Source organism: Chitinophaga sp. YR573 (assembly GCF_900110995.1).
In the GTDB taxonomy this organism is placed as follows: Bacteria; Bacteroidota; Bacteroidia; order Chitinophagales; family Chitinophagaceae; genus Chitinophaga.
Genome location: NZ_FOJF01000001.1, coordinates 602,572 through 660,242, shown reverse-complemented (window position 1 = coordinate 660,242; position 57,671 = coordinate 602,572). Strand labels below are relative to the sequence as shown.

Sequence of the window (57,671 nt, the reverse complement as noted above, 5' to 3'; positions counted from 1 at the left end):
CAGGAGATTATTACTACATAGATGTCCGCTGCTGAAAGCTGAAACTGCACACTTACCTACTGGTAACAGGTTGTCATTTACGTCTCCCAGCCGGTTAAGCAAAAACTGTTGTACTTCTTTTAATATCTGCAAATGACTATCCGGCTTTTCAAAATCGCCGCCATTTTTTTGCGGATCGAGTACAGGGATAATATTGATCACGTTTTTCTCTGCATTCGCTATCTGGTAGAGCAGACCTTTACCTGCCCATTCGTTGATAACATTGTTTGCATTGATATTTGTATTGGCCTGATAAGATAAATTCCGCAGAATAATAAAGAATAAAAAGTCCCAGCCATAAGGTGAATAATTCCCGTCAATTGTATCTTTAAGAGATTCTCTTCCGGGTTGATTAACGGCAGTATAATAGGATGCGATGTTCTGCCCTAATGTAGGATGGAAAAAAACATGAAATGGAAGACCTCCACCTTCTGTAAATGAAGACAGGTCTAATGAAGCTGGCAGGCTTACCGCTACTAATTTGGGAACTACATCTCCATCCCTTTCCAGTATGATCGTTTCAAAATCCGGCTGTGTTTGATTATCTGTCAATAATAATGTTTGTTCATTAACAGAGGTATCTTCTACAGTGGTAAAGCGAACCGGTTTTTCCTGTGTATCAAAACTGAAATCCAGTATCCTTTTATCCAGGGTTTGCAGATACGCAAAGAGTTCATCGTTGTTCATGGCAGCTGCCTTGTCAAAGTCTTCTGCAAAATATCTTTGTATGAATTCGTATATAAAAGGTTTTGATTCTTCTATTCTGGAAAGTCCGGGTCTTGCAGTTGTTCCGGGTATGGTATTGAGTTCATCCAATACCCTTGTTGTTATGTCGTTCATGGGGTTAATATTTTAATGTTATGATATAATGTTTGGATCTCCCTGAGCCGGTAGCTTGGGTAATACTTCGCACATCCAGCCAATTATCTGCATACCGGGTGTGATCAGTGCATTGTCGATAAATTCACTGTTGTTCAGATTAAATACTCCCAGACTAATACTGTTTTTTGCATTAGCCTTATCATCGTCTGTCCAGGCAGCTGTTATTTTTAAATTTTTTATCAGGATCATGGCTGTTGGAATACACTTCAGTATGCCGTTGTTACTCTCATCTTTAATACCATTGGAAAAGAAATTTTCCTGTAATGAAAGGCTATACCACATATTTGAAAAAGTAAATAGCGATGTATTGAACCATGGCCTTTCCAGGTATACCAGACAGTAATCAAACGACATAGAAAAAGCATTGGAATGTACAGGTGCTACATTGGCTGTATCATCTTTTACTAACTGTTGGGTAACACGGATTCTGTCAGAAAAATTTATCTTATTTAAAAGATTTAAGTTTCGCATTTCCATTGAAGGTTTAACCGCTACCGGATTTACAGTTGCATTCAATGCGATGGGTCTGATAGTGGTAGCAACGTTAAGGGGTCTGTTAACACGCTGAAACCGTGCACGCAATGGAATGTTTAATTTAGCAGACTGGGTTACGGCAGGTGAGGCACTGATATCTGGTGTGATCAACGTTTGAGGGTCCACCATCAGTTTTGTTCTCCATCCTAAAAAGGGCCTTTTGCCAGGGGGAGGGGCGGGTGTTGACGGCGGCGGTGTTTCAGTAGCGGAAAAAGTTTTATTTACCCAGAAAGGGCTGCTTATATCATACCATTTTTTAGGGAAGCCGTATACAGGCAGATAACTTCCTTCCGGCATGTTGATAGAAGCTTTTCTCCCTTCGTCCAGCTTTAACAGGGCCTCTGATTTTTCTTCACTAAAACGGGCGATATAGCTGGATTTGTCTTCTGCTATAATCTTCGCACCTGAAAAAACAGCGCTTTCGATGAGTGTTTCATAAGCGCTGCTCAGGCGGCCTGTATCAGGTATAAAAACTTCTTCTATATGCGGAAGGCGGTCACCTAATATAGAAAGTTGTTCAATTGCCTTGAGATCCGATAACGCGTTGTTATCATCCATAAAATCTGATGGATCTATCATACTTCCGAGAGGTTCGAAAGAGATAAAGGAATTGGAGTTCTCTACACCTTTATATTGCCCGGAAAAAAATGCACGCACATTTTCCATGAGATTATTGATGTCCATAATAAGGAATTAGTCAACATTCAAAAGAAAGTATACTTTCTTTTGAATGTTGTTTTGGGGAATTTATTTTCTGATTACTTAACAGGTGCCGGCGCTGGTTGAGCAGCAGGAGTTGCTGGTGTGCCAGAAGGAGTAGTGGCTGGTGCAGCCTTTGGCTGTTCCTCTTTTTTCTTCTGCATAAAATCCTTGCCGTTTTTCTTTGGAGATCCGGGCATGATGGTAGATACATAACCAATCACCTGTACGCCTTCAATAGAGATCCCCTGGCTATTCTCATCAAACGTAAAATCTCTTTTGGCGTGAGATTCGCTGTGATGAGCGCATACAGAGAATGGTCCAAAACCTATGGACCCTCCACCGGAAGATGCCGTATTTAACGTTTCAATATCTTTGGATTTTTTGTTCCATTTGATCACTACATTCCTGGCGAGAATAAAGCTGGTAACAACTGAAGGAAGGAATAACATTTCAGTTGGATTATTCAGTTTGAACTGCTGGTTAAATGTGCCATCAGAGATACAGCTGGCAGGGTAATCACCCACCAGGAACCAGTTATTGAGATTCAGTAAGGTAGTATCCAGCCATGGACGTTGAATGTCTGCCACTGCATACTCAAATTCGATGGTCAGTCCTTCTGTCTGAATGTTCAGTGATGTTTGTGTTTTATCGGAAGAACCTCCTCCTCCAATAGAAAAGAAGCCTATGCTGAAACCACCACCGGCATCAGTATGAGTGGTTTGGGTATCAAAATGTGATTCTGAGTGAAAATCGGACTGAGAATAACTGTTCCATCCATCGGCGCCAGTGGCAGAATACCATTTGGAAGGGCTCATAAAGGTATAAGGGATATTCCCTACAGAAGGAATATTTACCAGGCTGTTTTCATATTTGTGTTTAGACCTGGCGATTAGTAATATGGCCGGATCTATACCCTGACTGGCTAACACTGCAATGGCTTCATCAATCTCCTGTTTAAAACCAAAAGATTGCCATTGGTCCCATGCAAAATCCACATCGTCCTGGTAGGTTTTACCCTGTATCGGCCACATTTGTAATTTCATAGGATCAGAAAGCGCATTGGCATACTGTTTATCCCTGGTGCGCACGGCAGTCTGGTATCCATCGCGGTATTGCAGGTATTTTTCATAATGCATAGTAGCATCGCCGTTGCTGTCCATTAAAGTAGCATGTGCTTTGTCAAGGGCTTTTTTCATGTCGTCGTTCAGTTCCAGATCGGGGGCGATCCCATTGGCGCCATTGATGATAGCAAACCAGCTATCATTGACTTTGCTTGTGCCTGGTGCAACGCGATAGGAAGAATCCATCACAATCTTGGAATCGGTGAGCATAAAGGTTTGCAGAAATGCCTGCATACTTGCTCCGATATTGGCGCTCATAAATTGCATATCATCCAGTTGTTTACTGGCTGATACTGACGCTACCGTAGTGGGGTCCTGGCCCGTAGTATTACCACTTCCCGGTGCTTTAGGTTTCGAATCAAGGATCTGTTTCAGGTTGGAGCCGGTAGGAGTCCAGGGATTTTTAAAATCTTCTTCAGGTACCGGTAACCCAATGGGGCGAAAAGATACAAAATACCCTTCGGGCATTTTTTTGGTGTTGGGGTCAACGCCTACAGCTTTGTACTTGAGATCATTAAGTACTTTCATTACGTCTGCCATAACATTTTTTTTTTGGGGTGATTAATTGTTATGGTATCGAAAGTAGGAACGTAAAGCAGGCGTTTCCTGTTTTATTCTGTAAACGTGATGAAATAATCTGTAAACGAATTTAAGCAGGTAAAAAGGGGATATAGATCTGTAGCGTGATATGGCCGTTGGTATATGTCAGATCAATAGTAGCATGCAGTTTCTGTATAAATTCTTTTGTAAGAAAGAGCCCCAGGCCGTTGCTTCCACTATCAGGAGATGCATGCAGTAATTTGAGTTCAAGCAGTTCAAACGTAATTTTGTCTGCCTCATTTATGATAGAACAGATAATGCCTTTATCAGTAGCACCGGCATTCATTATGATGGTAGAATGTGGCAATGCGTGATTAATTGCATTGGAGATTATATTGCGTAAGATTGTTTTCAGGAGATTTTCATCTGTACGGATTTTTACTTCGGTTGTTGTGTTATCTACAATAGTGATATGTCTTTCTTCAGCTACATCATGGTATAATCTGATCAGTTCCTGATAAACATCGTGCACCAGTAACATGACTGGCTGAAGGGTAAATTTGTTCATCTGACTCTTGCTCCAGATCAGCAGATCTTCCATGGTATCCAGCAGTTGGGTTACCTGCTCGTTTTCCTCACTCTCTTCACCGGCTTTTATTTCCTTTAGTTTAAACAGCGCATATAATGAGCTGATAGGACTGCGGAGATCATGACTGATAATCGAGAAGAGTTTTGCTTTTGTTTGATTGGCTTCTTCCAGTTCGGCTGCCAGTGTTTCCACTTTCAGCTTTTCCAGTTCCAGTTTCTGATTCGCTCTTTTACGAATGCCAAGGTTCCTGAAAGCAAGGAAGGCCAGCAGGCTGATAGCTATGGCAATAATGAGTACGATGATAAAATTACGTTGTCTTACGCTGGACTGATCTTTTGATAGTGTAAGGTTTTGCCGGCTTATCAACAGGCTGTCATGGTTCCTGCGTACCTCAAATTTGGCATCTGCTTCAGCTGCAGCCTGTTCAATGTCGGCAGTGTTGATACTGTCTTTTAAAACAGCTTCAAGGTTTTTATAGAAAAAAGCGTTTTTATAATCGCCGGTATTGTTATACACATAAGCAAGATTATGATATAATACTTTTGTATCATTATCACTAACAGCAGCATTGATGTATTTTTGCGCCTGCTTCAAACTGGACATGCTTTCTGTAAAGCGGTCCTGTTTCATCAGGCAATCTCCCTTATTGAGATAACCGATAAACAGATAAGCGCTATCATTTAGAGATAGCAGTATATCAATTGCTTTATTATAATAGTTCAATGCCCGTTCATACTGCTTCAATAAAGAGTATGTATCTGCTGTAAATAGCAGTGCCCTGTCCCTGGAAGTGTTGTAAGTAGAATTGTTGGCAGATACCTTATTAAAATAAGCAAGTGCTGAATCATATTGGTGGATGATCTTGTAAGCAATGCCAATATTATTATAACAATCAAACAGGTTACTACTGTCTTTTTGTAACAGCGAATAATTGATCTGTCTCTTGAAATAATCTATTGCTTTATCATATCTCTTTGTGAAATTAATTTCTGCCGAACCAAGATGGTTATAGATAAAAGCCATGGAGGCATAATCTTTTGTGCCTTCGTAATATTTTAATGCTTCTCCGTAATAATAGATACTTGAATCAATTTTATTTAAAGCTTCGTAATTGTTGCCATAATATAGATTTATTGATTCATTATAACCGGTATCCTTCCCTTTTAAAGCAGCGGCTGTATGTAATAAATTGATGGCTGCACGGTATTGACCATGCATACTGCTATCATAAGCTGCGAATACCAGCTTTTTAAATTTGTTTTGAGCGAGGCTGCAAAAGCCTGTTGATAAAAAAAACAGGATTAGAATGATCCTGCTCATACTACTTATCAAACTGGTTTTTAAACTTCAGGTTTTTTAGTATATCGTGTAAATGTCCTTTAGGTGGAGGCGGCGGAGAAGGGATTTTTTTAATACCCTCAGCCTGTTGGATAACTTCCTTTAGTGGATCTTCCAGGTCTGTAATGATCTGTTTGTTTTTAGTAAGTGATTTAATTTTGATAGATTTCATGTGATTTTTATTTGGGGGTATGTTAAGAAGTGAATTCCATTTTGAGGCTTAGACGGAATGTTTTACCAATGGGTAATTGTTGTCCTGCGATTTTTAATTCGTTCCCGCTTATGAGTTCAATTGATTGTTTAGCGACTGCATAACTGCGGTGAATCCTGATGAAATCTTTTTTGGGTAATTTTTCTAAAAAGTGTTTCAGTTTGCTGAGTGTAATATAGTTCTTTGTTTTAGTAACTACCTTGCTATAGTCGTTCAGTGCCTCAATATAAATAATATCATTTAATGGTACCCTGTGTACAGTGGAGCCCTCTTTAATCATTATGCTTTGTGATTCGAATAAGGTATCGTAGAGATCAGCCCGTTTTTTTAATTGTTCATATTCTTTAAGGCGATTGACACAGCGGTTAAAACGATTGGCTGTAAGGGGTTTTAAAATGAAGTCGAATGCCTGTGTTTCATAACTTTCTATTGCATATTCACTATGGGCTGTTACAAAAACACAGATAGGATGGTATTGTAGTTTTTTATAAAGATCAATGCCTTTTATTACCGGCATATCAATATCCATAAAGAGGAGTGGGGGCTCAAATTCATTTATGTAAGAAAGTGCATCGGGAACGGAAGTAAATGATTCTTTCAGTTCAAGACTGCTTTCCTGCGTAATATACCATCGTATTAATTCCAGATCCTGGGGGTTATCCTCTAGTATTATGCATTTCATAAACAATGTTTACGCTTATAAAGCTACATAATCTCTGGCAGGATTTTAACTTTTCAAGTATTGATAATGTATCAAAAGCAGTTTTGTATTGCTTTTGATACATTATCCCTTATTTAAGCATGTGCTTTTATTGCTATACGCATGTTCTGAGCAGCAGCCACCATGTTCCGCAATGCCTGTTCAGTTTCCGGCCACTTACGGGTTTTGAGTCCGCAGTCGGGATTTACCCATATGTTCCTGGCAGGTAATAACTGTGCGGCTTTCTCTAATAATTCTGTCATTTCCTGTACGGTAGGTACACGGGGAGAGTGGATATCATAGACTCCCGGGCCTATCTCGTAAGGGTATTTAAACTCAGAGAATACTTCCAGCAGTTCCATCTGAGAACGCGATGTTTCTATCGTAATCACATCTGCATCCATTGCGGCAATATTGCTGATAATATCATTGAATTCAGAATAACACATGTGCGTGTGAATCTGTGTAGCATCGGTTACTGAAGAGACTGATATTCTGAAGGCTTTCACAGCCCAGTTGAGGTACTGTTGCCAATCGGCATGCCGCAAAGGCAAACCTTCCCGTATAGCAGGTTCATCTACCTGTATCACTTTAATACCTGCTTTTTCAAGATCCGTTACTTCATCTCTTATAGCCAGTGCGATTTGCATAGTGGTATCTTCTCTTGGCTGATCATCACGCACAAAAGACCATTGCAGGATGGTAACCGGGCCTGTTAACATCCCTTTCATAGGCTTATTGGTGATAGACTGTGCATAGCTGCTCCATTTTACGGTCATAGGCGCAATGCGTTCTACATCGCCATAAATAACGGGAGGTTTCACACAGCGGGAACCATAGCTCTGTACCCAGCCATTCTTTGTAAACACAAATCCTTCCAGTTGTTCACCGAAGTATTCCACCATATCATTGCGCTCAAATTCACCATGTACGAGTACATCAATTTTAAGTCCTTCCTGCCATCTTACAGACTCCGTAATCGCTTTACTGATCTCCCCATCATATTGATCCTGGTTAATCTTTCCTTTTTTCAGATCAGCCCTTAATTTCCTGATCTCTTCTGTCTGAGGAAAAGAGCCGATAGTGGTAGTGGGGAATAGGGGGAGTTGTAATACAACTTCCTGTACTTTTTGTCTGATGTCAAAAGTACTTTTACGTTTGTCGTCTGCATCAGTAAGTGCTGCCAAACGTGCTTTTACAGCAGGTTTGTGAATGATAGCGGAAGTACTTCTGTCTTTTATCGCAGCCTGGTTGATGGCTAACAAAGAGGTATCACCTGCTATAATCTGTTTCAGCTCTTTTAACTCATTTACTTTCTGTTTAGCGAAGGCCATCCAGTTCTTTTGTAAAGGAAGTTCTTCCAGTTCAAGATCATAAGGGGTGTGTAATAAAGAGCAGGAAGTAGCCAGGAATACACGTTCCTCTCCTAAGGCAGTTATAGCTTTTTTAATCAATACCAGTGATTGATCATAATTATTCTTCCAGATATTACGGCCGTTCACCACACCTATAGACAACTGCATTGCCGATGGTATTAATGATAAGATATGGTCCAGTTGTTCCGGTGCTCTTACCAGATCAATGTGTAATGCCTGTACGGGTAATTTGAGTGTGAGTGCGGTATTATCCTGTAATCCGCCAAAATACGTAGCCAGTATGATCTTCAATTCCGGAACAGCCGCTTTGATCTTATTGTATGCATACTGGAAAAGTGACTGTTGTACAGGTGTAAGGTCCAGCACCAGTGTAGGTTCATCTATCTGTACCCATGTAGCGCCTGCCTGCTGCAAAGATTTTAATATTTCGATATAAACCGGTAGTAGTTTATCCAGCAGATCAGCCATTTGTAGTTGCTCATCTTTGATCTTACCCAGTAATAAAAAACTGACAGGGCCTACTAATACAGGCTTGGTATGAATACCAATGGATAAAGCTTCTTTAAATTCATCCAGGCATTTATTGTATAGCAGCCTGTATGTTTGAGACGCATCAAATTCCGGTACCAGGTAATGATAATTGGTATCGAACCATTTGGTCATTTCCATGGCGGTGGCATCATAGCCATTTTTCTGATAACCACGTGCCATGGCGAAGTATAACTCGGGACTGCTAACATTTGCCAGGCTTTCCATCAGTGGTTTAAAACGGGCGGGCACGGTGCCGGTCATCAGACACATATCCAGTACCTGGTCATACAGGGAGAAATCATTGGAGGGAATAAGGTCTATACCAGCAGCCTGCAAGGTTTCCCAGTTTTGTCTGCGAAGTTCTCTTGCAGTGAGCTGTAATCTTTCTAAAGACATTTTACCTGCCCAGAAGGCTTCGTTCGCTTTCTTTAATTCACGGTTACTACCGATACGCGGATATCCAAGAACGTTGGTTTGCATATATATGGGTTCTTTAGTTTAATGTTCTTTGCAAACATAAATATATAGTTCAAATAAATAGTTAAATGTTTATTATTTGGTATTTTGTTCTTAATTTATAAATTAATCAGGCATTATATTCTGTTTAATCAGAAAACAGGCTGATAAACAGTAAAATTTTCTGTCTGATTTACAATTTGTGTACGTTTGCAATATGTTTAGCGATTATAAATACACGGTGACCGAACGCTTTATGCGTTATGTTCAGATAGATACGCAGTCTGATCCGCTCAGCAAGAGCTTTCCATCCACGGAAAAACAGAAAGACCTGGGACGCTTACTCGTAGCCGAATTACAGGCTATTGGCATCACAGATGCTATCCTGGATGAACACGGATATGTATATGCTACACTACCTTCCAATACAGAAAAGCAGGTGCCTGTTATCTGTTTCTGCTCACATATGGACACCTCTTCGGATTGCAGTGGAAAAGATGTAAAGCCTATTATTCATTATAACTATGACGGTGGGGATATCATATTACCTGAAGGTGATACTGTAATAAAATCATCTGTACATACGTATTTACAGGAGAGAAAAGGGGATGATATCATCACTGCCAGCGGTACTACCCTGTTGGGAGCAGATGATAAGGCTGGTGTAGCTGAAATTATGGATGCTGTTAATTTCCTGATCAATCATCCTGAGATTAAACATGGAGCTATCCGTATTCTCTTTACCCCGGACGAAGAAGTGGGTCGTGGTGTGGAGAAGCTGGACATGCAGAAGCTGGGAGCGCAGTTTGGTTATACGATGGATGGTGGGGAACGTGGTTCTCTGGAAAACGAATCCTTTTCTGCTGACGGCGCTAAAATAGTGATCAAGGGGGTGAGTGTACACCCGGGTACTGCTAAAGACAAATTAATAAGTGCGGTGAAAATAGCCGCTGAAATAATAGATGCCCTGCCTAAGGACAGCTTATCTCCCGAAACTACGGAAGACAGGCAGGGGTTCATTCACCCGGTTAGAGTGAATGGTATCGTAGAACAGGCGGAGATAGACTTCATTCTCCGCGACTTTGTCACTTCCAAACTGGAAGAACATGCCGCCTTCCTGCGCAATATCATGGAAACGGTAATGGCGAAGTATCCGCAGGCCAGTGCCACATTAACGGTTACGGAGCAATACCGCAATATGAGAGAGATGCTGGACCTGCATCCGCAGGTAACGGCTTATGCCGAGGAGGCCATCAAACGAGCCGGTATAGCGCCTTTACGGATGATCATCCGGGGAGGGACAGATGGTTCCCGCCTTTCTTTTATGGGATTACCCTGTCCGAATATATTCACAGGGGAAATGGCGTTGCATGGTAAATACGAGTATGTGAGCATCCAGGATATGCAGAAAGCTGTACAAACAATCGTGTATCTGACACAGGTTTGGGAAGAGCATTCATAATATTTTGGCGCGATATTCGTTAAATGTTTACCATATTATTGGTATCTTCCCTCTTATTGCATTTGAATTTAATACTTTTGCAGGGTTAAAATTTTTTTCATGCTCTTAGGACTAGTTACATTATTACAGGATTCTTTATTACAGCCAAAGGCCGATACAGTAGCCGGTGGGGTAAGTCAAATCGCTTCTCCGGAACAGACGCTCAGGTTATGGGATCTGCTGATGAAGGGCGGGGTGTTAATGATACCATTGGGTATCCTTTCCGTGATTGCTGTTTTCGCTTTCGTAGAAAGATATCTCACTATTGCGAAGGCAGGTAAGCTGGAAGATAACTTTATGCCTATGATCAGGGACCACATTTCCAGTGGTAACATTGTGGCTGCGCGTTCTTTGTCAAAGAACACCAACAGTCCGATTGCCCGTATGATAGACAAAGGTATACAGCGTATAGGCAAACCTATCGACAGTATAGAAAAATCAATGGAGAACGTTGGTAAGCTGGAAATATACAAGATGGAAAAGAACCTGGTTATCCTGTCTATCATAGCAGGTATTGCTCCAATGTTCGGTTTCCTGGGTACTATTGCCGGTATGATCCAGACTTTCTACAATATCTCTCTTACATCCGATATCACGCTGGGAACAATTGCCGGTGGTATTTATGTGAAGATGGTCACTTCTGCGAGTGGTCTGATCATTGGTCTGGTAGCCTTTATTGGTTACAGCTTTTTAAATGCACAGATAGATAAAGTGATCAATAAGATGGAAGGCGCTTCGTCCGAGTTTATTGATATTTTGCAAGAACCGACAAGGTAATAAAATATGGACTTACGCAATAGAAAATTAAAACGGCACGTGGAGATGAACAGCGGTGCACTGAATGACATCCTGTTCATTCTGTTGTTGTTCTTCCTGATTGTATCTACACTGGCCAATCCAAACGTAATCAAACTCACGCTTCCCAAAGCGAAAAGCAATACCAAGTCTAAGCAGACGGTTGTAGTGAGTATTAATGATAAAAGAGAGTTCTTTATTGGTACTAATAAAGTTCCTTTTGAAAGTCTGAAAGAAAAGCTGGCTCCTGTTTTATCTAAAGAAAATGTAGATCCTACTATTGTTATCAATGCAGAAAAATCTGTACCGGTAGAAGATATTGTAAGGATCATGGAACTGGCGAGGGAGATAGGGGCGAAGGTGGTGCTGGCGACAGCGAACCCGCAGAGTAAAGGATAAGATATTATTTCGATCAGATAAGAAATTAGTATAAATAAAAACCGACTCTCAGTAGTCGGTTTTTTTATGTCTCAATTTTCTCCTTTAACCATTCTGTCTTTCCCGTACAGGTCCTGCTTTAAGGTTACATTTTTAAATCCCTGTTCTTCTAATAATGTTACTACTTCTTTCCCGAAAGCTTCATTTATTTCAAAGTATAACAAGCCACCTGTGGTTAGTTTTTTTTGAGCCAGCAAACCTATCTGCCTGTAGAAAAGTAAAGCATCATTATCAGGTACAAAGAGGGCTATCTTTGGCTCATAGGCTATGACCTGCTCTTCCATATCTTTCTGTTCACTTTCGCAGATATAAGGAGGATTACTGACTATTATATCAAACATAGGCAAGGCCTGGGTAGCTGTAGTATCTAATATATCTATTTGTTCAAAATGAACATCCAGTTTTAAATCCCTGGAATTTTGAGTAGCTACTTCCAATGCTCCTGCACTAACATCTACAGACCATACTGTTGCAGCCGGGAGTTCTTTTTTAAGTGCAATGGGGATTGCTCCACTACCTGTACCTATATCCAGTATTTTAACTGGCGATTGTACATCCTTCACAATCCATTCTACCAGTTCTTCTGTTTCCGGTCTGGGGATAAGTACATGACTGTTTACTGTAAACTCCAGCCCATAAAACCAGGCTTTACCGGTGACGTACTGAACAGGCTCGTGTTTAAGCAATGCTTCCAGTGCCTGCTGTAATTGTTGTTCCTCCACAGCTGAGAGCAGTTTATCCTTATGGATAACCCTATCCAGCCTACCCATTCCTGTAATGTGTTCAATCACTATATGAGCGATATTAGCCGCTTCCCTGTTGCCTTGCAGAGGACCCAGTGTATTGATGATCAGTGTAAATGCGGCTTGTAATGTCATAAAAAATTGAAGTTCAGGGGAAAATCGCCGATGAAACGATATTTTTGCACACAAAAGTATAATATTGGACAGCACCTTCGACGAATTTTTTATGCAACGCTGCCTGCAGCTGGCAAAGCTGGGGGCAGGACATGTAGCGCCTAATCCCATGGTAGGTGCTGTACTGGTGTATAAGGGCCGTATTATAGGAGAGGGGTATCATCGCCAGTATGGCTTTGCACATGCAGAAGTAAATTGTGTCAACTCCGTAAAAGAGGAAGATAAACCACTGATACCGGCTTCTACTATTTATGTAAGCCTGGAACCTTGTGCCCATCATGGCAAAACACCTCCCTGTGCGAATCTGATAGTAGCTCAGGGGATAAAAGAGGTAGTCATAGGTTGCGTAGATACGTTCTCGAAAGTCTCCGGTAAAGGAATAGAGATATTAAAAAATGCAGGTATACAAGTCCGCACAGGGATACTGGAAAGGGAATGCCGGGAACTGAACAGCCGCTTTTTCACCTTTCACGAGCAGAAACGCCCTTATATTATATTAAAATGGGCGCAATCGCCTGCTGGTTTTATCGCTCCGGCAGATGGTAGGCCTGTAAGGATATCAAATGCTTTTAGTGATCGTTTGGTGCATCGCTGGCGTAGTGAGGAGATGAGTATACTGGTAGGGACAACGACTGCCCTCACAGATAATCCCCGCCTGAATAACCGTCTATGGACAGGTAAAGATCCTATCCGGCTGGTAATAGACCGTACTTTGAAAATCCCCCGTAATTATCATCTGTGGAAGGGGAATACTTTATTCTTCACGGAAGTGAAGGACGAACAAAAGGAAACCCTACAGGTAGATTTTCAACAGCCTCTATTACCACAGATAATGCAGCACTTACATGAACGCAGTATTCAAAGTGTACTCGTGGAAGGTGGTGCAAATACTTTACAACAGTTTATTTCAGCAGGATTATGGGATGAAGCCCGGATAATTATAGGTACAACCCAGTTCCCCGACGGGCTGCCAGCTCCTGTTCTACAAAACGCATTGCTCACAAATGAAACAGATCTGGAAGGAGACCGGATTATGTACTACAGGAAAACATCATGAGAATTATAGTAACCCTGATATTATTATGCTGTGTGCTGACAACCACAGCCCAGACGGATAAATGGACAGGCACCTGGAGAATGGAACATAAACCATACGCTACGGCTGCTCCTATTCAGATAGAATTGCAGATAGGCAAGCCTGAGCGTAATGCTCTATACCCGGCACAACTAAAACTATCATACGGTGAATTCTCTGGTATTTATGAATTACTGCTTGCTAAAAAGAATGACGGGCAATTAGGCATAGGCAGGAATAAATTTCCCATACAGGAAAAGCCTTTCAGACTTGGCTCCTGGATGCTATACCTCAACGGTACACTGGATTACAATAAAAATGTACTATCCCTGAAAAGAATGTGGATCAGCTCTTTCGGATTATTCATGAAGGGATTATATGATGATGACGAAATCTATGAAAGTACCAAAGTAGAGATACGCAATTTCTTATACCAGGATTCTATCGCCCTGAAAAAAATAAACAATACACCCTGGGTACATCTGCATACCAACCGGATTTTACATCCTGAAAAAGATAGTATCTACTTCGGTATTTATGATAAAATCACTTTATCAGATCCCATGTTAAATATACTGATAAGGGATGAGGACGCAATTGATAAGGATACTGTATCATTAGTACTTAACGGAAACCTGCTGCTGGACAGAGCGTTTATCAGCAGTGAAGATAAAGTGCTCGCAATATCGCTGGATACAGGTATGAACATACTTACTTTCTTTGCAGATAATTATGGCAGGCTCCCACCTAACACTGGGGCTTTCAGGGCAAGGACAGACAGCGGTTATTACACCTACGATTTTTCACAAAAGCCTAATGCATACGCCACTTTCCTGGTAGCACAGTTTTACAGGACACCACCACCTTTTAAACCGGTTCCTGTTGTATCTCCTCCTCCACGAATAACAGGGCCAGTGCCTGTGTCACCTCCTGCAAGAGTATCGCCTCCGGCGATGGTATCAGTACCTTCACTTTCAGAGTTGAAGAAATTGCAGCCGGACCCGCGTATAACCTCACGTAAAAACAGTCTGGTAGACCAGCTGACAGTTACAACACCGGAGGCAGTACTGGAACTATGGGATGATGCGGCAGAAGACGGAGACAGTGTCTCCATCCGCCTCAATGACCGGTTGATAGTCGCCGGTTTCCCGGTATTAAAACAAAGACAGCAGTTATCTGTTGTACTGGAACCGGGAGAGAATCGTTTGCTATTACTGGCAGACAATTTGGGTAGTATTCCCCCAAATACCGCTGTAATGAGAATCACAGCAGGTACTACAAAGAAATATGTGCGGATTAAAACCGATCTGAAACAGAACAACCTGTTACTGATCAATTATCAACCTCCTGCACCCTAAAATAAGAACATGGAAGTTTATTTTACTATAGAGAAAACGGCAAAAGCAGAATTCAAAGATAAAGGCAGCAAATTCCTGGCTTATGCATGGCCGGTGAAAACAGTGGACCAGGTAAAAGAATGTCTGCAGGAAGTGAAGAAGGAACACCCCAAAGCTACACATCACTGTTTCGCTTACCGTCTTGGTACAGACGGATTACAGTTTCGCGCCAGTGATGACGGTGAACCTTCCGGTACGGCGGGCAAGCCCATCCTGGGGCAAATAGACAGCAAACAACTGACGGATACGCTGGTAGTAGTTGTGCGTTATTTCGGAGGTACATTATTAGGGGCGCCCGGACTGATCAACGCTTATAAAATGTCTACAGCAATGGTACTGCAACTTATTCCTGCGGTACAAAAAAACGTAGAAGTAAAATACGATCTCAGTTTTGATTACACGATTTTAAATGAGGTAATGATGGTTGTAAAACAACAGAATTGCACCATCTACTCCCAGGAGTTACAACTGTTCTGTTCCATGAACATCGGCGTACCTAAAGCAGTACAGGAGCTGGCTTTGCTGAAATTACAGGATATACACGGGCTGGAGATACAACCGGTATCTACTGCCAGGGTATAAGAGTAACATTACAGGTTTTCCAGTATAAATGTATCTTCCAGCCTGGCTGTAAAATCGCTGCTATTCAGATCACTATGTGTAATCGCGTAGTAATTCCCTGTCAGTGTCAATCCTTTGCCTGTCCTTTCCAGTGTCACTTTCAGGAAGCCGTGTTTATCATCACAATAGCTGAGTAGTTCAACATTGTTAAAATCCGGATAATCATTGGTGAAGCGGTTGTCATTAGTAGAGGCTATCGGATGTAGTTCATCATATCCGCCGCCTCCGGCCACAATATAATGTATCGCACGTCCCTCAGGATATCGTCTGATTAAATGCTGATAGTTATGTACATGACCGCTGAATACGATATCGGGTCTGATACCTGTTTCTTCAAAAACACTTTCCAGTAAGGTGATCATAGGTATACTGGAGCCATGGTTGATGTCAGCAGTATACGGTGCATGATGTATACAGATGATCAGTATTTTGCCGGGTCTTTCAGCATTGGCGGCTTTCAGTTCTTCTTTTAGCCAGTCTTTTTGTTCATCAGTAACAATGCCGAATTTTGGCACATTACTACTCATACCAATAATATTAGCTAACGTTGTTTTGAGTGTCCAATATACGTTAGGCTGTATCATGCTTTTTCTCTCTGATCCGCCACTGAAAGCGACTATATGTGGCGTGGTATCACAGAACACCGTGACGAATGGTTCCAGTGTATTATAAGGAGTGGCAGCATCCGGATTTACATCACTGTCGTGATTGCCTGGGATTGCGAATATTGGCCCCGGATATAATTTGTAGGGATCAAAGAATTGCCGCTGGTATTGTGTCGCTTCTCCATGATTGTATACTATATCTCCCAGGTGATAGAGAAATTGTGGCTGATCTTCCTTTGATCCTGCTTCCTGGTACTGTCTGATCATTTCACCTGCTACTTTTTTCTGAAAATCCGGACTGCGTATGCTACCTGTATCGCCTACCATATGGAATGTGATTTTGCTGTCGCTAATGGAAGGAATCACATCTTTCAGCAATAAATGATAGGGATATTTTCCACTTGGTTCAGGCAGAGCCCGGAATTTATAGGAGTCATCAGGCTGATCTTTCTTTAGCACAGGTGTTTTATATCTCATGGGTGTAAAAATAACAATAGAATTCAGCCTTTCATATGGGGATAGTATTTCAAAGTAAAAAAGAAGGGCTGATATTCATCAGCCCTGGTATAATTATTTTACAAACCGTTCACTTACTATCAGATCTTTACTCCCCTTCTCATACTTATAAAATCCTTCTCCGCTCTTAGCTCCCAGATATCCCGCTGTTACCATATTCACTAATAAAGGGCAAGGTGCATACTTAGGATTCCCAAAACCATCATGGAGTACATTCAATATAGACAAACAAACATCCAGTCCAATAAAATCGGCCAGTTGTAAAGGGCCCATCGGATGTGCCATTCCCAGTTTCATCACCGTATCAATCTCCGCTACATTCGCTACTCCTTCATACAAAGAATAAATCGCTTCATTGATCATCGGCATTAAAATACGATTCGCAATAAAGCCAGGATAATCATTCACTACACATGGTACTTTTCCCAGCTTTTCAGACAATGTTACAATTGTTTGAGAAACGGTTTTCTCCGTAGCATATCCATTGATGATCTCCACCAGTTTCATCACTGGTACAGGATTCATGAAATGCATACCTATCACTTTACCTGCACGTTTGGTAGCAGCAGCGATACGTGTAATGGAAATGGAAGAGGTGTTGGTTGCTAAGATAGCCTCAGGAGGAGCATATGCATCCAGGTCCTGGAAGATTTTTAATTTAAGCGCGATGTTTTCTGTGGTTGCTTCCACTACCAGGTCTGCTGTTTTAACACCGGCAGATAAATCCGTGTAAGTAGTGATGTTCTGAAGCGTCTGGTCTTTTACCGCTGCGGTAATGCTTTCTTTAGCCAGTTGCCTGTCGAGGTTCTTTTCAATAGTTTGTAACGCTTTCTCCAGTGATGGGGCAGATACATCTACCAGGTTTACTTTAAAACCGTTTTGTGCAAATACGTGGGCGATACCATTTCCCATGGTACCAGCGCCGATAACTGCAATTTGTTGCATATGGTGTATTGATTTTTAATAACCGTAACCGTATTTCGTGTTACTGCCGCTTTTGAAGTCACCCCGCTTCCAGGCCTGTATGAATTGTGCCCATGCCAGCGGGTTCAGAATATTCTGGGGAGGCTGTTGCCCTGCGTAGTACAGTGACTGCGCCTGTTTGTTGAGGTACATATTGGTGGCCTCACGGGCATCCGGAGGTGTATAACGTGAAAGGGCGCGTAATTGGGCCTGTTGTGTATTCTGACGTGCTATTTCATATTCATCGTCCGGGATATCCGAACTCACAAAAGCCTTATCAAATTCCTCCCTGGTAGGGTAGGGCTTGATGATGGTCACCGGCAGATAGGTTGTATCATCTATCATCAGTTGGATCATCGAATAATTATTACCGGGCAGAGATGCAGGAATCTTGTAATCCTTCCGTTTAAAACCTACCGCGCTGAAAGTCAGTGTATCACCTTTAAACGCTACGATAGAAAACACCCCCTGCGTATTGGAGATGGTACCGCGGTTCTGTCCTCTTACGAGGATGCTTACTGCCGGAATGGCCCGTAGACTGTCTGCAGTCATGGTTATACCGGAAATTTGTATGATACTGTCTTTAAACTGAGCAAATTGTGCTTTCAGCAGGAACGGAAAAAACAGAAATGATAACAATATGTAGGTAATCTTCTTGTGCATGCCGGCTCTAAGATAAAGGATTTGTTGAAAATTCTGCCGCATACGATCGATATAGATGATGAATGGAAACCTCATCAACAAAAAGTATGGACATGAGGGACAAATTAACTCTCAATTGGGTTAACTTTGCAGTCTCGAATTAAAATTAACAACTATTTATGATCACTATAGAGCAGATATATAAAGCCCTCAGCAATGTGGAAGAGCCTGATCTGGGTAAAGATCTGGTAACGCTTAACATGGTTAAGGATGTTGAAGTGGATGGCAATAACGTGAAATTTACCGTAGTGCTGACTACGCCAGCCTGTCCGCTGAAAGATCTGATCAGGAATGCCTGTGTGAATGCAATTCACCACCTGGTAAGTAAAGAAGCAGTGGTGCATGTGAACATGACCGCCAACGTAAACACAAACCGTAAGGATGCCAAAGGCATATTGCCCCAGGTGAAAAATATCATAGTAGTAGCTTCCGGTAAAGGTGGGGTAGGTAAATCTACCGTAGCCTCTAACCTGGCCCTGGCTCTCGCTGAAGGCGGTGCTAAGGTAGGTTTGATGGATGCTGATATCTATGGTCCTTCCGTTCCCATTATGTTTGGTGTACGTGGTGAAAGACCTCAGATGGTAAACGTGGAAGGTAAAGGCATGATCGTGCCTTTGGAAAAACACGGTATCAAACTGATGTCTATCGGCTTGCTGATAGATGAAAGACAGGCAGTTGTATGGCGTGGCCCTATGGCTAGCAGCGCACTCAAACAGTTTATCACCGATGTAAACTGGGGAGAACTGGATTACCTGGTAATAGATATGCCACCCGGAACCGGGGATATTCACCTGACACTGGTGCAGACAGTACCTGTAACCGGAGCAGTAATGGTAACTACTCCACAGGATGTAGCATTGGCCGATGCCAAGAAAGGTATTGCCATGTTCAGCGGCTCTCAGATCAATGTACCTATCATCGGACTGGTAGAGAACATGTCTTACTTCACACCGGCAGAGCTGCCTAATAATAAATACTACATCTTTGGTAAAGATGGTGGTAAACGCCTGGCAGAACAGCTGGATATACCTTTCCTAGGACAAATTCCCCTGGTACAGAGTATCCGCGAAGGTGGAGATGATGGAGTGCCGGCAATGATCAGTGGAGATGATGCTACTAAACTGGCCTTTATTGGTTTTGCAAGTCATGCAGCACGTAGTATTGCTATGAGGAATGCCAATGTAGCGCCTACGAAAATAGTAGAAGTATTTGTTTAAATAAAGAGGCCGTATCATCAGATACGGCCTTTCTCTTTTTATTTACAGGATAAACGGTTTCCCGCCTACCATCACTTCCTGTCTTTCCTCATCAAAAGTAGCTTTCTGCCCGGTACGATAAGCTGCATTCGCCATAATCAGCGCTATAGAGTGGGAATATGCCGCTTCTATAGGAGCATTAGCAGGCTTTCGGTCCCGCACACTCTGCATCCAGTTCCTCATATGTGCATTGGTCAAAGCATCCCCGCCTGTATTAGCACCGGTAGATACTTTGCTTTCAGTAGAAGCTAATGTCATTTCAGGTAACAGATTCGCATGCATGCCCATTTCCTGTGCTTCACGTTCTGTTAAACCACCTGCAGGACTGATCTTATTCTTATCAATATCAATAGTTCCTCCATTAGAGTAGTACATTTCCTTGGTACCACCTGCAGAATTGGAGAACCTGGAGCTATATGCTACCTGGAACCCGCTCTTAGGATCATTGTCAGGGCCATATTCAAATACCGCCGTTATGGTATCTGCATTGATACGCCCGTCTTTCCACTGGTAAATACCACCATTGGCTACAGCTGTACGTGGGTGTTTCAATCCGCTGAACCAATGCACCGTATCGATCTGATGGGTCATCCACTGGCCAAAAATACCAGAGGAATAAGGCCAGAACAGACGGAATTCCAGGTACTTACGCGGATCCCATGTGTCAGCAGGACGACCAGCAAGGAAACGTTTCCAATCAGTATCCTGTTCACGGATTTCCTTTACCAGGTCTGGTCTGCGCCAACGTCCCGGCTGATTCACGTTCCAGGTCATTTCTACCATGGATATAGGTCCAAACTTCCCGGACTTTATAAAGTCATTGGCAGCATGATAACTATCTCCGCTACGGCGTTGAGTACCCACCTGGAATATCTTACCGGAATCTTTCACGGCTTTCAACGCTTTACGCGCATCGTCCATTGTTTCCGCAAAGGGTTTCTCGCAGTATACATCCATGCGGTTGCCCACTGCTTCTATCGTATGATAAGCATGCTGGAAATCGGCGGTAGCCACTATGACAGCATCCAGGTCTTTATTCTTGTATAATTCGTCATTATTGATATAGGCTTTGATATCATGACCGGCCTTTTGTTGCAGGAAAGCCTGTCCTTCTTCTCTGCGCCTTTTCCAGATATCAGATACCCCGATGATATCGAAGTTCAGCTCTTTGTTATTGTTGTAAAAGCAGGGGAGTAATGCCTGGCGGGCGCGGTCGGAGAAACCAACCAGACCAACATTAACCCTGTCGTTAGCGCCCATGATGCGGGCATAACTGCTGGCAGGTAGTCCCATTGCGCTGATAGTAACACCAGCGCCGGTGAGCAGTGATTGTTTGAGGAATTCACGACGTGATTTCATTATGTGTTATTTATAAGATGAGATGATTTGATTGCGTAAGTACTCCAGGGCAGGTTTCCCCTGTTTTTCCATATTATCCCAGCGGCATTCCAGGCTGATCTTCCCCGTAAAGCCAATATGATGCAGTGCCAGCATATAGGGTCTGAAATCATCACCGGCCACGCCGGGAGCCGTTCTCTTTTCTCTTTCAGCAATATGGCAATGCACCAGGTTTTTGCCGGCCTTTTCAATATTATCAGCGGTCTCATGCTCCTTCAGCATATGATAGATATCTGCTGTTAACTTAAAATAAGGATGATGAACAGCATTCACGATATCATTGGCTTCGGCAAGGGTATTCACAAAGTTGGTCTCTGTGGTGTTCAGGTTCTCAATGGCAATGGTACAATCATAACGGGCGGCTATCACTGCCATTTTCCGGCATAGGTTCACAAATTGTACCCGCACACTATCATGATTAATCCCATCCGGGATATTCCGGGCCGTCCCGCTTCCTAATACAATTGTCTTTATCCCGGTAATCTTCGCCCGCTGCATCACCTTATCCACGTACGTAAGTACCTGGTTTTCATTTACTGCCGGGCCAACCAGCTTCATGGTTCCGGGAAAGAACCCGTTACAGTTCTCCAGTTTACAGCGCATTTTGCGGATCTGCTGTAACCGCAAACGGAACGTATCTTCCGGAATATCAGGCGATAAGATCCTGGTGACCGTTTCTTCTATATAGGTAAACCCTTCAGCATATAAAAGACTGTCATTCTTGTAAGAGGTAGTCATCCCAAGCATGGGTAACTTTGTTTGTGCATTCGATTGCAAAACAAGGAAGAATATGGCGCAAAATGGCCATCTGAGGTAGTTTTTCATGTTATTTTTCATAAACGAGGATGGTAAAAGTTAGGAACAATATTTTATAAATCCAAAAAGACTCAGTTTGATTTTTGGGTACAAGGCGAAGCTCTGCAATACCTTTTTAGTTTTTTTTGATGGGTGCGAAGCATCATCAAAAAAAACAACCGGATTTTCGTATATTAAATAAAATACCGGAACTTTAAATGAACGAAAAGCCACCTATGGCTGACAAAGACAAGTAATATTGCTTAACTTCGCGCCCCAAATTGATACTTTATGAACCGACAGGAATTGGTGAATCTGATAAAGGAAAAGCAATCTTATCTCTGTGTTGGGCTTGATACAGACTTAAATAAGATTCCCCGCCACCTGCTTTCTTATCCAGATCCGATATTTGCTTTTAATAAAGCCATTATTGATGCTACAAAAGACCTTTGTGTGTCTTATAAGATCAATACCGCTTTTTATGAGTGTATGGGCATCCGTGGATGGGAAAGTCTGCAACGTACCGTTGAATACATCCCTTCCGGTTTATTCACCATCGCAGACGCTAAACGCGGGGATATTGGTAATACCTCTACCCAGTACGCTAAAACCTTCTTCGAAACATATAAGTTCGATGCTGTGACTGTTGCTCCCTATATGGGCCGCGACAGTGTACTGCCTTTCCTTTCCTTCCATGAAAAATGGACTATTATGCTGGGCCTTACTTCCAATGAAGGCAACAGTGACTTCCAGATGCAGCAGATGGGTGGCGAATACCTTTATGAAAAGGTACTCAAAACCGGTATGAGCTGGGGAACTCCGGATAACCTGATGTTTGTCATCGGTGCTACCAATGACCCTGCTCAGCTGGCACATATCCGTCAGCTGGTGCCTGATCACTTCTTCCTGGTGCCAGGTGTTGGCGCTCAGGGTGGTAGCTTACAGGAAATCTCTGCCAATGCTATGAACAAAGACTGTGGTCTGCTGGTAAATGCCAGTCGTTCCATCATCTATGCCGGTAACGGAGAAGACTTTGCTCAGGATGCCCGTATAGCTGCCCAGGAATTACAAAGGGAGATGGCGGAATACCTGGAAGCTGCATTTGCCGACATTTAGTATATTACAGCATAACGTTCTCCACATGCTGAAAGACTTGTTTCAATCCCCCGATTATTTTCAGGTAGATGATCTGCTCACTCCGGAACACCTTTTAGTGCGCGATACCGTGCGCCAATGGGTGAAGAAAGAGGTGTCTCCCATTATTGAAGATGCTTGTCAACAGGCAACTTTTCCCAAACAGATCATTAAAGGTTTGGGAGAGATGGGATGTTTCGGGCCTACTATCCCCCAGGAATACGGTGGGGGTGGAATGGACCATATCGCATACGGACTCATGATGCAGGAACTGGAAAGAGGTGACAGCGGTATCCGTTCTACTGCTTCTGTACAGGGATCGCTGGTGATGTATCCCATTTTTACCTTCGGCAGCGAAGAGCAGAAACGTAAATTCCTGCCCAAACTGGCAAGTGGAGAATGGATGGGATGTTTTGGCCTTACAGAACCAGACTACGGCTCTGATCCTTCCAGCATGATTACCAACTTCCGCGATGCCGGAGATGATCATGTTATCCTCAACGGCGCTAAAATGTGGATCTCCAATGCACCTTTTGCACAGGTGGCTGTTGTATGGGCCAAAGATGAAACCGGTACTATCCGTGGTATCATTGTGGAAAGAGGTATGCAGGGATTTACTACTCCGGAAACCAAAGGTAAATGGAGCCTGCGGGCCAGTGCTACCGGCGAACTGGTATTCGACAACGTAAAAGTTCCCAAATCAAATATTCTCCCTAATGTAAAAGGATTGAAAGGCCCGTTAAGTTGTCTTTCATCTGCCCGCTATGGTATTGCCTGGGGAGTAGTAGGTGCGGCAATGGATTGTTATGATGCAGCTTTGCGTTATTCAAAAGAACGTATTCAGTTCGGTAAACCTATCGGTAGTTTCCAGTTAACACAGAAAAAGCTGGCAGAGATGATCACAGAGATCACAAAGGCACAGTTGCTGAACTGGCGGTTGGGAGTACTTAAAAATGAAGGAAAGGCTACGCCTGCACAGATATCCATGGCAAAGCGTAATTCCTGTGAAATTGCCACTAAAATAGCCCGAGATGCACGATCTATGCTGGGGGGTATGGGTATCACCGGGGAATACCCTATTATGCGCCACATGATGAATCTGGAAAGTGTGATTACCTATGAAGGCACGCATGAAATTCATCTGCTTATTACAGGGCAGGATATAACCGGTTTAGACGCTTTTCATTAAATTTTGTAATGGTGCGAAGTACCATTACAAAAAAATCACCTCTATTTAAAGATTTTAGAAAAGATCTATCAAGAAGATATGATTAGGGTTTTTATTTTCCTGCTGTTTATTTCCATTAACACAACTGCTCAACACCTGATGGTTTTCGAAGGAAAAGCACAGGGTACTTATTACATCGTAAAGTATCTCTCCACAGATACCACCTCTTTACAACATCCGATAGATTCCATTTTCGTCAGTATAGACCATTCCTTATCTCTGTACCAGCCTGGTTCTCTCATTAACCAGTTTAATGCAGGGGATAGGGTAGAGATGGATGAACACATGCATGCTGTAGTAGAAAAATCTCTATGGATCAGTAAAGCAACAGCAGGTGCTTTTGATATCACCGTAAAACCATTGGTAGATGTATGGGGATTTGGCGTACATCGCCCGGCAGTACAAACAGTACCATCTGCAGATACTTTAAAACAGATTTTAAAACATGTAGGGTATAAAAATCTGCAGATTAAAAATAACTGGTTGATAAAAAAACAATCCGGTGTAGAGATAGATTGTGATGGGATTGCCCAGGGATATACTTCAGATGTACTCGCTCATTTTTTAGAACTACGTAACATAAAAAATTACCTGGTAGATGTAGGTGGAGAACTGTGCAGTAAAGGAGTAAACCAGCACAACAAAACCTGGACAGTAGGAATAGAGAGAACAGACGCCGAACAACCAGCTGTCTTCGAACTGAAAGATAAAGCTATCACCACCAGCGGCAACTACCGCCGCTTTTTTGAACAGGGAGGAGTCCACTTCGCCCATACAATAGATCCTGTCAGCGGACAGGCACTACACAGCAACATCATCAGTGTAACTGTCATTGCAGAAAATGCAATGACCGCAGATGGTTTCGATAATGCCCTCATATTAATGGGCGTAGAAAAAGCCCTGAAATTTATCCGGAAATACGGACTGGAAGTCTACTTTATTTACAAAGACTCAGACGGTAAAATCAAAGAAAAATTCTCCCCTGGTTTTGAAAGATTATTGGCAAAACCCATATAAACACCCCTGATATTGAATTTACTTCGAAACTGAATAGCTGCGATGTCAATAAAAGGTCGCTGAAAGCCCTTAACAGGCTTGTGATCAGAGATATAATCCATATATAATCCATATACAAAGCATATATGAAGCATATATAAGCCATACTTCCAGAGAGATGCTTTATATATACTTTATAGATGCTTTTACTATAGAATTTATATACTTAAGATAATTTATCAAGAGCTTCTCGGAAGCTTGTTAATACCCACAAAAAAGGGGTCTGCTTACGCAGGCCCCAACTTTGGTTTTATAGAATATGTATAATTCTTAGTTGATATGCAGTCTCAGACCCACATTGGCCTGTACCACATTATAACTGGTAATCTCTTGCATCTTATAAGGAGAATACGTGTACTGTACGCTCGCATTAAATAATAACGGAGAACCCTTGCCGAATGGTATATTAATCCCAATTTCAGGAGAGGCCATAAATTGCCAGTTGTTGTACTTATCAGAAAACTCTCCGTAAAATTTATTGTATTCCATACTGGCTGCGCCAGCTGCGAGTCCTACATATGGGATTACAGCAGCATCTGGTTTCGCCAGCTGGTACTGGACAGTAGCCAGTATTGGTACCACCTGCAGTGTACGCGTCTGTACCGCAGATATTTCACCACCATCAATATGATACACAGCACGTGGCAGCTTCTGGAAAAACTCCTGGTAGCCCGACCGGAGACCTACTGACAGCCGGTCATTCAGATGGTATTGTAACCCGGCAGTCCATCCGCGGAAGCTGGTTTTATCGGTGTAATCTTTCAGAGATCCTAAAGGCTGTGCAATAGAATAATCAACGTTTAAAGATAATGGAGAGCGCACCTGGGCAAATGCAGTTTGCATACCCACACAGGCTATCATCAACAAAATCCAGTTCTTTAAGCTTTTCATCTGTAATTAGTTTGAAGTTGTAAGATAGGTGGACTGTGCAAAAACTGCTGTCACCATGGAGTCTACATTAGCTATATCCCATACGCCGGAACCCCGTAGCATCGCATTCCATATCGCTACCAGCTCGTTGTTCTTTGGATTCTTCAGATCTATGAGATCTATAGAAACAGCTTTTTCTCTTTGATATACCTGGTAATAAGAGGGCCAGTAGTACCCATATCCCGGGTATCCCCAGTAAAACGGGTCATAATACCCGCCAATCCCGCTCCAGTAGCCGGGATCATAATAAATTGCGCTATAGGTATTATCGATACGCGTCAGGTTCACAGCCAGGTCCGGTTTGGCGGATTTACCCACCAGTGTATACCCTCTTGTCACCATAGCTGCCGACACATCTGCTATCAGTTTTTTATCATAATCTGTCAGTGCACGCTCATTTTTACCTGAGTTGCTAATGACCGCCACAGAATCGGCAATACTAAAAGTTTTGTAAGATGTGAAATCGACACTGTCTGCACGATTCGTGATATAAATTCTGGATTCCTCGTCTGTCATATTTTTCAGCGGGTCCTTACTGCAACTGCTGATGGACACTGCCAGTCCCAGCATTGCGCTCATTAAATACATGACTCTTTTCATATACTCGGGTTTATATTAAGCTGCTTCAGGAAGGTAGGGGGATACGTGGGTTACTGCTGATTAACAACCACAAGACATGATCATTAAACGCATTAGATACAGCGATGTTACTTAAAGTTTACAGTGGAAATGTTAAAGTCAGCTTAAAATGGATTTTTGGGCTAATACTTCTTTTAATTGAAGAGGAGAGGTGAAATGAACGCCTTCTATTCCACAGGCGGCGGCGCCTGCTATATTGCGTTGATTATCATCTATAAAGAGGGTGTTTTGTGCATCAATATTATACCGGGTTAACAGCAGTTCATAGAATTCTGCCTGTGGCTTACGCATTTTCTCCCTGCCGGATACAACAATACCGTCAAACCACTGCAAAAAAGGATACAACAGTAACGCCAGCGGAAAGGTTTCATTAGACCAGTTCGTGAGCGCATACAATTTATAACGATTGCTTTCTTTTAAGGTTTTGAGGATATTTACGGTGTCTTCTATGGGGCCACCCAGCATTTCCTTCCAGCGTCCGTAAAAAGCACGGATATGCGCTTCGTATTCCGGATGTTCACTGATCAGCAATTCTGTAGCATCCTGCAAACTTCTGCCGGCATCCTGTTCTTCATTCCAGTCTGATGTACAGATATTCTCCAGGAAAAAGTCTGTTTCTGCCGCAGTAGCGAAGATTTTGCTATATAGATAACGGGGATTCCAATCTATCAGCACGGCGCCAAGATCAAATACCAGGTTAGAATATTGTTTTGCAGCATCAGTGTTCATAAAATAAAGATAATGCAATTTATAAATTATAGAAAAATATAAATTGTGTTAGGCTGTATGTGCTGATTAGACAGACTTATAGAATTAATAAATATTCTTTCAAATATGAATTTTTGACTAATGGCTTAAGATAATCCATTTAAAACCACCCCTTTAACAGGAAACTGTGAATTAAATTTGTTCGTTATCAAAAACAAGCTATTTTTGCATCCGCTTCAAAGCTGCGGAGGTGGCGAAATTGGTAGACGCGCTACTTTGAGGTGGTAGTGCCTGAAAGGGCTTGGGAGTTCGAATCTCCTCTTCCGCACGCAAACATTAAACCTGCTCATCGAGCAGGTTTTTTTGTGTCTACAACCGTCGTATGGCTATCATTTTGATATTTATCTAACCCATATGGATAGCTGTAAGTATGTTTACTCATTATTGCAATTATTTTGTAGAATAATATTCGAAAACAGCCTTTAATTCAATACAACTTCACACTTTTCAGAAAAAACGACTGATATAGTCGTTGTATTTATCACTGAGTTTAAACTAATCAGGCTATCTATTTGTAAGTATCAAATTAGCTACTTGAATTATCATAATAATAAAATTAGAATCGAACATCTCTTGGTGTAACGGCTTTGATTTTATTATATTTGCGTCATAGTGGCCTTTACTACATTGTATGTGCAAATAATGTACGATAATCGTACTAAGCACAGCCAGACACATACTTAATCGTACCAATTAGAAATCTGATAAGATTTAACCTCTAACTTAAATGAAACTCAAAGAAGAGTACAATCGCCTTGTTAAATCTGTAAAAGCAACTGCGAAAGAATCAGGTAATAAGATAAAGAGTGAGGAGATTGCAAAACGCCTTGGCTTTACAAAGTCTTATTTTACTGAACTCTTGAAGGGTAGTCTTGCTGTGAAAGAAGAACACATTGAAGTGTTCAAAGCTCATTTTAGTAAAGAGTTAAGTGCAGATGAAAAGCCTGCGCCAGCGGGTGATTCCTTGAATAGAGAACGTGCACTGATTAAAGTGTTATTACACGAAGTGGCAAAATTAAAATCAGCAGCTACAGGTGTAGCTATAGAAACAGTGTTGCAGGAATTTGAGCAGGATGCCAGATCAATAATGAATGAGTTGAATAATCAGAAATGATTAGAATAATTTAGTAGTCAGTTAGAATATCAGTAGCCATTAATTTGCCACCTTCTCCATTCTCTTAACCCACATCTTCATTACAATCTTCATCAAGATCAATGCTCAATACCTTATCAATGGATCAGGGTAATTATTTAAATGATTTATCGGGGAATCTTGTTTTTGTGTAGGAGTAAAATACCAGACCAGGGAAGCCTTGTCTGTGATAATTTGCTGCTTTTGTCTTTTTACTTTCTTGTTTTTCTTAACTTTTTTTACCTGCATTTTCATAACTGTTTCGATTAATGAAGCTCATAACGAATCAAATGAAAAATCATTTGTCCGAAATGTAAAAGCGGAGTATTCACTACGCCTTAATTGAATACCTCAAGTAAATAATGGAAACGCGATATGTACATTCAAACAACCTTACACGTTACTTGAATTGCCCGGTTGGTTACGGCAGGTGCCCTCCGAAAATATTTGTAAGAGAAGGCAAAGTGAAATTAATAATATTATCTGAATAAAATAAATGACGTTTTCTCGTAACCCACTAAGAAGTTTTTTGATCAGTCTTCTTGTCAACTTTTCCAGGTACTGGTTTTACAACATCTAAAGTAAAGTACCAACCTAATTCACATGCTCTTTTTAAAGGTTGTTTAGCTTTTCTTTTGCTAGCTTTTTTTTGCATACTGGAATCAGTTTTAAGAAATGACATACTGTGCGCCAACTTTTAATTGACACCAATCAGATAGTGTATTTCCCCTGTTTACGTTTTATCCAACGAACGAACCTGATTCTAAAGACCCTAGAGGTCCTTCATGAGACTCTCAGTATTTGCGATTGCAGCTGTTTATTTTATAACTATAACAAGCAGGGCAAAACTACTCAAAATATTTATATCAAAATCAATACACCCCTATCTTAATTCTGAAAAATAAATACTTTTAAAAGCCATGTTACATTATCTCTCTTAATGCAACATAAAAGATTTTCCCCTAGCGTTTCCTGGCTTTTTCACTCTCCAGGTTCATTACTTTTTGTTCCAGCAGTATAACCCGCACATTCATATCATTCCCGCTTTTTTCACTTTTCTCCTGGAAAGACCTCTGTCCTTCATCCTGTTTATTCTGCACAGATTCTAAACGTTGCTGTTCGTTTAACAATGCACGTATATCATTTTTCATAAAAAGGAGGAATGAGGTAATCATTATGACATTCGTCAATATCATAATCATATCAGTGCTACTAAATCTAACATTGTCCCAATTCATAATTTTCGTCTTTTAGTGATTTATCTTAATGATCTTGTTTAAAGAGGCTCTGAACATCCATTAATGTAACAGCCTTGTTTTTTACTATATTTGCGTGGTAGTTTCTTAATGCAAATATATGTATGATATTCGTACAAAATTATTTTAAATGTATGATTATCGTAGTTTTTGAAAATCTATAAAGATTTAACCTCTTATTTAATGAAACTCATAGAAGAGTACAATCACCTTGTTAAATCTGTAAAGACAAACGCGAAAGCATCAGGTAATAAGATTAATAACGAGGATATCGCAAAACGCCTTGGTCTTACAAGAACTTACTTCTCCGGATTACTGGGGGGGAGTGTTGCCGTAAAAGAAAAACATATAGAGGACTTCAAAGCTCACTTCAGTAAAGAGCTAAGCACAGGTATAAAACCTGCAACCGCAGGTGATCCCTTGAACAGAGAACGTGCAATGATAAAAGCGCTTTTACATAGATTCGCCAAACTGGAAGCAAAAGTTACGGATCGCCCAATACAGGAGATATTGGATGAATTAGAAGAAGATATCATTTTACATCTGAATGATCTGAATAAGACTAACTAATCTTCAATGACATTTTAAGGGATTCATTTAATTGTTAACCGGATGTGAATAGACTTAAAATTCACAATACTACTACATCATGACAGATTGGTCTGCTAAGTATTCTTTAATTGCCAGTCTTTGTATTCACTTCTTTCACCCACTCCTTTGGCAAAAGAAAATACCATCTTAAATCACAGTGCTGCTGTTTAATCTTTTTGTCCCGCACCTTTCCATCACGCTTCTTTTTACTCTTTTTTGCTTGCATTCTACTCAAACATTAAGGTTAATAAAATGGGAAAGAATGATATTACATTAACTAAATGATTAGCTAACACATCACATAACATACCCTGCTAAAGCAGGCAAATCATAACATTCACGAAATTTCAAAGTTGGTATGTCCAATCAGAATGATCTTACGTATCAATCAGATCGCCCGGTTGGTTACGGCGTTTGCTTTCTAATCTGGAGTTTGCGCGTAAGTAAAAAGCAGGGCAATATTACTAATATTATTTGAACGTAGTATAATAAATTATTCACATTCCTGTGAATAACTCCTTAGTTGTCAATATTAATATCAGTATCCTATTTACGTAGTAATACTCTGAATGTTATCCCGCCTGAAAATTTGAAATTTTTATACAGCTGCCCCAACCTTTTATATCAAAAATACAGTTTCTTTATATGGTAGCATTTGCCTTAACCCATCATATATCCTATATAATGAAACGCACATATTTAACTCTAATAACCACAATCCTTCTTTTTGCCTGCCAGAAAGATGCAAAAGAGATCCTGACAATATTAAGACCGGAATACATCAAAACAAGTATCCAGGGTAAAATACTGGATGATAACCAACAACCGGTTGCAGGGGCTACTGTTGTAATAGGCAAACACACTACCAGAACAAACGCCAGAGGTATTTTTCGCTTAGACAGTATAGATGTTGATATTCACGCCAGTGTTGTAAAAGTCTCCAAAACCGGTTACTTCAACGGGTTCAGGACATTCGTCGCCAATAAAGGCATCCTCAATTTTGTACAGCTGCAACTAATTACCAGTAATATCGCCGGCAAATTTGCCGCCGCAAATGGTGGAACGGTTACTGTACCCAATGGTGGTTCTATCACCTTTACAGGGGGGAGTATTGTCACTGCAGCCACTAATGTCGCTTACACAGGTAACGTGAATGTAAGCGCTCATTTCATAAATCCTATCCTGCCGGAATTGCCGCAGGTAATGCCGGGAGACTTAAGAGGTATCACCACCACCGGCCAGGAGAAAAGCTTACAATCCTTCGGAATGATGGCTGTAGAACTGACAGATGACGCAGGCGTTAAATTACAGCTGTCAAAACCGGCTACGCTAACTATGCCTGTTCCCGCAACCCTAAGAGCCACAGCTCCTGCAACGATACCATTATGGTCATTCAATGAAACAAATGGTCTGTGGAAGGAAGAAGGAACCGCTACAAAAAAAGATACCAGCTACATAGCTACCGTTACTCATTTTTCCTATTGGAATTGCGATGTACCATACCCCAAAGTTAGCTTTCAGGCAGTGGTAACAGGAACAAACGGAGAGCGAATGTTCGATATGTTAGTGCGGATGAAGGTAGAAAATGAAAATTATTATGCGTATGGACGTACGGACAGTACAGGCAAAGTATCCGGATATATTCCTGCCGGTAAATCGCTGGAGATTACAATAACTAACAAATGTGGTAATATAGTGTATATTAAAAAAGCAGGGCCGTTTACACAGGACGCAGATCTTGGAATACTTGGTGTTTCAATTCCTTATGGCGGAAACGTTATTATCTCCGGGATGGCCGTTAATTGTAATGGAGCACCTGTTACAAAGGGTAATGCATTTATCTTTCTTGAGGATAATTATTACAGTGCAAAGATCAGTAATGGTAGCTTTACTTTTAGTATGGACAGATGTGATATGAGCCCCACAGAAGTAAGCCTTACAGTGCAGGATGAAGATGCATCCAAAGAAAGTGCTCCTTCAACATTTAATATAACAGCAGGAACATACAATGTGGGAACATATGCTGCCTGTGCTATTTCCACTGTAGAATACTTTAATATTACGGTTGACGGAACAGCTTACACCGCAATACCCAACGATTCGTTAACAGGATTTTCTTACTGGAACAATAGAAACAATGTAAACATGAGTACAAATAAGATATGGTTTAATACCTATGCAGATGGTACTACTACCGGTACATTTCAGCTCAGTGATATTTCACTTCGTACAGAAAAAGAAAGTTATGATGAAGATATGCTTAGTCATGCTACGAATCAGATGACTTTTACGGAGTATGGTGGAGTAGATAAATATGCAGCAGGTACATTTTCCGCTAAAATGATAGGGCGGACGACTAGCAACAATATAAATATCAGTGGCAGCTTCCGCCTGAAAATTCGATAAATGAATGAAATAAGGGAACAACTCATTTGCGTAACAATATCCTGAATGTTGTTCCCTTATTCAATTCCGAGGATTTCACAATTAACCGGCCTTTATGATAATCTTCTATAATCCGCTTGGCTAAGGATAGGCCCAATCCCCAGCCACGCTTCTTAGTACTGAACCCCGGTTTAAACACTCTCTCGAAATTGCCCTTGGGAATACCCTTACCAGTGTCCATGATATCTATAATAATATGTGCAGGGTAACTCTCTATATAAATATCAATCGCTCCTTTCCCTTCCATAGAATCCAGCGCGTTCTTTAGCAGGTTTTCTATTACCCAGTCGAACAGGGAAGGGGAAATCATAGCAGGGATCTCATTCTCCTGGGTATGCATGGTAAAAAGTACTTTCTGCGGCGCCCTCTTCTTAATATATATCATCATCGCTTCCACTTGCTGGATCACATCTTTTTCTTCCAGTTGTGGCACACTGCCTATTTTAGAAAAACGCTCGGTGATCAGTTTCAGACGATCTACATCTTTACGCAGTTCTGTAGCCACCATTTCATTGCCTTCGCTTTCTTTCAGCAACTCTATCCATGCCTCTATAGAGGAGAGAGGGGTTCCCAACTGATGGGCCGTCTCTTTGGCCATACCCACCCATACCAGGTTCTGAGTGGCCCGGTTAGTACTGGAAAGGGCTATGAGTACCAGGAATATAAAAAAGGCGACTACCACCAGCTGTATATAAGGGTAGTACCGTACCTGCTTCAAAATTAAAGAGTCGCCATAATAAATAAAGTTATACTGTCTGGTCCGCCCATCGATCTCCATTACAAAAGGAGGGTGTTGCTTCCGGAAGATATCCAGCTGCTCCTGTATATAGTCGGTATCATTGGCAAGACTTACACTGTCCAGGTTCCTGGAATCTATGATGTGGCCTTCTTTATTGGTGATAATAACGGGAATGGAAGTATTGTTTGTGATGATTTCTGCCGCCAGGTTGATATTAGTTTCGTCAGAGGCCTGCAGTAATTCGCGGTTGGCAGCCACCCAGGTAGCTACCTTTTTAGTCTCTTCCAGTTCAATCTTGCTGGCAAGACTGCTGACATACCATATAGTGCCCACAACAATGATCACTGCTGTAGATAACAATACGAATTTCCAACCTATAAACTTTTTAAACATATCAGCATCTAAATTAAGATTATAATTTGTTGCATATTTGCAACGCTAAAATTTATTATTTCACGCATAAAGAGAACGCTTTGTCTGCATTGCCATCTGTAGCGGTTGTTATTCTTAACTGGAATGGACGTAGTTTCCTGGAGCAATTCCTGCCATCTGTCTGCAGGTCTACCTATAGGAACCTGGAGCTGTATGTGGCAGATAATGCTTCTACAGACGACAGCGTGGCATTTGTGCGTACTCATTATCCTCAGATAAAGATCATCCTCAACAATGAAAATAATGGGTTCGCCGGGGGATATAATGCTGCTTTACAGCATGTAAAGGCAGATATCTACGTGTTGCTGAACCAGGACGTGGAAGTGGAACCCGGCTGGATAGAGCCTGTAGTAGCACAGATGCAGCGGGATCATCACATTGCTGCCTGTCAGCCGAAACTGCGTGCTTTCCATGATAAAGGAGAGTTTGAATATGCCGGAGCAGCAGGAGGATGGATGGATATCCTCGGTTATACGTTCTGCCGTGGCAGGATTTTGTATACCACAGAAGGGGATGAGGGGCAGTATAATGATGAACAGGATATTTTCTGGGCTACCGGGGCCGCTTTGTTCATCCGTGCATCCTGTTTTCATGAAATGCATGGTTTTGATGCTGATTTCTTTGCACATATGGAAGAGGTTGACCTCTGCTGGCGACTGAAAAGGGCCGGTTACAGAATCTGCTACTGCCCGGAATCTACTGTGTATCATGTAGGAGGGGGGAGTTTACCCCAGGGGAATCCCCGTAAACTGTACCTCAACTTCAGGAATAACCTGATGATGCTCTGGAAGAACCTGCACCCGGCAGACAGATGGATCGTATTGTTCCAACGTTTCTTCCTGGATGTACTGGCAGCGGTAAAGAGCCTGGTAGCAGGTAAACCGGCAGATATGAGGGCCGTATACAGGGCTTACCGGCATTACTGGAAATGGCGCCGTACCTACGACCGCTCTAAACATCCGCTTCCGGAGAAGAGATTACTGGAGCTGAGTGGTGTTTTTCATGGGATTATGATCTGGAGATATTATTTCCTGAACAGAAAGACTTTCCGCACACTGGAAAAATAACTTTATTTCCTTTGATTATTATCTGACATGATGTAAGTTTGCAATGCGAAATAATATAGCTATGGAACAAAATACTGTTGAGAACAAGAACGACTTTACCGGTAGCTGGGTATCATCTTCCCGCTTCCTTTTTTATGTAACAGTGATCTGCCTGCTTTCTTTTGTATTGGGTGGATGCTATAACCTGTACAAACACCGTTATGCGGGTAAACCAGAAGTAGTGGTACCTGAGAACACACTGTACAATCCTAAGTATAAATAAGCGATTCAGCGATATTTCTTTCAGACCCCCTTGGCTTTGCTAAGGGGGTTTTTGTTTTTGGGCCTATTGGGATAGTTGATTTCCGTACTTCCCTAAAACAAAAAAGTCCTGATATTGCAAAATATCAGGACTTTTAAAAAGAGCGGAAGACCGGGCTCGAACCGGCCACCCCGACCTTGGCAAGGTCGTGCTCTACCAAATGAGCTACTTCCGCATGTGTGTTTGTAAAGATCTTTTTTCCCGATTGGGATTGCAAATGTAAGATATTGTTTGAATCCACAAAATAAAAGCAACATTTTTTTTAATAATTGTCCCATTTAATTACTTGTATAATTGACAGTTATTTTTTCTATCTTAGCGACTGTTCCGCGTCTTCACCGTTAAATATTAAAAATGAAAAGCAAGTCTCCTTTCTTATTATTGTTACTATTTGTATGTAATGTGCATGCACAAAATACTGCCAGCCTCGTTATCCAGAGCAAATCAGATCATACTATCAGCCGGCATATTTATGGTCAGTTCTCAGAACATCTGGGCAGATGTATCTATGATGGCTTTTGGGTTGCTCCCAGTCTGGACGTTCCTAAAAAAGACAGAATCAGATTGGATATAGTAGAAGCTTTAAAGAAAATAAAAATCCCGAATTTACGCTGGCCAGGTGGCTGCTTTGCAGATGAATACCACTGGCGCGATGGGATCGGTCCACGTGATCAGCGTCCTAAAATGGTAAACACCAACTGGGGTGGCGTAACGGAAGATAACAGCTTCGGTACGCATGAATTCCTGGACCTCTGCGAACTCCTGCATTGCGAACCATACGTATCTGCCAACGTGGGCAGTGGCACTGTAGAAGAAATGGCTAAATGGGTGGAATACCTGAACTTTGATGGCGTGAGCCCACAAAGTACCATCCGCGCACAAAACGGCCATCCGGCACCCTTTAAAGTGAGCTTCTGGGGTGTAGGGAACGAAAGCTGGGGATGCGGTGGCAATATGACTGCCGCTTTTTATGCAGATCAATATCGTCGCTATGCTACCTACGCACGCAATTACCCGGGCGCTCCGCTAAAGAAGATCGCCAGCGGTGCCAGCGACTTTGATTTCAACTGGACAGAAACCATCATGAAACAAGTGCCTGTGAATGATATGTGGGGAGTTTCTCTTCATTATTACACCGTTCCGCAGACCTGGCAGGATAAAGGCTCAGCTACCAGCTTCGACGAAAAACAATACTTCACTACTATGAAGAAATGTCTGCTGATGGATACCGTTGTAACCAAACATGCTGCTATCATGGATAAATACGATCCTAAAAAGAAAGTAGCCCTGGTAGTGGACGAATGGGGCGTATGGACTAACGTGGAGCCTGGTACAAACCCTGGTTTCCTTTATCAGCAAAACAGCCTTCGTGATGCACTGATAGCAGGTTCTACACTCAATATCTTCAATAATCACAGTGATCGTGTACGTATGGCGGAACTGGCACAAACCATCAATGTGCTGCAGGCCCTTATCCTTACTAATAAGGAGAAGATACTGCTTACACCTACCTATCACGTATTCGACCTTTATAAAGTACACCAGGATGCGGCTTACCTGCCCATCACCCTCAACAGTCCTGCATATAAATCAGGCAATGAGGAGATTCCTGCTGTAAATGTCTCTGCTTCCCGCGATTCCAGTGGTGCAGTGCACATCTCTTTCGTAAATCTCAATCCTAAAGAAAAGATCACGGTGAGTACCAGTCTGGATGGTGTGCAATGGAAAGGTGTAACAGGGCAAATCCTGACATCTGCCAAATTCACTGACGTTAATACATTCGAACAACCTGACAAGATACATATCGTACCTTTCTCAGGAGCAAAGAAACAAGGAGATAAGCTGGTAGTAGAATTACCAGCAGAATCAGTTGTAGTACTTGAACTGAAGTAATAATACATTTTGTAACAAAACATAATAGGCTCCGTTAGGAGCCCCGTGTTTGTAGCAAAAATCTATCTTCTACATAATAGACTCCGTTAGGAGTCCCCTAATATTCGCTTTTAGGGGACTCCTAACGGAGTCTGTGTTTTGTTGTTTAATGTGTTTGCTACAAACACGGGGCTCCTAACGGAGCCTTTTGCCTGTCTGCTAATACTTTTGAGACGTATTTTATAACACAAACACTTCATCACAACATACCGAAGCCTTTTTCCCAGGCCCTGCGGCCCTCCATGAAGGCATATCCGTCAAACATTTGCCAGTTACACGAATATAACGTGTACCCACCCCCGGTAGCTGAAAATGAAAGTTATTGATCTTAACATCATAATCCTCCCCGGCCAGAGCAGACACCTGCTGAGAAGAAACTGATTTAAAATTCACCCCATCATCAGAGGTCTCAATTATAATATCAGAAGGATTAAAAATATAATGCCTTGGGTCCTGTAAGAAATTCATCTGCACCTCTTTCACAGTTTTCACCTTTCCTAAATCTATAGTAGCTACAAGATCTTTTCCATAGATAAATAACCAGTTAGTACTAAAATCTTTATCCCCCTGCAAGCCATCTGTCAACGTCTTTTCTTTCTTGGCAGGATACTCTTCTGAATAAGGATTTGCCAGTTTCACCGGTGCCTGAAACGCCAGGCTGTTAATCCATTTACGGCTGAAGATAACATTCCATTCCTGCTGATAAGCATCCGGGGAAAGCCCGCCTTCCGACAATTCTTTCACCCCTGCATCCTTACATTGTGCTACAAACTTTTGTACCCTTACAGGCCATCTCGGATTTACTATATAGGTACCATTTTCAGGAATCAGATATCCATACTTTTCAGCACCAAAGAAACGCGACTGCTGCAATACCGTATACTCAAGCGGTAATCTCGCATTATACACCCGTGTTAATAAAGTCTTATTTCCATCTACTGCTTTCTCCGCTTTATCAAGTAACAAAGAGTATTGATCGATTGCCTCAGCAGATAAATAATCCTTAAAATTATTCACAGGATTACCGTAAATATCCAGGGGGGCTTTAGTATTATGGAGATTTGTAGTTAATGCCTGCATATATTGAGCCATAAACGTACCCGCCTTTCCGTAATACCCATCCAAAAAATCAGTAGTAATATCAGCCGCAGGGTTCCACAATAGTTTCGCCTGTACATAAGTATTGAAAAATTCCATATCACCATATGTCTCCCCGCTACCCTGGGAGAAAACCCCCTTCACCTTTTTAGAAAGAAGATATTGCAGATTAGGTTGTAAATTATTATAATCAGGAAATGGTGCCAGGTAATTGGTAAACTGTGTAGTATAATCCCAAAGGAAAAGATTTCCGGTGATAGCGCCCCAGGCTTCCAGGTTCTTTCTGAAAGCCGCAGCAGACGGAGTAGTGCTTAAAGGGTCCTGCCGGTAAGCATCAATGCTACTCAGCATAATATACACGTTGTCGGAAGGCTTTGTATGTAAGGGTGGTTTCGCGGTATTCAGATACGCTAACGTAGTAAAAGATTGCGAAGGAAATTTCGCTGCCACACGGTTCACAAAACGAATCAGTGAACCAGATGGTCCACCTTCTTCTTTATTGATTTTACTACACTGGTCACAGGTACAAAATCCACCACCATCTTCAGCAGCAATAGACCAGTATAACGCATCAGGATTATCCGCTATCGCCTTCCGGAAGTAATCAACGGTGATATTAAACACCTGCTCATTACTCAGGCAAAGTTGTGTAGCCTGGCGCTGCCCGTTCACCAGTGCATAATATTCGGGATGCGTAGAAAAATATGTTTTAGGTGGAATCAGTTTAAAGAAAGAATGCCCCCATAATCCCCAGAGGTCTTCAAAACGATGCAGCTTATGCCATTCCAGGTATTCATTATCAAAAGCAGGAGGGTAGTAGGTTTCCCTGTAGATAAAAGCAGGTTCCTGTTTATCCATCAGCTGTTGCTGAATATGAAGATTGGTACTGTGAGGCACAAGAGCAGGTGCATCCGCATACATTCTGCAACCGAAATACGTTTCCAGTAAAGTATATACACCGTATAAAACACCTTTACCACCACCGCCTTTTATATACAGATGCTGATTATCAGTAGCAATGAAAAAACTCTCATTTTTGAGCTTGCCGGTATTGAACTTTTCAGCATGCCCGGTATTACCAATGAATATAGCTGGTTGTAAAGTAAGTGCGGTTTCATTAATGATTTTAAAAGACGCGCCGGAGAGTCTTTTCAGGTAATCCTGTAATTTATTAGCCGCATTGATTTCAGTTTTGGAAGCACCTTCAGGTAAAACAATCACATACCTGGTAGTCCCGTTTACTACAAGATTGAGATCTCCTGAAGGAGAATGACAATTCGTAAGCAGGGTCATGAACAATAATAAACAATGCATCATCCGGAACATATTTAAAATTTACGCTGAAGCATAATGTAGATGTCATATTGATTCTGGTAAGTAGAAGTAGAGATCTTCTGATTGATCCAGGTACCAAAAAGCCCCACTGTAGTACGGTATTTAAACGTTTTCTGATAACCTGCACCTACACTGCGGGTCAATAACCCTGCCAGTTGCGGGAACTGGATCAACCTGCTTCTGTCGTCCGGAGAAGTACCCAGTCCTGCTGTAAAGGACAGGTAATCCTGCTGACGGTTCATATAATAGCGGGTAGTGAGATTAAAGGAAGTATAAGACTTTGGAGACTGACTGATATAATAAGCCCTGAAATTCACCCAGAAGTCTTTCCATGTTTTAGCAATGGATGCCACACCGGAAACACTGGTGGAACTGTCTGCATTCAGATAACGTATACCTAACTCACCCTCAATATTATGTTTGAAAGTTTTGAAGATAGAGTATGCAAGACGCATTTTAGCAAAAGCCACTTCATTGGAATAAGTAGCCAGTGCATAAGAGTATAACTTAGGATTGTGGATATAATACAATTCCGCTTCCCCCTGTAATCCCGTTCCCTGGGCACGACCCGCATAATTCAACCTCGCAGCATAAGAACCCCGCTTTATAAAGTGACGGTATTCCAGCGTCGCAATATTGTACTTGCCTTCTGTATAATCATAACTGGAATGCAGGTAATACATTCCAAACTGGTCTTTCATGATCTTACTATGCAGGTAATCCGCATAATCTGCATTTGCAGGCGTATTATGGACCAGTACAACAGAGTCCGCAGTAACTGCCGCCGGGCCATACATCTTCAGAAATTCAAGCGTTGTAGCGCGTTTCTGCAAGAAGATTTCATCGGTTGGATAATACCGTAACCCCTGGTTGGAATATAATAAAGCGCTATCATACTCTTTTTTGGTATTCAGGGTATTGATGGTATACAGCAAAGCCATAGAGTCTTTCCTGTTGATAGCCAGTATCTGTTTAAAAGTTGTCAGTGCGCTGTCCAGGGAATTATTCTTCATAGCAGCATTACCCGATGCCAGCAGTCCCTCTGTATAAGCGGTCCTGTATTTGATCGTAAAAGGATAACGCTGCATCATCTGATAAGTAATCACATTTGCTTCATCATACCGTTTCATCTCCGTCAGCACACTGGCTTTTTTCAGCAGCAGATCTTTATTATCCGGGTAGTACTGTAATGCCTGGTCCGCATAGAGAAGGGCACTGTCTGGCTGTCCGACAGCCATCTCAAGATTAATCAGATAGTTAAGCGCATCGAGGTTATTGGGAGATTGCGCTATTACTTCCCTGAACTGCCCTGCCGCTAAATCATACTCCTCTGATTTCAAAAGAATACGGCCCGCAGTCAGACGCAAATCGACAAGGTCGGCAGAGAACTTCTGATCTGAAGGGTGTTTACTCAACAGCTGTTCCACAATCTCCGCCGCCTCATCGTACTGCCCCATATCTGCCAGCACACTGGATTTCTTAATTAAGAAGCGCACATTATCAGGGTTAGAAGCGATTGCTTTATCCAGTACCTGCAACGCACGTACAGGATCTTTCTGACTGATATAGGTATTCGCCATCATATCCAGGGCAGTGGTATCAGAAGGATCAGCCTGTAAGGCTTTCTCAAATTCTGCCAGTGCAAGATCGTATTGCTGCTGTGCTAAATAATCACGCCCACTGGCTATTTTCAACGCTGTAAAATGACTGCGCATATCTGCAGAAGAATTACCAAGGCGCAGCTTTTCCGCCAGCGCGGCTGCTTCTGTAAACTTACGGTCGCTTTCCAGTACGTCCATCTTTAATCCTAACAAACGCTGATCATTCGGAGAAGTTTTCAGCCCCCTGTTAATCCAGGCTAGCGCCTCACGATAAGCCCCACGGGACATGCTCATACCTATCACCTTATCCAATGCTTCCCTGTTACCCGGGTTCTTCTCTAATATCCCCTGGTATAACAGGTAAGGGTCTACGTTCGCATACCAGGCAGCGGCTTCCATGCGCAGCGATGTTTCCATGCCACGCGCTTTCCCGTCATTCGGATAACGTTTCAATATCACCTGCAACATGTTCAGCGCTTCCGCATAATCATGAGTATCCTGCAATAATCCCAGTTTACGCATCATCAGGTCATAGGAACCTGGATTAGCTGCCAGCTCTGCATTCACCTGCTCAATAGCCCTTGTATAACTACCACTACGGATATACATGCCTGTGATTGCATCCTTGGCTTCCCTGTTCTCAGGATTCAGCATCAGTGCCTTCTCATAGTTCTGCTGTGCAAGAAGACTGTTTCCTCTTGCCTGGTAGTAGTGTCCTGCCAGCAGGAAGTGACCGGTATATGCTTTCTGAACAGTCGTGTCACCTGAATTTTTTTCCAGTAAAGCATTTGCATATACTCCACCCTGGTAGAAATTCTGTGCCACATCCAATACTGCCAGTTTTTTCAGCATCAGGTCTCTGTCGCCCGCAAAATGATAAAGGGCTTCATCTACATAACACTCCGCTTCTTCATATCTCTTATCACTGATTTCAATATTGATAGCATACAGGTAAGCATCCTTGTATAAAGGATCTTTTTCCAGTACTTTCTTTACATATTTCCTGGCCAGTTCATAATTACCTGTTAACAGGTACAATCTGCCCAGCAGCAGTTCCTGGTCTGTAAAATTGGATCTTTTTGCCAGTGCCTGTTGAGATAACTGTATCGCTTTCTGATAATGCTGCTGTTTGGTTTCCTGTACAGCTTCATTATACAGCTCATCTGCATCCTTCTCTTTTTTGAATAGCTGTGCCTGCGTCTGTAACGACAAACAAAGCACTGCACCGAAAAGCATATATTTAAAAACGGACATCATACTAACTTAAATGTTTGCAGGTTTCTTTTTACCAAATCCCTGGCGCTGCATATTTCCCCAGCTATGTTTTTTACCGATCATAAAGAAATAATAACCACGAAGGGCAAAGAACACAATGAGAGGATGATATACAAAAGGTTCTATAAAGGCCATTAATGCTAATCCTATCACCTCCTTCCAGGTTTTATAATACTGATAGGTCTTCTGGTCCCACAGTACTGCCAGTGTGGTAATCATGATAGAATACAGATACACGAACAGCAATAAGATGAGCGCATAATGCCAGTTGATATTACCTGTAATAATGAGATAGATATAATAGAGAATACCTGTAAATTCAATGATAGGGGCCAGGAACTCAAAGAACAGGTTATAAGGTAATACAATCAGCCCTAACTTTCTGTAATGAGGATTGAAGATTACTTTTCTGTGTATAGTAATGATCTCGGCCAGTCCGCGGCCCCAGCGGGTACGCTGACGGCTGAAGACCTTCATATTGGGTGGCCCTTCTGTCCAGCACTGTGTAGTAGGAATATACCGGATGGCGTACTTCAGTTTGTTATCGATCATATAGGTGCACATGCGTGTCACCATATCCATGTCTTCTGCAAAGGATTTACTATCGTACCCACCGGCTTTAATCGCAATCTCCTTATCAAACAACCCTAACCCACCGGACACATTCGGTACGCAGTTGATCACGCTCCAGCCTACTTTTCCCAATACATATGCACGCAGGTATTCCATCTCCTGGAAACGTGGCAGCCACTTTTCAGGAGGGCGTACACGCGTAATCACGCCTTCATCAATTTCGCAGGAGTTGGCAATACGCAGGGTAGCTCCTGTGGCAATAACACGTATACTGTCTTCTACCATATGCACGTAACCGCATTCCGGGCAGGGTTCGCCTATTTCTTTGATCTTTTTATGCTCTTCATCCATGAAGGGCTTGATCATGCGTAACAATGTATCTTTCTCAATGATACAGTCCACGTCCGTACACAGGAAGTAATCATGGGCTGCGGCATTAATCCCTGCGTTAGATGCATCCGCCTTACTCTTCCCATTTATTTTATCTATCACTACCAGTTTGTCGTATGCACTGTTGGTAGATTTGAACAATCTTTTTACCGGCTGAGATTTAATACGTTCGTTATAGGCAAAATCCACCTGTACCAGTTCAAACTCATCTATCAACTTCTGTAACGTTTCATCTGTACTCCCATCATTCACAATGATCACTTCAAAACGTGGGTAGTTTAACGTTAGCAGTGAGCGTACATTGGAGATGATGGTTACAGCCTCATTGAATGCCGGGGCAATGATGGATATACCTGGTGCCAGCGGAGACTGTAACAGTTTGTTATAGTCCACATAACTGTTCTTCCGCTGGAATTTAATAATCCCACGCAGAGACAGTACTGCCAGCAACGCATACATGAACAGCATGGTACAGCCATACACGAATACGAAGCCTTCATAAAAATTCTTAAACAGTTCCAATATCTCAGTTCTTTATATTGTTATTCTATTTTGCTGCAGCAGTCTTGAATCCGCGTCGCTGCATATTCCCCCAGGTACTTTTCTTACCTGTGAGGAAGTAAAAATATCCTCTCAGTGCAAATATGACTATCAAAGGATGATATAAGAAAAACTCCATGAAAGGAGTCATGCAGAGATAAGCCACTTCCCGTCCTGTTTTGTAATACCTGAACGTCAGCTGATCCCACAATATGGCTAGTGTGGTGATCATCACGGAATAGGTATATACAAAGAGTAACAGTATGATAGCAGTAGGCCAGTTAATAAGTCCCAGGCAGGTCATTACAATATAGTAGATGATACCAGTGAACTCTATAACCGGCGCCAGTAATTCAAAGAAGAAATTATAAGGAAAGATGATCAGCCCCATTCTTCCGTAGCGCGGGTTCATGAACATGTTGAAGTGAGCGGTCATCAGCTGAGCCAGACCTCTGGACCAGCGGGTACGCTGACGGTTAAATACTTTAACAGTTACAGGTGCTTCTGTCCAGCATAATGTTTTAGGAATATAACGGATGGCGTAATTGATCTTGTTATCATAGGAATAACGGCACATTCTCGTCATCAGTTCCATATCTTCACCAAAGGAGCTATGATCATATCCACCGCTGCGGATGGCCACTTCTTTATCAAATAGGCCTAATCCGCCGGATACATTAGGGACACAGTTCAGCAGGCTCCAGCCCATCTTTCCCAACACAAATGCCCTGATGTATTCTACTTCCTGGAACCGGGCCAGCAATTCTTTTGGTGGGCGCATACGCGTCATTACACCTTCATCAAATTCACAGGAATTGGCAATACGTAGTGTAGCGCCTGTAGCAATTACTCTTTTATTCTCTTCCTGCATAACTGGTTTTATCAGTTCCAGCAGTGTGTTTTTATCAAGAATACAATCCACGTCCGTACATACAAAGTAATTGTATGCGGCAGCATTGATAGCTGCATTAGATGCATCAGCCTTACTCTTCCCATTCACTTTATCAATGATCATCAATTTAGCATAGGCCTGGTTGGTAGATTTATAGATCCCTCTTACAGGTTGTGTCTGTATCTTGGCATTATAGGCAAAGTCTACCTTTATCAGCTCAAATTCATTGATCATCTGTTCCAGGCTGTTATCCGTGCTGCCATCATTTACAATGATGATTTCAAATTTTGGGTAATTCAGCGTTAGCAATGAACGTACATTGGAGATGATGGTCATTCCTTCATTGAACGCAGGAGCCAGTACTGTAATGCCTGGTGCAAGGGGAGAGCCGAGCAGTGTTACATCCTGCTTAAAGTTATCTTTTTTGGCATAAGCTCTTACAGAGATCATGGAGAACACTGCCAGCAAAGCATAAGTAACAAGCAACACTGATCCATACACGAAAACCGTGTTTTCATAAATCCTTGCAAGGGTATCCCAGATACTAGTACTTTCCATCTCCCGACTAAAATTTTATTAATGGATTCATGCAGTGTTTCAGGATCAGTTTATTTTCCAGGGTAGCTGTATCTATCAACTCCTGTATCAGCCCCTTGGCAGCCCAGGCATTTCTGATCAGAGATTTAGCTGCATGTTTGCGTACTTCAAAATCGGTGGAGTGCAGGAATTCCTGTCTCAGGAAATCCACATGTTTACCACTGCTGATCCGGCCTAATGCCTTGAGTATTTCCAGGCGGCAGTTTAATGGCTGACTGTTATACATATGGATCAGCTTCTCCTGTACCTCTTCTATTTTCAGTTTGCCAAGGCAGTTGATGGCATCAGCACGCAGGTAATGATCTTTTGTGTCCAGCAGTTTTACAACTGCATGTACTGCGCTCAGCTGATTATAATGTACTACCAGCTTCAGGCAAAAGGATACGATCGTTTTATTGGAAGAGTAGGTAATCCACTGTGCAAAGTTGGGAATAGCGATATGCTCAGTAGTAGAAATGATTTTAAACAGTTCAACCTGATCCCACAGCAACAGTGGTTCTGTTACGACATCAAAGAATTTGAAGGGTTCATTTTTACTCAGTTTGATATACGCATGCCTGGCAGCAGCCCGTAATTCACGGTTATTGCTGTTGGTCAGTGGCAGAATGGTTACGTCTGCTATAGACATATTCATATTGGTGAGTTCAGCCAGTGCCTGTACTTTTTTATCCCATTTATGGGACTTCATTTTCTTCAGGGAATCTTTATCCAGGTTCAGCTGAATATATAAATTACGCAGTTGCTCACCCATGGAACCACGTACGTTATTGCGGTAATGGATCAGGCGGTCGATCAGTGCTTCACGGGCCCAGCGGTGTTCAAAAACAGGAAGACGGAACACTTCTATTGGCAGCTGTACCTGTTCGGCAGGTGTATCACTGAACAATTCGTCATTCAGCAGAATGTGTTCCATCAGCAGATTATCGATTACCGGGTGCAGACTGGCCAGTTTCTTTTCGCGCCGGTAAGCCTTGTATCTTCCCCGGAGTATAGACAGGTAGGCAAGGATGGTGCAGGTTATAGCAACAACAATAAATATGAAAGCTATCTGTATGCTTAGTGGAGCATACCTGAATTCATAAAAGCTAAATTCCATAATAGGATTGGTCAATTAGTCGTCAATAAGCAGGAAACCGTGTATTCCATTACTTGTTATATTGCATCAGTAATCTCTTTACTCTGATGAGCAGTTCTCCCGGAATAACAGGTTTTTTCAGGAAGTCATCGGCTCCCAGTTTAAATCCTTCAAGGATCATAGCCTCGTTCCCTGCATTAGAAACAATAATTACCGGAATTGGTTTACCCTCTTTCCTGTTTTTTACTTTGCTCAGTATTTCAAAGCCATTGGCATATGGCATCATAATATCAGTAATAATCAGGTCGTAATTGTAGTTGGTGTCTTCCAGGCGTTGGAAGGCTTCCTTCCCATTGGTCACATGTTCAATCTGATAGTCTTCTTTATGCAAGATTCTTTCCACAATTTTTGGCATCACTTCATCATCTTCTACTAGCAGAATTTTACTCATAAATTGGCTTTAATTGGTGGTATATGGTTTAATATTATTGTGCTCATGTGAGGCAGTTATATTTTTCATTGTCCTAATGGTTCAACTATATACTTACTATAAATCAGTCAATTGGGATTTACTGAAAATGAAAAAATACAGAAAATTATCACATTACAAATCTTTATAAATCATTTATTACAAGCAATGCATCTCTTATGTTTAATAACAGTTGTTGTTACATCTAAGTTACCATTCACAATCCATATAAAGCCATATTACGTGTATTTATATACGTTCATATAAATCGGATAGGATTTCGTTAAGTGTTGATACACAACAGATAGTCGAGCAATTTTAAACCTTATATTTGTTACTGCTTATTGTCAACTGTTCGTATATGGGAATTCTTTTAAAAAAACGTTTATACATAGGTTTTGGAGTGGCACTTTTTCTGGTACTTGCCGGAAGTATCATTTCATTTGTCGCTTTCAATAATCAGAGAACTCAGGCGAAACTGGTAGAGCATTCCTATGAGGTCATTACACTCACGCAACGGATCAGCCGTAACGTATATGACATTGAATCTGCGGGTCTTGCATACAGGAGTACCCATCATCCAAAATTACTGGAGCCTTATTTTCAGTCGAATTCCAAGATCATGCCGGCAGTATATGATCTTAAAAAGCTGGTGGCAGATAACCGGCCACAGACATTAAGAGCTACAAGAGTAGAGAATAACCTGATCTCTCTTCTTAACTTCTGGCAGGCATTATATGCCGGAAAGGATACCAGTTACCTGTTTAATCATGCATTGGATATAACACTCACGGAAAGGAAATTCCTTGATTCTGTGCATATCAGCCTTACAACCGTTATTGCGGAAGAGCGGACGCTGCTGGTAAACCGGAATCAAAACAATGATACTTATGTAGAACATGCCGTTACAGCAATCGTTGCAAACACTGTATTAATTTTGCTGATAGCCATTACCCTGATGATCGTGTCTTTTCAGGAAGCCAGAAACAGGGTAAAAGCACAAAAGGAATTAGCTGATAAGTTCGATGAAGTTGTTAATCTCAATGATACAGCCAACAGGAATAACTGGTTACTGACAGGAGCAAGCAGGGTTAATGAGAGTTTGCAGGGAGAACATGACATCAATCTGCTGGCTGCAAGGTGTTTGCACGCACTGGTAGGATACCTGGAAATTCCTGCTGCTGCCTTTTACAATTTTGATAAAGGTACGAACCTGTTAAGGTTGTCTGCCGGTGTTGCATTGCCAAACTCGGTAAAACAGCAGTATGCTTTACGGGAAGGCATAACAGGTCAGGCAGCTACAAAAAAAGAACTGAGCATCATAAAAAATGTACCCACTACCTACTGGCATATAGAAACAGCTACCGGCAATACATTACCAGGTACCATTATCTGTATCCCCCTGTGGCTGGAAAATGAACTGACAGGGGTAATAGAGCTGGCCGTATTTGGAGAAGCGCCTGCCGGGATGGTGGAGCTATTAGGGAATACATCTACGGCGATCGCTGTTGCGCTGACAGCCGCCGCTGCCAGGACCAGGATCATGGACCTGCTGGAACGGGTGCAGGAACAAAAGGAAACGCTGGAAACACAGCAGGAAGAATTGCGGCAGTCAAACGAAGAACTGACCCGTCAATCCGAAATATTACAGGCTTCAGAAGAAGAGCTAAGGGTACAGGAAGAAGAAATGAGACAGGTAAATGATGAGATGAAAGTACAGAACACGGCACTGGAACTTACCCGTGAACAGCTCTCCATGAAAGCGGAAGAGCTGGAGCAGAGCAGTAAGTACAAGTCAGAGTTCCTGGCAAACATGTCTCACGAATTACGTACACCACTCAACAGTGTATTGATCCTGGCCAAGCTGCTGGAAGAAAATAAAGACTATAACCTCACCAATAAACAAATAGAGTATGCCGGTGTTATTCATAAATCCGGCTCAGATTTACTCAAACTGATCAATGATATCCTGGACCTGTCCAAGATAGAAGCGGGTAAGGTAGAGATGAATATTGAAGAAGTACCGGTAAAGTCGATCGTGATGGATCTGGAACAACTCTTCCATGTAGTAGCCGAAGAAAAGAGAATACAATTTATTACGTCGATCGCAAAAGGTGTACCTGAAACTATTCCTACAGACAGGCAACGACTGGAACAGGTGATTCGCAATCTCTTATCCAATGCATTCAAATTCACACCCAGGGAAGGGACCATCAAACTGCACTGGGAAGTAAAAGCGGACGGTCTGCATATTTCCGTATCAGATACCGGCACCGGTATCGCTTCGGATAAGAAACAACTCATCTTTGAGGCATTCCGGCAGGCAGATGGTTCTACCAACCGCAAGTACGGCGGCACCGGCCTTGGGCTGTCTATCAGTAAAGAACTGATGAAAAGACTGGGAGGGGAAATCCGGCTGGAAAGCAGCGAAGGAGAGGGTAGTACATTCACCATAGTGATGCATACAGGTATACCGCTAACACCTTCCAGAGAAACAATCACCGAACCCATTATTCCGGAGCAATTCTCTGATACAGATCAGAAGGTGGAAGACGATCGTGACCAGTTTTCCAAACAGGATAAGCTGATCCTCATCATAGAAGATGATATCAACTTTGCCGCTATTTTAAGGGACTTTGCCCGCGAGAAAGGATATAAAACCATTGTGGCATTAAATGGTAACGACGGTCTGTTTTTTGCCCGTAAATACCTGCCCGCTGCTATCCTGCTGGACATGAATCTGCCGCTGATAGATGGGATGAGCATTCTCAAGATATTAAAGAATAACGACGAGCTTAAACAGATCCTCGTACATGTGATTTCTGCCGGCGGTATCTCATTACAGGTAAGGGACAAGATACAGGGTTATACACAAAAGCCTTTGCAGATGGCAGACCTGGAATCTGTATTCTCAGGTATCAGTCAGCAGTTACAGGCCATGTTTAAAAAAGTACTGGTAGTATCTGATGGGGTACTGTTGCATCACCCTTCTTTACAGTCACTCAGTGATGAAAGACAGATGCAGACACAATACCATCGCGTTACTACCATTGAAGAAGCCGAAACAGAACTGAAAGAGAAAAATTATGATGGTATCATTTTAGATGTAAGCACAGATATGAGAGCGGGTATTGTGAGGCTGGGCCGTCTGAGACACCTGGTAGATAAAAGCAAACCTATCATCGTATACCTGGACCATGATATTTCAGAAGCAGATGAATTACTGTTGAAAAGAGATGCGGCCGCCATTGTGCGTAATTCAACTTTCTCTACAGACAGGCTGATGGATGAACTGGAATTGTTCCTCTATAAACTGAAAGAAACAAACACTTCATTCAAATCTGAAAACTACTCTTTAACAGAAAAGAAACTGGACGGAAGGAAAGTGTTGCTGGCAGATGATGATATGAGGAATGTATTTTCATTAAGCGCATTGCTGGCAGAACATGGCATGGATGTGGTAACAGCTGCTGACGGGAAAGAAGCGCTGGCAAGACTGGATGAAAACCCGGATGTAAGTATTGTACTGATGGATATTATGATGCCGGAAATGGATGGTTATGAGGCCATGCGGCAAATACGTATGAACAGCCGTTTTCGTGAGTTGCCGGTCATTGCTTTAACAGCAAAAGCTATGGCAGGAGATCGTGAAAAATGTATTGCCGCAGGGGCATCAGATTATATTGCAAAACCAATAGACAGTAGTAAACTGCTTTCCCTGATGCGTGTGTGGATGGTATAACAAGCAATTATGAAGGAAGATATTTCAGCGGTAGATTTTCTGGACATTATTAATATTGTAAAGCTTCAATATGGTTATGATTTTACCGGTTATGTCCAGGCATCACTGAAACGTCGTATCCTGCGCTTTATGAGCAGGGCTAATATTTCTACGGTCTTTGATCTCAAGCACCGGCTGGTAAATGACAGTGAACTATTTACACGTATGGTGCAGTATATTACAGTGAATGTAACTGAAATGTTCCGCGACCCACGGTTCTACCGTACGCTAAGAGAAGAAGTGTTGCCTAAACTGGCGGCATACCCAAATATAAAAATATGGCATGCAGGCTGTTCTACCGGTGAAGAAGTTTTTTCGATGGCCATTCTGTTACAGGAAGCCGGACTGTTAAGCAGAACAAAGTTATACGCCAGTGATCTGAACCCGATGAACCTGGAAAGGGCAGCAACAGGCATTATCCCATTGGATAATATGAAAGATTATACGTATAATTATATACAATCTGGTGGACTGGCAGACTTTTCTAACTATTATACTGCCAGGTATGATAATGTACTTATTAAAAAGGAGCTGAGAAAACATATAAATTTCTTTCAGCACAACCTGGTGACAGATACCGTATTTAATGAATTTCAACTGATCTGTTGCAGGAACGTTTTTATATATTTCAACAGGGAACTGCAGAATCATGTGCTGCAGTTATTCCATGATAGTCTTTCGCCCCGCGGATATCTGGCAATGGGTATCAGGGAATCGATGCGGTTTGCGGACATCCATAAGCAATACGAAACAGTACACGGTCAGGAAAAAATATACCGTCGTAAATGAAAGGGGCATACGATATTATTACAATAGGAGGGTCTGCAGGAAGCTTATCTGTATTAACAGGGCTCCTGGATGCCCTTCCTGACAATATGAGTATGCCTGTAGTAATAGTGTTACATCGTCTCAGGAATGTAGAAAGTGAAATGGGAAGATTATTATCGGCCACTAAAGATATCAGGGAACCGGAAGATAAAGAGCCTGTAAAAGATCATCATTTCTACCTGGCTCCTCAAAACTACCACCTGATGATAGAGGCCGATAAAACATTCATGCTGGATTATTCAGAGCTGGTCAATTACAGTCGTCCTGCTATCGATATGACATTCAGCAGTGTAGCAGATGTGTATGGTAACCGGGCGTTGTGCATCCTGCTCAGTGGCGCCAATAAAGACGGTGCAGAGGGGTTGTGTGAAGTGATAGCTGCCGGAGGCACCGGCATCGTGCAGGACCCTCATACGGCTGCATTTGAGGTAATGCCACAGTCTGCTATAGACCTGTGCAGAGATGTAAAAGTTTTAACGATTGAAGAAATAATAAAATTTATAATTTTTGAAACGTAAGTCGAATTTATATCGTAAGTATTAATTAATGAGCCATTAAGATGAGCATAACTAAAAAATTTACCATCCTCCTGGTAGATGACCGAATGGAAAACCTCCTGTCGCTGGAGCATATGCTGATAGCGGAAAACAGGGCTTTTATACAGGCTACTTCAGGGAATGAGGCTTTAAAGCAGGTATTAAAGAATGAGGATATAGGGTTGATCATGCTGGATGTGCAGATGCCTGATATGGACGGTTTTGAAGTAGCGCGGCTGTTAAAGGCCAATCCGAAAACCAGGGATATCTCTATCATTTTCGTAACAGCGATCAACAAAGATGAATCTTATGTATTAAAAGGTTTTGAGAAAGGGGGAGTGGATTATCTTTCTAAGCCATTGGATATCAATGTTACACGTGCCAAAGTAGATGTATTTGAACGATTGTATTTTTATCAGAGCGAATTAAGACAGGCATTAAAAGATAAAGAACAGGTGAATGGCCAGCTGGAACGCTTTATGCACGTAGTGGCACATGACCTGAAATCGCCTCTTTCAGGGATTACCGGACTTTTATTACTGATGAAAGAAGAAGAGGAGATCAAGAATTCGCCCTTCCTGCTGGAATATGCGGATATGGCGGTGGATGCTACTTCCCGCCTGGCAGATATGATTACGGCCATCCTGGATTATAGCCGGGAACATCAGTTCAATCCCCGTGAGGAAGATGTGGATGTAAATGAATTGCTGAAAGAATTGATGAAGATGCTGTTCCCTCCGCCTCATGTAGAGATCCTGATAGGAGATGGGTTCCCTACTATCCATACCAGCAAACAAAAGCTGCTGCAGGTATTCCAGAACCTGATAACAAATGCGATCAAGTATAACGATAAAGAGAGAGCTGAAATAGTAATAGGAGCAAATGAAAATGAAGATTTCTATGATTTTTACGTAAAGGATAACGGCCCCGGTATTGAAGAGAAAGATAATGAGCGCATTTTCCGGTTATTCGAAAAAGTGGATAATGGAGATGCTAAGGGCACAGGGGTGGGCCTGAATATTCTGAAGTTACTGGTAGAAACACAGGGAGGAAAAGTGTGGGTGGAGTCAACACCAGGTAAGGGGAGTTGTTTCTACTTCCAGTGGAGAAGGTAATAATCCGTTCTAGAATATGAAGACCTATGTACAACTACAACTGGCAGGTTTATTCCTGTTTATGCTTTCTATTGGCCAGTTCCCACTGATGGCCCAGAAAATTGCCACTAACGTCAACATCGTTTTTATTGGCAACAGTATCACTCACGGTGCAACTTTAAGTGATCCGGAATCACAGGCACCACCGGTAATAGCCGGGGCCTGGATGGAAAAGCAGTCAGGCATTGGTAAGGTAACTATTTCAAACCAGGGCGTTAGTGGCGCTACCTCTGTGGATTTCCTGCCTTCTACCGCTACCTATTATGCTAAAGTAGCTGCTGCCGCCAGAAAGTTTATGTCCGATGAAACGGCCACGATGGTTTTCTCTATTATCCTGGGTACCAACGACAGTGCTACACAGGGTCCTAATGGCTCTCCCGTATCTCCTGAAGATTACCGCAGGAATCTTGAAGCAATTGCTGGTAAATTACTTACAGACTATCCCAGGTGTAAGATCATCTTTCATTACCCTACCTGGTACAGCCCTAATACCTATAACAGCTCCATTTACCTGCAGGCAGGGCTGGACAGGCTACAGACCTACTTCCCACAGATCGATGCCCTGGTTGGCAACTTGAAAAAAATCTATCCCGGACAAGTAACTGTTGGTGATAAACAGGCTTTTTCGTACTTTAAAAAACATTTCCAAACCGACTTACAGGCAGAGGAAGGCTGGCAGGGCGTTTTCTACCTTCATCCCAACAAGCAGGGAGCTGCTGCGCTGGGTGAGTTCTGGGGAAAAGCCATTTATAAGGCAGTCAGGTAGAACCTAAACCAATAAAATAACAGAGAGATGTTTTTCGATACTAAAGCAGAAAATCAATCTTCGGAGGAGCAGATAGTACATACTGGTTCGGGCGGTGCATTTGAAGGCACAGAAAGACCGGCAAAGGAGATGGATAGGGAAGAGAGTGATGAACACCTTGATGAAAGGCTGGAGAATGATGATGCTAATAAAAGGAAACGTCCTCCTGCTTATTAAGCAGTGATACGGACAGTGTAGAAAAAAAGAAACCGGCACTAAAGGAATAAAGCGCCGGTATTTCATTTTGCATTGTTCGTAAACGAAGATTAAATCTCTTTATATCATTGCTGCTATCTGATATGTATAGTATTCTCTTTATAATAATAATCTGTGTTGCAGATTTTCTTTAGCATATCCAGTACTGTTGCGATGTCGTCCGATCTCATAATATGCCCTGTAACTACTTTATCAGCTACAGCAGGACTATCAAATACTATCTGCACATCATACCATCTTTCCAGCACCGGCATAATCTCTTTTAACTGACTGTGCCTGAATATATATTGATCATTCCGCCAGGCCAGCTCACTTTCTTCATCAAAGGAATATATATCCGTTCCCTTACTACTAACATGTGCGGCATAACCCGGTTTAAGTAACACCTCATTTACTTTAACAGCTCCCTGTACCAGCGACACCGTTACTTTCCCTGAATCATAACTGTTTACATTAAAGGATGTGCCCAGTACCTGTATCGTTGTATGCTGCGTATGTACAATAAATGGTAATGCTGCATTACCTGCTACTTCTATAAAGGCTTCTCCTATAATGGTGATCTCCCTTTTTCCTCCGGAAAAGCTAAAAGGAAACCGTAGTTTACTGCCACTGTTCATGTGCACTTTTGTACCATCTTCCAGTTTCACATGATAGTCTTTTCCCGCAGGTACTACAATCGTTGCCGTGGTATTGGTTACTTTCCTGGCTGTATATACAAACGTATTGTTTGTACTCTTCAGTATAACCGTGCCGTTTTCAGCAAGTTGCTCACCGTTTCCTTCAGAAAGACTGATCTGTTCTCCACCTGTCAGTTGCAGTTGTATCTGCTTGGTAACATCGTGTTTTACAGCTAAATTCCCAACCTTGTTGTCTTTGAGGATAAGGAATAAACACGTACTTATCCCAATGCCTGCTACTGCTATAAATATTCTCACTACACGTTTTCCTCTTTTCAACCGGCGGACTTCTGTTTTTACCTCTGCTATGATATTGTCAGTATCAAATTTCTGTAATGCACTTTTATCCTGAGCAGTTGCAAAGTCCGATTGGATCTCTTTCCACAACGCATATACTTCGGGCTCACTCTCTATCAACGAGTTAATGTATCCCTCTTCAGATTCTGTGATTGAATCAGTAAGTTTTAACATTAACAGCTGATAGATTCTATCTCTTTGAATATCCATTTCAATAAGTAGTGACAAAAAGAATCAAAACCATTTAGTGGATTATTGTATTTTTTTTAATTTTTCCTTTAATCTTTTACAGGCAGTGTAAATATGCACGTTTACAGTATTTACGGAGATACCCATGTTGGCTGCAACTTCCTTTCTTTTTTTACCTTCAATAAAAACCTGCGTAAAGATATTGGACGATTGTATGGGTAATGTCTTGATGGCTGCGGCTATACTCTGTTGTAACTCCCTGTTCTCTAAGCTGCTTTCTGTTTTTGTACAATCTTCCTGAAAGAACGACCAGGCTGCTGCCTTATGTTCCTCCGCGTTTTTGTTTTTAATGTACCGGTAGCATTTATAACGAATAGATTGGAACAGGTAGGACAATATTGTTGATTCTACATTCTTCAATGAGCGTTTTTCCCAGATCTCTATCAATAATTCCTGTACTATATCTTTGGCTTCCTGCTGATCCTGCAAATGACGGAATGCTTCGGCCCATAAGACCTTTGCATACTGCCTGAATATGTTTTCGTACGTAACTTCATCATCTGCAGGCCGATACCCTTCCTGCGGATCGTTCGTATTCGCATGACGACGCATTATAATACCCCCTTTACGATTTACGGTTTAATGCTGTTCTACCCTCTAAAATCAATTTATATTATTGTTAAGACGGGGCAAAACTACTAAAGACATTATGTTTTTAACAAATTAACTTAAATAATAAGTTGTTAACGATTTGTAAATATAGTGAGGACTCCTTAGCGATACAGAGTGCTAAAGTATTACAAATGTTTATTTTAGCAAGATTTTTTTATGCTGACAAACAAAAATAAATTTGTTGAAACAATAAGGAGTACTGAGTATATATACGATAAAAAGTAAGTAGTTCGATTCACGATCCTATCCTTACTTCCTTAGGAGAACAGGCATAATGCTTCCGGAATTCCCGGTTAAAACTGGATACATTCGTATAGCCGACCTCTGTTGCGATCATAGTAATATCATTATCTGAGTGTTGTAACATTTTTAATGCCTTTTGCATCCTTTGTTCCTGTAAATAAGCCTGTACTGAAGAATTAAGATACTTTTTAAAGTCCTGTTTCAACTTGGATTCACTGATATAATAAATGCCCGCCAGTTGGGAAAGAGAAATAGGCTTATGCAGATTATCGTTGATATAGGTTTGGATGTTAGTAATCAATTCATGATGGGGATTGTTCATAATCATATTTTTAGGGGACGTTTGTAAAGGGATGATGGCAGTTATGATCAGTTCTGTAATCTGTGTATATAACTTTAATTGCTGAATACCATCGGTTACCGGCGTTTGCCTTATCTGGGCAATCAGCTTCATTAACTTCCTGTTAGACACACCAGCCGGATGATCATTTCCTTTTTTATGAATAAAAGGAGAATCCGGTAACAACTCCTGTAACAGGGCAGGAGAAATATCGAACTGCATAAACTCATTAACACCGGGGGCCAGCAATAGTTTATGATGTCCTGCATTGATCCTGATCAGGTTATACCCTCCTTTATCCAGGGTACTTGTTCCTGTACTGATCCTTCCCTGTAGTGTAACCTGTAAGGTAATGGACTTGTTTTTGTGATAATGACTGATCTCCGTTTCCTTTTCTGCAATATTAACAATGCTGCAAACGCGGCATCCCGGAATAGTGG

The 57,671-nt window shown here is 41.9% G+C and carries 50 protein-coding genes and 2 tRNA genes (2 of these 52 only partly in view); 23 read left to right on the top strand and 29 right to left on the bottom strand.

The genetic code is table 11. From position 1 onward, the window contains the following. The 7 genes from BMW86_RS02870 to metE all read right to left on the bottom strand — a co-directional run. Positions 1-879, bottom strand: the 5' portion of a protein-coding gene (locus tag BMW86_RS02870; RefSeq protein ID WP_089778780.1) for a hypothetical protein. It extends 375 nt beyond the left edge of the window; the window shows 879 of its 1,254 coding nt (coding positions 1-879); it begins with the start codon at positions 877-879; the stop codon falls past the left edge of the window. A gap of 18 nt (positions 880-897) precedes the next feature. Then, positions 898-2,139 carry a hypothetical protein gene (locus tag BMW86_RS02865; RefSeq protein WP_089778778.1) on the bottom strand — a complete coding sequence of 414 codons (1,242 nt, stop codon included), beginning with the start codon at positions 2,137-2,139 and terminating at the stop codon, positions 898-900. A 74-nt stretch (positions 2,140-2,213) separates the two neighbouring features. Further along, positions 2,214-3,818 carry a hypothetical protein gene (locus tag BMW86_RS02860; RefSeq protein ID WP_089778776.1) on the bottom strand — a complete coding sequence of 535 codons (1,605 nt, stop codon included), beginning with the start codon at positions 3,816-3,818 and terminating at the stop codon, positions 2,214-2,216. Between the two features lie 109 nt (positions 3,819-3,927). After that, complete coding sequence (locus BMW86_RS02855; RefSeq protein ID WP_089778774.1) at positions 3,928-5,727, bottom strand: tetratricopeptide repeat-containing sensor histidine kinase; 1,800 nt, start codon at positions 5,725-5,727, stop codon at positions 3,928-3,930. Position 5,728: 1 nt separating this feature from the next. Continuing rightward, on the bottom strand, positions 5,729-5,917 hold the full coding sequence (locus tag BMW86_RS02850) for a hypothetical protein (RefSeq protein ID WP_089778772.1): 189 nt from the start codon (positions 5,915-5,917) through the stop codon (positions 5,729-5,731). Between the two features lie 22 nt (positions 5,918-5,939). Next, entirely contained in the window at positions 5,940-6,638 is a 699-nt protein-coding gene (locus BMW86_RS02845) for a LytR/AlgR family response regulator transcription factor (protein ID WP_089778770.1), read from the bottom strand. Positions 6,639-6,751: 113 nt separating this feature from the next. Further along, positions 6,752-9,043 (bottom strand): 5-methyltetrahydropteroyltriglutamate--homocysteine S-methyltransferase, encoded by a 2,292-nt coding sequence (metE, locus tag BMW86_RS02840; protein ID WP_089778768.1) that lies wholly within the window; start codon positions 9,041-9,043, stop codon positions 6,752-6,754. Between the two features lie 193 nt (positions 9,044-9,236). Between metE and pepT the strand changes: the two genes are divergently transcribed. The 3 genes from pepT (at position 9,237) to BMW86_RS02825 (ending at position 11,714) form a co-directional block, all read left to right on the top strand. Next, entirely contained in the window at positions 9,237-10,481 is a 1,245-nt protein-coding gene (gene pepT / locus BMW86_RS02835; protein WP_089778767.1) for a peptidase T, read from the top strand. Between the two features lie 99 nt (positions 10,482-10,580). After that, positions 10,581-11,297 carry a MotA/TolQ/ExbB proton channel family protein gene (locus tag BMW86_RS02830; RefSeq protein ID WP_089778766.1) on the top strand — a complete coding sequence of 239 codons (717 nt, stop codon included), beginning with the start codon at positions 10,581-10,583 and terminating at the stop codon, positions 11,295-11,297. Between the two features lie 6 nt (positions 11,298-11,303). Next, positions 11,304-11,714 (top strand): ExbD/TolR family protein, encoded by a 411-nt coding sequence (locus BMW86_RS02825; RefSeq protein ID WP_089778764.1) that lies wholly within the window; start codon positions 11,304-11,306, stop codon positions 11,712-11,714. A gap of 71 nt (positions 11,715-11,785) precedes the next feature. Here the strand turns inward: BMW86_RS02825 and prmC are convergent, their stop codons facing one another. Beyond that, positions 11,786-12,631: a peptide chain release factor N(5)-glutamine methyltransferase gene (prmC, locus tag BMW86_RS02820; protein WP_089778763.1), complete on the bottom strand. Its 846-nt coding sequence runs from the start codon at positions 12,629-12,631 to the stop codon at positions 11,786-11,788. A gap of 64 nt (positions 12,632-12,695) precedes the next feature. Between prmC and ribD the strand changes: the two genes are divergently transcribed. Genes ribD through BMW86_RS02805 form a run of 3 tightly spaced genes read left to right on the top strand, consistent with a single transcriptional unit; the run spans position 12,696 to position 15,724 of the window. Next, positions 12,696-13,727, top strand: coding sequence for a bifunctional diaminohydroxyphosphoribosylaminopyrimidine deaminase/5-amino-6-(5-phosphoribosylamino)uracil reductase RibD (gene ribD, locus BMW86_RS02815; RefSeq protein WP_089778761.1), 1,032 nt, complete (start codon positions 12,696-12,698; stop codon positions 13,725-13,727). Beyond that, on the top strand, positions 13,724-15,103 hold the full coding sequence (locus BMW86_RS02810; protein ID WP_089778759.1) for a hypothetical protein: 1,380 nt from the start codon (positions 13,724-13,726) through the stop codon (positions 15,101-15,103). Before ribD ends, BMW86_RS02810 begins: the two co-directional genes overlap by 4 nt. A gap of 9 nt (positions 15,104-15,112) precedes the next feature. After that, positions 15,113-15,724 carry an IMPACT family protein gene (locus tag BMW86_RS02805; protein ID WP_089778757.1) on the top strand — a complete coding sequence of 204 codons (612 nt, stop codon included), beginning with the start codon at positions 15,113-15,115 and terminating at the stop codon, positions 15,722-15,724. An 8-nt stretch (positions 15,725-15,732) separates the two neighbouring features. Here the strand turns inward: BMW86_RS02805 and BMW86_RS02800 are convergent, their stop codons facing one another. The 3 genes from BMW86_RS02800 to BMW86_RS02790 all read right to left on the bottom strand — a co-directional run bounded on the left by BMW86_RS02800 (position 15,733) and on the right by BMW86_RS02790 (position 18,510). Then, positions 15,733-16,845: a metallophosphoesterase family protein gene (locus BMW86_RS02800; RefSeq protein WP_089778755.1), complete on the bottom strand. Its 1,113-nt coding sequence runs from the start codon at positions 16,843-16,845 to the stop codon at positions 15,733-15,735. Positions 16,846-16,938: 93 nt separating this feature from the next. Continuing rightward, complete coding sequence (locus tag BMW86_RS02795) at positions 16,939-17,829, bottom strand: 3-hydroxyacyl-CoA dehydrogenase family protein (RefSeq protein ID WP_089778753.1); 891 nt, start codon at positions 17,827-17,829, stop codon at positions 16,939-16,941. A gap of 15 nt (positions 17,830-17,844) precedes the next feature. Then, on the bottom strand, positions 17,845-18,510 hold the full coding sequence (locus BMW86_RS02790; RefSeq protein ID WP_240915146.1) for a carboxypeptidase-like regulatory domain-containing protein: 666 nt from the start codon (positions 18,508-18,510) through the stop codon (positions 17,845-17,847). Positions 18,511-18,668: 158 nt separating this feature from the next. Between BMW86_RS02790 and BMW86_RS02785 the strand changes: the two genes are divergently transcribed. Beyond that, entirely contained in the window at positions 18,669-19,766 is a 1,098-nt protein-coding gene (locus BMW86_RS02785; protein WP_089778751.1) for an Mrp/NBP35 family ATP-binding protein, read from the top strand. Positions 19,767-19,808: 42 nt separating this feature from the next. Here the strand turns inward: BMW86_RS02785 and BMW86_RS02780 are convergent, their stop codons facing one another. Both BMW86_RS02780 and BMW86_RS02775 read right to left on the bottom strand, forming a co-directional pair. Further along, positions 19,809-21,164, bottom strand: a complete 1,356-nt coding sequence (locus BMW86_RS02780; protein WP_089778748.1) for a Gfo/Idh/MocA family protein — start codon at positions 21,162-21,164, stop codon at positions 19,809-19,811. A 6-nt stretch (positions 21,165-21,170) separates the two neighbouring features. Continuing rightward, positions 21,171-22,040 carry a sugar phosphate isomerase/epimerase family protein gene (locus BMW86_RS02775; RefSeq protein ID WP_089778746.1) on the bottom strand — a complete coding sequence of 290 codons (870 nt, stop codon included), beginning with the start codon at positions 22,038-22,040 and terminating at the stop codon, positions 21,171-21,173. A gap of 249 nt (positions 22,041-22,289) precedes the next feature. On the opposite strand from BMW86_RS02775, the gene pyrF reads away from it, so the two are divergent. The 3 genes from pyrF to BMW86_RS02760 all read left to right on the top strand — a co-directional run bounded on the left by pyrF (position 22,290) and on the right by BMW86_RS02760 (position 25,377). Further along, positions 22,290-23,114 (top strand): orotidine-5'-phosphate decarboxylase, encoded by an 825-nt coding sequence (gene pyrF, locus BMW86_RS02770; protein WP_089778744.1) that lies wholly within the window; start codon positions 22,290-22,292, stop codon positions 23,112-23,114. Between the two features lie 25 nt (positions 23,115-23,139). Then, positions 23,140-24,321, top strand: coding sequence for an acyl-CoA dehydrogenase family protein (locus BMW86_RS02765; protein ID WP_089778742.1), 1,182 nt, complete (start codon positions 23,140-23,142; stop codon positions 24,319-24,321). A gap of 78 nt (positions 24,322-24,399) precedes the next feature. After that, entirely contained in the window at positions 24,400-25,377 is a 978-nt protein-coding gene (locus BMW86_RS02760) for an FAD:protein FMN transferase (protein ID WP_089778740.1), read from the top strand. Between the two features lie 309 nt (positions 25,378-25,686). Here BMW86_RS02760 and BMW86_RS02755 read toward each other — a convergent pair whose 3' ends face one another. From BMW86_RS02755 to BMW86_RS02745, 3 genes are all read right to left on the bottom strand, one after another. Beyond that, positions 25,687-26,307 carry an outer membrane beta-barrel protein gene (locus BMW86_RS02755; RefSeq protein WP_089778738.1) on the bottom strand — a complete coding sequence of 207 codons (621 nt, stop codon included), beginning with the start codon at positions 26,305-26,307 and terminating at the stop codon, positions 25,687-25,689. 6 nt (positions 26,308-26,313) lie between these two features. Then, complete coding sequence (locus BMW86_RS02750; protein WP_089778736.1) at positions 26,314-26,946, bottom strand: DUF4136 domain-containing protein; 633 nt, start codon at positions 26,944-26,946, stop codon at positions 26,314-26,316. A gap of 138 nt (positions 26,947-27,084) precedes the next feature. After that, positions 27,085-27,714, bottom strand: a complete 630-nt coding sequence (locus BMW86_RS02745) for an HAD family hydrolase (protein ID WP_089778734.1) — start codon at positions 27,712-27,714, stop codon at positions 27,085-27,087. A 223-nt stretch (positions 27,715-27,937) separates the two neighbouring features. Between BMW86_RS02745 and BMW86_RS02740 the strand changes: the two genes are divergently transcribed. Together BMW86_RS02740 and BMW86_RS02735 are read left to right on the top strand one after the other, a co-directional pair. Beyond that, a tRNA-Leu gene (locus tag BMW86_RS02740) sits at positions 27,938-28,021 on the top strand. 459 nt (positions 28,022-28,480) lie between these two features. Next, positions 28,481-28,867 carry a hypothetical protein gene (locus tag BMW86_RS02735; protein ID WP_089778733.1) on the top strand — a complete coding sequence of 129 codons (387 nt, stop codon included), beginning with the start codon at positions 28,481-28,483 and terminating at the stop codon, positions 28,865-28,867. Positions 28,868-29,402: 535 nt separating this feature from the next. Here the strand turns inward: BMW86_RS02735 and BMW86_RS32715 are convergent. After that, a complete protein-coding gene (locus tag BMW86_RS32715; protein ID WP_177189135.1) occupies positions 29,403-29,540 on the bottom strand; it encodes a hypothetical protein in 138 nt (45 codons plus the stop codon). Positions 29,541-29,847: 307 nt separating this feature from the next. Further along, a complete protein-coding gene (locus BMW86_RS02730) occupies positions 29,848-30,036 on the bottom strand; it encodes a hypothetical protein (protein ID WP_143056464.1) in 189 nt (62 codons plus the stop codon). Between the two features lie 288 nt (positions 30,037-30,324). Between BMW86_RS02730 and BMW86_RS02725 the strand changes: the two genes are divergently transcribed. Both BMW86_RS02725 and BMW86_RS02720 read left to right on the top strand, forming a co-directional pair. Further along, positions 30,325-30,711 carry a hypothetical protein gene (locus tag BMW86_RS02725; RefSeq protein ID WP_143056463.1) on the top strand — a complete coding sequence of 129 codons (387 nt, stop codon included), beginning with the start codon at positions 30,325-30,327 and terminating at the stop codon, positions 30,709-30,711. A gap of 705 nt (positions 30,712-31,416) precedes the next feature. Next, positions 31,417-33,138, top strand: a complete 1,722-nt coding sequence (locus BMW86_RS02720; protein WP_177189134.1) for a carboxypeptidase-like regulatory domain-containing protein — start codon at positions 31,417-31,419, stop codon at positions 33,136-33,138. Positions 33,139-33,160: 22 nt separating this feature from the next. On the opposite strand, the gene BMW86_RS02715 is transcribed toward BMW86_RS02720, so the two are convergent. Then, a complete protein-coding gene (locus tag BMW86_RS02715) occupies positions 33,161-34,309 on the bottom strand; it encodes a sensor histidine kinase (protein WP_089778725.1) in 1,149 nt (382 codons plus the stop codon). 26 nt (positions 34,310-34,335) lie between these two features. Here BMW86_RS02715 and BMW86_RS02710 point away from each other — a divergent pair, with 26 nt between their 5' ends. Further along, positions 34,336-35,415: a glycosyltransferase family 2 protein gene (locus BMW86_RS02710; protein ID WP_255372832.1), complete on the top strand. Its 1,080-nt coding sequence runs from the start codon at positions 34,336-34,338 to the stop codon at positions 35,413-35,415. Between the two features lie 61 nt (positions 35,416-35,476). After that, on the top strand, positions 35,477-35,677 hold the full coding sequence (locus tag BMW86_RS02705) for a hypothetical protein (RefSeq protein WP_089778720.1): 201 nt from the start codon (positions 35,477-35,479) through the stop codon (positions 35,675-35,677). Between the two features lie 141 nt (positions 35,678-35,818). On the opposite strand, the gene BMW86_RS02700 is transcribed toward BMW86_RS02705, so the two are convergent. Then, positions 35,819-35,891 (bottom strand) — tRNA-Gly (locus tag BMW86_RS02700). Between the two features lie 179 nt (positions 35,892-36,070). Between BMW86_RS02700 and BMW86_RS02695 the strand changes: the two genes are divergently transcribed. Further along, positions 36,071-37,609 (top strand): alpha-N-arabinofuranosidase, encoded by a 1,539-nt coding sequence (locus tag BMW86_RS02695; protein WP_089778718.1) that lies wholly within the window; start codon positions 36,071-36,073, stop codon positions 37,607-37,609. A gap of 219 nt (positions 37,610-37,828) precedes the next feature. On the opposite strand, the gene BMW86_RS02690 is transcribed toward BMW86_RS02695, so the two are convergent. The 6 genes from BMW86_RS02690 to BMW86_RS02665 are packed head-to-tail and all read right to left on the bottom strand — an operon-like array spanning position 37,829 to position 47,475. Further along, positions 37,829-40,063 (bottom strand): DUF4838 domain-containing protein, encoded by a 2,235-nt coding sequence (locus tag BMW86_RS02690; RefSeq protein WP_177189133.1) that lies wholly within the window; start codon positions 40,061-40,063, stop codon positions 37,829-37,831. Between the two features lie 11 nt (positions 40,064-40,074). Next, on the bottom strand, positions 40,075-42,939 hold the full coding sequence (locus tag BMW86_RS02685; protein WP_089778712.1) for a tetratricopeptide repeat protein: 2,865 nt from the start codon (positions 42,937-42,939) through the stop codon (positions 40,075-40,077). Positions 42,940-42,945: 6 nt separating this feature from the next. After that, positions 42,946-44,442 (bottom strand): glycosyltransferase family 2 protein, encoded by a 1,497-nt coding sequence (locus BMW86_RS02680; RefSeq protein WP_089778711.1) that lies wholly within the window; start codon positions 44,440-44,442, stop codon positions 42,946-42,948. 25 nt (positions 44,443-44,467) lie between these two features. Continuing rightward, positions 44,468-45,910: a glycosyltransferase family 2 protein gene (locus BMW86_RS02675; RefSeq protein ID WP_089778710.1), complete on the bottom strand. Its 1,443-nt coding sequence runs from the start codon at positions 45,908-45,910 to the stop codon at positions 44,468-44,470. A 7-nt stretch (positions 45,911-45,917) separates the two neighbouring features. Continuing rightward, positions 45,918-47,045 carry a HEAT repeat domain-containing protein gene (locus BMW86_RS02670; RefSeq protein ID WP_089778708.1) on the bottom strand — a complete coding sequence of 376 codons (1,128 nt, stop codon included), beginning with the start codon at positions 47,043-47,045 and terminating at the stop codon, positions 45,918-45,920. 49 nt (positions 47,046-47,094) lie between these two features. Then, positions 47,095-47,475 carry a response regulator gene (locus tag BMW86_RS02665; protein ID WP_089778706.1) on the bottom strand — a complete coding sequence of 127 codons (381 nt, stop codon included), beginning with the start codon at positions 47,473-47,475 and terminating at the stop codon, positions 47,095-47,097. A 379-nt stretch (positions 47,476-47,854) separates the two neighbouring features. On the opposite strand from BMW86_RS02665, the gene BMW86_RS02660 reads away from it, so the two are divergent. Genes BMW86_RS02660 through BMW86_RS02635 form a run of 6 tightly spaced genes read left to right on the top strand, consistent with a single transcriptional unit; the run spans position 47,855 to position 54,774 of the window. Then, on the top strand, positions 47,855-51,235 hold the full coding sequence (locus BMW86_RS02660) for a hybrid sensor histidine kinase/response regulator (RefSeq protein WP_089778704.1): 3,381 nt from the start codon (positions 47,855-47,857) through the stop codon (positions 51,233-51,235). Between the two features lie 9 nt (positions 51,236-51,244). Next, entirely contained in the window at positions 51,245-52,063 is an 819-nt protein-coding gene (locus tag BMW86_RS02655; RefSeq protein WP_089778702.1) for a CheR family methyltransferase, read from the top strand. Then, positions 52,060-52,620, top strand: coding sequence for a chemotaxis protein CheB (locus BMW86_RS02650; RefSeq protein WP_089778700.1), 561 nt, complete (start codon positions 52,060-52,062; stop codon positions 52,618-52,620). Before BMW86_RS02655 ends, BMW86_RS02650 begins: the two co-directional genes overlap by 4 nt. A gap of 41 nt (positions 52,621-52,661) precedes the next feature. Beyond that, positions 52,662-53,753, top strand: a complete 1,092-nt coding sequence (locus BMW86_RS02645) for a sensor histidine kinase (protein WP_177189132.1) — start codon at positions 52,662-52,664, stop codon at positions 53,751-53,753. A gap of 16 nt (positions 53,754-53,769) precedes the next feature. After that, the gene (locus tag BMW86_RS02640) at positions 53,770-54,558 is read left to right on the top strand and encodes a GDSL-type esterase/lipase family protein (RefSeq protein ID WP_218149103.1); all 789 of its coding nucleotides are present in this window, start codon (positions 53,770-53,772) and stop codon (positions 54,556-54,558) included. Between the two features lie 27 nt (positions 54,559-54,585). Then, the gene (locus BMW86_RS02635; protein WP_089778698.1) at positions 54,586-54,774 is read left to right on the top strand and encodes a hypothetical protein; all 189 of its coding nucleotides are present in this window, start codon (positions 54,586-54,588) and stop codon (positions 54,772-54,774) included. Between the two features lie 113 nt (positions 54,775-54,887). Here the strand turns inward: BMW86_RS02635 and BMW86_RS02630 are convergent, their stop codons facing one another. The 3 genes from BMW86_RS02630 to BMW86_RS02620 form a co-directional block, all read right to left on the bottom strand. Further along, on the bottom strand, positions 54,888-55,961 hold the full coding sequence (locus BMW86_RS02630; protein WP_177189131.1) for a FecR family protein: 1,074 nt from the start codon (positions 55,959-55,961) through the stop codon (positions 54,888-54,890). 78 nt (positions 55,962-56,039) lie between these two features. Further along, positions 56,040-56,588, bottom strand: coding sequence for a sigma-70 family RNA polymerase sigma factor (locus BMW86_RS02625; RefSeq protein ID WP_089778694.1), 549 nt, complete (start codon positions 56,586-56,588; stop codon positions 56,040-56,042). A gap of 295 nt (positions 56,589-56,883) precedes the next feature. Next, positions 56,884-57,671, bottom strand: partial view of a helix-turn-helix domain-containing protein gene (locus BMW86_RS02620; RefSeq protein WP_089778692.1) — the 3' portion only. It continues 121 nt past the right edge of the window; 788 of the gene's 909 nt are visible here — the last part of the coding sequence; its start codon lies off the right edge, out of view; the stop codon is at positions 56,884-56,886.

What these genes read in the sequence shown, in the direction of transcription:
- BMW86_RS02730 (WP_143056464.1), bottom strand. Translation starts at nt 30,036, where the DNA reads ATGAAAAATGATATACGTGCATTGTTAAACGAACAGCAACGTTTAGAA.
- BMW86_RS02690 (WP_177189133.1), bottom strand. Translation starts at nt 40,063, where the DNA reads ATGATGCATTGTTTATTATTGTTCATGACCCTGCTTACGAATTGTCAT.
- BMW86_RS02780 (WP_089778748.1), bottom strand. Translation starts at nt 21,164, where the DNA reads ATGAAATCACGTCGTGAATTCCTCAAACAATCACTGCTCACCGGCGCT.
- BMW86_RS02800 (WP_089778755.1), bottom strand. Translation starts at nt 16,845, where the DNA reads ATGAGATATAAAACACCTGTGCTAAAGAAAGATCAGCCTGATGACTCC.
- BMW86_RS02635 (WP_089778698.1), top strand. Translation starts at nt 54,586, where the DNA reads ATGTTTTTCGATACTAAAGCAGAAAATCAATCTTCGGAGGAGCAGATA.
- BMW86_RS32715 (WP_177189135.1), bottom strand. Translation starts at nt 29,540, where the DNA reads ATGCAAAAAAAAGCTAGCAAAAGAAAAGCTAAACAACCTTTAAAAAGA.
- BMW86_RS02715 (WP_089778725.1), bottom strand. Translation starts at nt 34,309, where the DNA reads ATGTTTAAAAAGTTTATAGGTTGGAAATTCGTATTGTTATCTACAGCA.
- BMW86_RS02665 (WP_089778706.1), bottom strand. Translation starts at nt 47,475, where the DNA reads ATGAGTAAAATTCTGCTAGTAGAAGATGATGAAGTGATGCCAAAAATT.
- BMW86_RS02860 (WP_089778776.1), bottom strand. Translation starts at nt 3,818, where the DNA reads ATGGCAGACGTAATGAAAGTACTTAATGATCTCAAGTACAAAGCTGTA.
- BMW86_RS02865 (WP_089778778.1), bottom strand. Translation starts at nt 2,139, where the DNA reads ATGGACATCAATAATCTCATGGAAAATGTGCGTGCATTTTTTTCCGGG.
- BMW86_RS02805 (WP_089778757.1), top strand. Translation starts at nt 15,113, where the DNA reads ATGGAAGTTTATTTTACTATAGAGAAAACGGCAAAAGCAGAATTCAAA.
- BMW86_RS02655 (WP_089778702.1), top strand. Translation starts at nt 51,245, where the DNA reads ATGAAGGAAGATATTTCAGCGGTAGATTTTCTGGACATTATTAATATT.
- BMW86_RS02745 (WP_089778734.1), bottom strand. Translation starts at nt 27,714, where the DNA reads ATGAACACTGATGCTGCAAAACAATATTCTAACCTGGTATTTGATCTT.
- BMW86_RS02645 (WP_177189132.1), top strand. Translation starts at nt 52,662, where the DNA reads ATGAGCATAACTAAAAAATTTACCATCCTCCTGGTAGATGACCGAATG.
- BMW86_RS02750 (WP_089778736.1), bottom strand. Translation starts at nt 26,946, where the DNA reads ATGAAAAGAGTCATGTATTTAATGAGCGCAATGCTGGGACTGGCAGTG.
- BMW86_RS02765 (WP_089778742.1), top strand. Translation starts at nt 23,140, where the DNA reads ATGCTGAAAGACTTGTTTCAATCCCCCGATTATTTTCAGGTAGATGAT.
- BMW86_RS02830 (WP_089778766.1), top strand. Translation starts at nt 10,581, where the DNA reads ATGCTCTTAGGACTAGTTACATTATTACAGGATTCTTTATTACAGCCA.
- BMW86_RS02855 (WP_089778774.1), bottom strand. Translation starts at nt 5,727, where the DNA reads ATGAGCAGGATCATTCTAATCCTGTTTTTTTTATCAACAGGCTTTTGC.
- BMW86_RS02720 (WP_177189134.1), top strand. Translation starts at nt 31,417, where the DNA reads ATGAAACGCACATATTTAACTCTAATAACCACAATCCTTCTTTTTGCC.
- BMW86_RS02705 (WP_089778720.1), top strand. Translation starts at nt 35,477, where the DNA reads ATGGAACAAAATACTGTTGAGAACAAGAACGACTTTACCGGTAGCTGG.
- metE (WP_089778768.1), bottom strand. Translation starts at nt 9,043, where the DNA reads ATGCAAACCAACGTTCTTGGATATCCGCGTATCGGTAGTAACCGTGAA.
- BMW86_RS02660 (WP_089778704.1), top strand. Translation starts at nt 47,855, where the DNA reads ATGGGAATTCTTTTAAAAAAACGTTTATACATAGGTTTTGGAGTGGCA.
- BMW86_RS02825 (WP_089778764.1), top strand. Translation starts at nt 11,304, where the DNA reads ATGGACTTACGCAATAGAAAATTAAAACGGCACGTGGAGATGAACAGC.
- pepT (WP_089778767.1), top strand. Translation starts at nt 9,237, where the DNA reads ATGTTTAGCGATTATAAATACACGGTGACCGAACGCTTTATGCGTTAT.
- BMW86_RS02675 (WP_089778710.1), bottom strand. Translation starts at nt 45,910, where the DNA reads ATGGAAAGTACTAGTATCTGGGATACCCTTGCAAGGATTTATGAAAAC.
- BMW86_RS02795 (WP_089778753.1), bottom strand. Translation starts at nt 17,829, where the DNA reads ATGCAACAAATTGCAGTTATCGGCGCTGGTACCATGGGAAATGGTATC.
- BMW86_RS02775 (WP_089778746.1), bottom strand. Translation starts at nt 22,040, where the DNA reads ATGAAAAATAACATGAAAAACTACCTCAGATGGCCATTTTGCGCCATA.
- pyrF (WP_089778744.1), top strand. Translation starts at nt 22,290, where the DNA reads ATGAACCGACAGGAATTGGTGAATCTGATAAAGGAAAAGCAATCTTAT.
- BMW86_RS02630 (WP_177189131.1), bottom strand. Translation starts at nt 55,961, where the DNA reads ATGTTAAAACTTACTGATTCAATCACAGAATCTGAAGAGGGATACATT.
- BMW86_RS02650 (WP_089778700.1), top strand. Translation starts at nt 52,060, where the DNA reads ATGAAAGGGGCATACGATATTATTACAATAGGAGGGTCTGCAGGAAGC.
- BMW86_RS02735 (WP_089778733.1), top strand. Translation starts at nt 28,481, where the DNA reads ATGAAACTCAAAGAAGAGTACAATCGCCTTGTTAAATCTGTAAAAGCA.
- BMW86_RS02625 (WP_089778694.1), bottom strand. Translation starts at nt 56,588, where the DNA reads ATGCGTCGTCATGCGAATACGAACGATCCGCAGGAAGGGTATCGGCCT.
- BMW86_RS02810 (WP_089778759.1), top strand. Translation starts at nt 13,724, where the DNA reads ATGAGAATTATAGTAACCCTGATATTATTATGCTGTGTGCTGACAACC.
- BMW86_RS02760 (WP_089778740.1), top strand. Translation starts at nt 24,400, where the DNA reads ATGATTAGGGTTTTTATTTTCCTGCTGTTTATTTCCATTAACACAACT.
- BMW86_RS02725 (WP_143056463.1), top strand. Translation starts at nt 30,325, where the DNA reads ATGAAACTCATAGAAGAGTACAATCACCTTGTTAAATCTGTAAAGACA.
- BMW86_RS02845 (WP_089778770.1), bottom strand. Translation starts at nt 6,638, where the DNA reads ATGAAATGCATAATACTAGAGGATAACCCCCAGGATCTGGAATTAATA.
- BMW86_RS02790 (WP_240915146.1), bottom strand. Translation starts at nt 18,510, where the DNA reads ATGCACAAGAAGATTACCTACATATTGTTATCATTTCTGTTTTTTCCG.
- BMW86_RS02670 (WP_089778708.1), bottom strand. Translation starts at nt 47,045, where the DNA reads ATGGAATTTAGCTTTTATGAATTCAGGTATGCTCCACTAAGCATACAG.
- BMW86_RS02695 (WP_089778718.1), top strand. Translation starts at nt 36,071, where the DNA reads ATGAAAAGCAAGTCTCCTTTCTTATTATTGTTACTATTTGTATGTAAT.
- BMW86_RS02685 (WP_089778712.1), bottom strand. Translation starts at nt 42,939, where the DNA reads ATGATGTCCGTTTTTAAATATATGCTTTTCGGTGCAGTGCTTTGTTTG.
- BMW86_RS02785 (WP_089778751.1), top strand. Translation starts at nt 18,669, where the DNA reads ATGATCACTATAGAGCAGATATATAAAGCCCTCAGCAATGTGGAAGAG.
- BMW86_RS02640 (WP_218149103.1), top strand. Translation starts at nt 53,770, where the DNA reads ATGAAGACCTATGTACAACTACAACTGGCAGGTTTATTCCTGTTTATG.
- prmC (WP_089778763.1), bottom strand. Translation starts at nt 12,631, where the DNA reads ATGACATTACAAGCCGCATTTACACTGATCATCAATACACTGGGTCCT.
- BMW86_RS02850 (WP_089778772.1), bottom strand. Translation starts at nt 5,917, where the DNA reads ATGAAATCTATCAAAATTAAATCACTTACTAAAAACAAACAGATCATT.
- BMW86_RS02755 (WP_089778738.1), bottom strand. Translation starts at nt 26,307, where the DNA reads ATGAAAAGCTTAAAGAACTGGATTTTGTTGATGATAGCCTGTGTGGGT.